General features: G+C 66.4%; 47 protein-coding genes and 2 pseudogenes (2 of these 49 cut by a window edge). 13 read left to right on the top strand and 36 right to left on the bottom strand.

The window, feature by feature from the left end; genetic code table 11:
* The 17 genes from TZ00_RS10695 to chvE form a co-directional block, all read right to left on the bottom strand.
* Positions 1–1,594, bottom strand: the 5' portion of a protein-coding gene (locus TZ00_RS10695) for a helicase HerA-like domain-containing protein (protein ID WP_044441636.1). The gene continues 242 nt to the left of window position 1, outside the view; 1,594 of the gene's 1,836 nt are visible here — the first part of the coding sequence; the start codon lies at positions 1,592–1,594; its stop codon lies off the left edge, out of view.
* A 183-nt stretch (positions 1,595–1,777) separates the two neighbouring features.
* Entirely contained in the window at positions 1,778–2,890 is a 1,113-nt protein-coding gene (gene menC, locus TZ00_RS10690) for an o-succinylbenzoate synthase (RefSeq protein ID WP_044441634.1), read from the bottom strand.
* A complete protein-coding gene (locus tag TZ00_RS10685; RefSeq protein ID WP_044441633.1) occupies positions 2,887–4,173 on the bottom strand; it encodes a saccharopine dehydrogenase family protein in 1,287 nt (428 codons plus the stop codon). The genes menC and TZ00_RS10685 overlap by 4 nt, the downstream gene beginning before the upstream one ends.
* A 9-nt stretch (positions 4,174–4,182) precedes the next feature.
* The gene (arfA, locus tag TZ00_RS10680; protein ID WP_044441631.1) at positions 4,183–5,694 is read right to left on the bottom strand and encodes an arabinosylfuranosidase ArfA; all 1,512 of its coding nucleotides are present in this window, start codon (positions 5,692–5,694) and stop codon (positions 4,183–4,185) included.
* Between the two features lie 54 nt (positions 5,695–5,748).
* On the bottom strand, positions 5,749–6,630 hold the full coding sequence (locus TZ00_RS10675; RefSeq protein WP_044441629.1) for a carbohydrate ABC transporter permease: 882 nt from the start codon (positions 6,628–6,630) through the stop codon (positions 5,749–5,751).
* Positions 6,627–7,547, bottom strand: a complete 921-nt coding sequence (locus TZ00_RS10670) for a carbohydrate ABC transporter permease (protein WP_044441627.1) — start codon at positions 7,545–7,547, stop codon at positions 6,627–6,629. Before TZ00_RS10670 ends, TZ00_RS10675 begins: the two co-directional genes overlap by 4 nt.
* A gap of 103 nt (positions 7,548–7,650) precedes the next feature.
* Entirely contained in the window at positions 7,651–9,015 is a 1,365-nt protein-coding gene (locus tag TZ00_RS10665; RefSeq protein ID WP_044441626.1) for an ABC transporter substrate-binding protein, read from the bottom strand.
* Positions 9,016–9,384: 369 nt separating this feature from the next.
* Positions 9,385–10,395 carry a LacI family DNA-binding transcriptional regulator gene (locus tag TZ00_RS10660; RefSeq protein ID WP_044441625.1) on the bottom strand — a complete coding sequence of 337 codons (1,011 nt, stop codon included), beginning with the start codon at positions 10,393–10,395 and terminating at the stop codon, positions 9,385–9,387.
* 32 nt (positions 10,396–10,427) lie between these two features.
* Positions 10,428–11,129, bottom strand: a complete 702-nt coding sequence (locus tag TZ00_RS10655) for a phosphatase PAP2 family protein (protein WP_238579658.1) — start codon at positions 11,127–11,129, stop codon at positions 10,428–10,430.
* A 46-nt stretch (positions 11,130–11,175) separates the two neighbouring features.
* Entirely contained in the window at positions 11,176–12,417 is a 1,242-nt protein-coding gene (locus tag TZ00_RS10650) for a multidrug effflux MFS transporter (protein WP_238579657.1), read from the bottom strand.
* 114 nt (positions 12,418–12,531) lie between these two features.
* Positions 12,532–13,653, bottom strand: coding sequence for a glycerate kinase (locus TZ00_RS10645; RefSeq protein WP_044441926.1), 1,122 nt, complete (start codon positions 13,651–13,653; stop codon positions 12,532–12,534).
* An 86-nt stretch (positions 13,654–13,739) separates the two neighbouring features.
* Complete coding sequence (locus tag TZ00_RS10640; protein WP_044441624.1) at positions 13,740–14,936, bottom strand: ROK family protein; 1,197 nt, start codon at positions 14,934–14,936, stop codon at positions 13,740–13,742.
* 52 nt (positions 14,937–14,988) lie between these two features.
* Complete coding sequence (locus TZ00_RS20410; RefSeq protein WP_238579671.1) at positions 14,989–15,594, bottom strand: ROK family protein; 606 nt, start codon at positions 15,592–15,594, stop codon at positions 14,989–14,991.
* Positions 15,519–16,223: a MarR family transcriptional regulator gene (locus tag TZ00_RS20405; RefSeq protein ID WP_238579656.1), complete on the bottom strand. Its 705-nt coding sequence runs from the start codon at positions 16,221–16,223 to the stop codon at positions 15,519–15,521. Before TZ00_RS20405 ends, TZ00_RS20410 begins: the two co-directional genes overlap by 76 nt.
* A gap of 45 nt (positions 16,224–16,268) precedes the next feature.
* Positions 16,269–17,480, bottom strand: coding sequence for a multiple monosaccharide ABC transporter permease (mmsB, locus tag TZ00_RS10630; RefSeq protein WP_044441623.1), 1,212 nt, complete (start codon positions 17,478–17,480; stop codon positions 16,269–16,271).
* A 5-nt stretch (positions 17,481–17,485) separates the two neighbouring features.
* Entirely contained in the window at positions 17,486–19,039 is a 1,554-nt protein-coding gene (gene mmsA / locus TZ00_RS10625; protein ID WP_044441622.1) for a multiple monosaccharide ABC transporter ATP-binding protein, read from the bottom strand.
* A gap of 96 nt (positions 19,040–19,135) precedes the next feature.
* Positions 19,136–20,263: a multiple monosaccharide ABC transporter substrate-binding protein gene (gene chvE, locus TZ00_RS10620; protein ID WP_044441621.1), complete on the bottom strand. Its 1,128-nt coding sequence runs from the start codon at positions 20,261–20,263 to the stop codon at positions 19,136–19,138.
* Positions 20,264–20,659: 396 nt separating this feature from the next.
* Here chvE and xylA point away from each other — a divergent pair, with 396 nt between their 5' ends.
* Both xylA and TZ00_RS10610 read left to right on the top strand, forming a co-directional pair.
* Positions 20,660–21,850 carry a xylose isomerase gene (gene xylA, locus TZ00_RS10615; RefSeq protein WP_044441620.1) on the top strand — a complete coding sequence of 397 codons (1,191 nt, stop codon included), beginning with the start codon at positions 20,660–20,662 and terminating at the stop codon, positions 21,848–21,850.
* A 245-nt stretch (positions 21,851–22,095) separates the two neighbouring features.
* Positions 22,096–23,499, top strand: a complete 1,404-nt coding sequence (locus tag TZ00_RS10610; protein WP_044441619.1) for a xylulokinase — start codon at positions 22,096–22,098, stop codon at positions 23,497–23,499.
* A gap of 120 nt (positions 23,500–23,619) precedes the next feature.
* On the opposite strand, the gene TZ00_RS19965 is transcribed toward TZ00_RS10610, so the two are convergent.
* From TZ00_RS19965 to TZ00_RS10585, 6 genes are all read right to left on the bottom strand, one after another.
* Positions 23,620–23,766 carry a hypothetical protein gene (locus tag TZ00_RS19965; RefSeq protein WP_161793764.1) on the bottom strand — a complete coding sequence of 49 codons (147 nt, stop codon included), beginning with the start codon at positions 23,764–23,766 and terminating at the stop codon, positions 23,620–23,622.
* A 206-nt stretch (positions 23,767–23,972) separates the two neighbouring features.
* Positions 23,973–25,490 carry an L-arabinose isomerase gene (araA, locus tag TZ00_RS10605; RefSeq protein WP_044441618.1) on the bottom strand — a complete coding sequence of 506 codons (1,518 nt, stop codon included), beginning with the start codon at positions 25,488–25,490 and terminating at the stop codon, positions 23,973–23,975.
* Positions 25,487–26,209, bottom strand: coding sequence for an L-ribulose-5-phosphate 4-epimerase (locus tag TZ00_RS10600; protein ID WP_420796231.1), 723 nt, complete (start codon positions 26,207–26,209; stop codon positions 25,487–25,489). Before TZ00_RS10600 ends, araA begins: the two co-directional genes overlap by 4 nt.
* Positions 26,206–27,882 carry a ribulokinase gene (gene araB, locus TZ00_RS10595; RefSeq protein WP_044441617.1) on the bottom strand — a complete coding sequence of 559 codons (1,677 nt, stop codon included), beginning with the start codon at positions 27,880–27,882 and terminating at the stop codon, positions 26,206–26,208. Before araB ends, TZ00_RS10600 begins: the two co-directional genes overlap by 4 nt.
* A 317-nt stretch (positions 27,883–28,199) precedes the next feature.
* On the bottom strand, positions 28,200–29,219 hold the full coding sequence (locus TZ00_RS10590) for a LacI family DNA-binding transcriptional regulator (protein ID WP_044441616.1): 1,020 nt from the start codon (positions 29,217–29,219) through the stop codon (positions 28,200–28,202).
* Complete coding sequence (locus tag TZ00_RS10585; protein WP_044441615.1) at positions 29,216–29,887, bottom strand: hypothetical protein; 672 nt, start codon at positions 29,885–29,887, stop codon at positions 29,216–29,218. The genes TZ00_RS10590 and TZ00_RS10585 overlap by 4 nt, the downstream gene beginning before the upstream one ends.
* A gap of 140 nt (positions 29,888–30,027) precedes the next feature.
* Between TZ00_RS10585 and TZ00_RS19960 the strand changes: the two genes are divergently transcribed.
* From TZ00_RS19960 to TZ00_RS10570, 3 genes are read left to right on the top strand one after another with little or no spacing between them, the layout of a single operon-like run.
* Positions 30,028–30,612, top strand: coding sequence for a hypothetical protein (locus TZ00_RS19960; RefSeq protein ID WP_161793763.1), 585 nt, complete (start codon positions 30,028–30,030; stop codon positions 30,610–30,612).
* Positions 30,609–33,164, top strand: coding sequence for a helix-turn-helix transcriptional regulator (locus TZ00_RS10575; protein WP_044441614.1), 2,556 nt, complete (start codon positions 30,609–30,611; stop codon positions 33,162–33,164). Before TZ00_RS19960 ends, TZ00_RS10575 begins: the two co-directional genes overlap by 4 nt.
* A 42-nt stretch (positions 33,165–33,206) precedes the next feature.
* Positions 33,207–33,959, top strand: coding sequence for an ArsR/SmtB family transcription factor (locus tag TZ00_RS10570; protein WP_044441613.1), 753 nt, complete (start codon positions 33,207–33,209; stop codon positions 33,957–33,959).
* A 13-nt stretch (positions 33,960–33,972) separates the two neighbouring features.
* Here TZ00_RS10570 and TZ00_RS10565 read toward each other — a convergent pair whose 3' ends face one another.
* Together TZ00_RS10565 and TZ00_RS10560 are read right to left on the bottom strand one after the other, a co-directional pair.
* Entirely contained in the window at positions 33,973–35,307 is a 1,335-nt protein-coding gene (locus TZ00_RS10565; protein ID WP_084606051.1) for an O-acetylhomoserine aminocarboxypropyltransferase/cysteine synthase family protein, read from the bottom strand.
* Positions 35,304–36,503 carry a MalY/PatB family protein gene (locus TZ00_RS10560; RefSeq protein WP_044441612.1) on the bottom strand — a complete coding sequence of 400 codons (1,200 nt, stop codon included), beginning with the start codon at positions 36,501–36,503 and terminating at the stop codon, positions 35,304–35,306. Before TZ00_RS10560 ends, TZ00_RS10565 begins: the two co-directional genes overlap by 4 nt.
* 99 nt (positions 36,504–36,602) lie before the next feature.
* Between TZ00_RS10560 and TZ00_RS10555 the strand changes: the two genes are divergently transcribed.
* The 5 genes from TZ00_RS10555 (at position 36,603) to TZ00_RS10535 (ending at position 42,871) form a co-directional block, all read left to right on the top strand.
* Entirely contained in the window at positions 36,603–38,045 is a 1,443-nt protein-coding gene (locus TZ00_RS10555; protein WP_044441610.1) for an NtaA/DmoA family FMN-dependent monooxygenase, read from the top strand.
* A gap of 185 nt (positions 38,046–38,230) precedes the next feature.
* Positions 38,231–39,085, top strand: a complete 855-nt coding sequence (locus tag TZ00_RS10550; RefSeq protein WP_044441608.1) for a DUF1684 domain-containing protein — start codon at positions 38,231–38,233, stop codon at positions 39,083–39,085.
* Complete coding sequence (locus TZ00_RS10545) at positions 39,082–40,332, top strand: LLM class flavin-dependent oxidoreductase (protein WP_044441606.1); 1,251 nt, start codon at positions 39,082–39,084, stop codon at positions 40,330–40,332. Before TZ00_RS10550 ends, TZ00_RS10545 begins: the two co-directional genes overlap by 4 nt.
* Complete coding sequence (locus TZ00_RS10540) at positions 40,329–41,717, top strand: NtaA/DmoA family FMN-dependent monooxygenase (protein WP_044441604.1); 1,389 nt, start codon at positions 40,329–40,331, stop codon at positions 41,715–41,717. Before TZ00_RS10545 ends, TZ00_RS10540 begins: the two co-directional genes overlap by 4 nt.
* Entirely contained in the window at positions 41,717–42,871 is a 1,155-nt protein-coding gene (locus tag TZ00_RS10535) for an FAD-dependent oxidoreductase (protein WP_084606050.1), read from the top strand. The genes TZ00_RS10540 and TZ00_RS10535 overlap by 1 nt, the downstream gene beginning before the upstream one ends.
* A gap of 273 nt (positions 42,872–43,144) precedes the next feature.
* Here TZ00_RS10535 and TZ00_RS20610 read toward each other — a convergent pair whose 3' ends face one another.
* Together TZ00_RS20610 and TZ00_RS10530 are read right to left on the bottom strand one after the other, a co-directional pair.
* A complete protein-coding gene (locus TZ00_RS20610) occupies positions 43,145–43,468 on the bottom strand; it encodes an NUDIX domain-containing protein (protein ID WP_420796233.1) in 324 nt (107 codons plus the stop codon).
* A gap of 62 nt (positions 43,469–43,530) precedes the next feature.
* Positions 43,531–44,475, bottom strand: coding sequence for a quinone oxidoreductase family protein (locus TZ00_RS10530; RefSeq protein WP_044441602.1), 945 nt, complete (start codon positions 44,473–44,475; stop codon positions 43,531–43,533).
* A gap of 235 nt (positions 44,476–44,710) precedes the next feature.
* Here TZ00_RS10530 and TZ00_RS10525 point away from each other — a divergent pair, with 235 nt between their 5' ends.
* Positions 44,711–45,931 carry an aminotransferase-like domain-containing protein gene (locus TZ00_RS10525; RefSeq protein ID WP_044441599.1) on the top strand — a complete coding sequence of 407 codons (1,221 nt, stop codon included), beginning with the start codon at positions 44,711–44,713 and terminating at the stop codon, positions 45,929–45,931.
* 24 nt (positions 45,932–45,955) lie between these two features.
* Here the strand turns inward: TZ00_RS10525 and TZ00_RS10520 are convergent, their stop codons facing one another.
* Positions 45,956–47,254, bottom strand: a complete 1,299-nt coding sequence (locus tag TZ00_RS10520; RefSeq protein WP_044441598.1) for an HNH endonuclease signature motif containing protein — start codon at positions 47,252–47,254, stop codon at positions 45,956–45,958.
* Positions 47,255–47,452: 198 nt separating this feature from the next.
* Here TZ00_RS10520 and TZ00_RS18895 point away from each other — a divergent pair, with 198 nt between their 5' ends.
* On the top strand, positions 47,453–48,502 hold the full coding sequence (locus TZ00_RS18895; RefSeq protein WP_052521485.1) for a GNAT family N-acetyltransferase: 1,050 nt from the start codon (positions 47,453–47,455) through the stop codon (positions 48,500–48,502).
* Positions 48,503–48,517: 15 nt separating this feature from the next.
* On the opposite strand, the gene TZ00_RS10510 is transcribed toward TZ00_RS18895, so the two are convergent.
* The 5 genes and pseudogenes from TZ00_RS10510 to TZ00_RS10495 form a co-directional block, all read right to left on the bottom strand.
* Entirely contained in the window at positions 48,518–49,546 is a 1,029-nt protein-coding gene (locus TZ00_RS10510; protein ID WP_044441597.1) for an ABC transporter substrate-binding protein, read from the bottom strand.
* A 61-nt stretch (positions 49,547–49,607) separates the two neighbouring features.
* The gene (locus TZ00_RS10505) at positions 49,608–50,441 is read right to left on the bottom strand and encodes an amino acid ABC transporter ATP-binding protein (protein WP_084606048.1); all 834 of its coding nucleotides are present in this window, start codon (positions 50,439–50,441) and stop codon (positions 49,608–49,610) included.
* Positions 50,438–51,469, bottom strand: coding sequence for an amino acid ABC transporter permease (locus TZ00_RS20395; RefSeq protein ID WP_420796232.1), 1,032 nt, complete (start codon positions 51,467–51,469; stop codon positions 50,438–50,440). The genes TZ00_RS10505 and TZ00_RS20395 overlap by 4 nt, the downstream gene beginning before the upstream one ends.
* Before the next feature lie 156 nt (positions 51,470–51,625).
* Positions 51,626–52,147 (bottom strand): annotated as a pseudogene (locus TZ00_RS20390) (GNAT family N-acetyltransferase); the annotation flags it as partial.
* The gene (locus TZ00_RS10495; protein WP_044441596.1) at positions 52,047–53,189 is read right to left on the bottom strand and encodes an LLM class flavin-dependent oxidoreductase; all 1,143 of its coding nucleotides are present in this window, start codon (positions 53,187–53,189) and stop codon (positions 52,047–52,049) included. The gene TZ00_RS10495 and the pseudogene TZ00_RS20390, both read right to left, overlap by 101 nt.
* A gap of 163 nt (positions 53,190–53,352) precedes the next feature.
* Between TZ00_RS10495 and TZ00_RS10490 the strand changes: the two genes are divergently transcribed.
* Entirely contained in the window at positions 53,353–55,473 is a 2,121-nt protein-coding gene (locus tag TZ00_RS10490) for an FAD/NAD(P)-binding protein (protein WP_052521483.1), read from the top strand.
* A gap of 96 nt (positions 55,474–55,569) precedes the next feature.
* Here TZ00_RS10490 and TZ00_RS10485 read toward each other — a convergent pair whose 3' ends face one another.
* The 3 genes and pseudogenes from TZ00_RS10485 to TZ00_RS10475 all read right to left on the bottom strand — a co-directional run.
* On the bottom strand, positions 55,570–56,229 hold the full coding sequence (locus TZ00_RS10485) for a methionine ABC transporter permease (protein ID WP_044441595.1): 660 nt from the start codon (positions 56,227–56,229) through the stop codon (positions 55,570–55,572).
* Positions 56,222–57,258 (bottom strand): annotated as a pseudogene (locus tag TZ00_RS10480) (methionine ABC transporter ATP-binding protein). The gene TZ00_RS10485 and the pseudogene TZ00_RS10480 overlap by 8 nt, the downstream one beginning before the upstream one ends.
* 8 nt (positions 57,259–57,266) lie before the next feature.
* On the bottom strand, positions 57,267–57,671 hold the end of the coding sequence (locus tag TZ00_RS10475) for a MetQ/NlpA family ABC transporter substrate-binding protein (protein ID WP_044441594.1). The gene runs 492 nt beyond the window's last position; 405 of the gene's 897 nt are visible here — the last part of the coding sequence; its start codon lies off the right edge, out of view; the stop codon is at positions 57,267–57,269.

Here is a 57,671-nt window from a genome sequence, read left to right as displayed (position 1 = left end):
CTTCCGCCTGGGCCGCGGCGGCGGATGCGGCATCCAGACGGCGTGCCAGCATCTCCTTAGCCGAATCCGGGTCGACTGCGACTCCGTAGCGGGCCAGCAGCGGCGAGGCCTGCACGGTGGCCTCTATATCGGCCATCGGTGTTGGATCCATCGACCCCTGCGGAGCGCGCATCCGCGTCCACGCAACAGGAGTGGGAGCGCCCTTCTCGTTCATCACAGTGACGATCGCCTCACCGATAGCCAAGCTCTGCAGCACTTCGCCCAGGTCGTACTCGCTCACCGGATAGGTCTGCACGGTCTGCCGCAGAGCCTTGGCATCGTCCGGAGTGTGAGCCCGAAGCTGATGCTGCACGCGCGAACCCAGCTGAGCGAGTACATCCCCCGGCACATCCTTCGGGATCTGAGTGACGAAGAAGATACCCACACCCTTCGATCGGATGAGACGAACGGTCTGCGTGATGGCCGCGAGGAAGTCCTTCGATGCACCGGAGAACAGCAAATGGGCCTCATCGAAGAAGAACACGAGCTTCGGCTTGTCGAGGTCTCCGGCCTCGGGCAGGTCGTTCATGAGGTCGGCGAGCAGCCACATAAGAAAGGTCGAGAACAGGGCCGGCTTGTCCTGCACACCTGGCACCTCGAGCAGACTGACGATGCCGCGCCCGTCGGATGCGAGGCGCAGGAACTCTGCCGTATCGATCTCGGGCTCCCCGAAGAACACGTCGGCACCCTGGTCGGCGAAGGTGATGAGTTCGCGCAGAATCACGCCGACAGTCGCGGGCGAGAGGCCACCCAGCTCTTTCAGCTCGCCCTTGCCCTCGTCGCTCTGCAGATAACTCAGAACCGAGCGTAGATCGGAGAGGTCGATCAGCGGCAGTCCCTGCGAGTCGGCATAGTGAAACACCAGCCCGAGACTGGACTCCTGTGTCTCGTTGAGTCCGAGCACCTTCGACAGCAGCAAGGGGCCAAAGCTGGTGATCGTGGCGCGGATCGGAACCCCGGTGCCGACACCTCCGAGGGTGAAGTACTCGGTGGGAAACGCGGTGGACGTCCAATCCTGCCCGATCCCCCGCGTGCGCTCTGCGAGTTTGTCGCCGGATGCCCCGGCCGTGGCGATCCCCGAAAGGTCGCCCTTGATGTCGGCCGCGAACACCGGAACACCCGCCGCAGAAAGCTGCTCCGCCAGGCCCTGCAGCGTCTTCGTTTTGCCCGTTCCCGTTGCTCCGGCGACCAGCCCGTGACGCGTGATCATGCCAAGCGGGATGCGCACCTGAACGTCGGCGATCGCCTCACCGTTGACGAGGGCGCCCATCTGCAGAGCCTCTCCAGCGAAGTCGTATCCGGCGCGAACCGCCTCGACCGCCGCTTCGCTGAGGGGCCCGGATGCGACGGGTGCAGCCGGTTGCTCGGGGGCCGCGACTGTCTGGGCCGCCGCAGACTGGGCCGCCGCGGAGGCTTCCGCCGCCCGACGCGTGGCCTCGGCAAGCGCAGCCTGCGCCGCCTCGGCTGCCGCCTGCGCTCGGTCAAGAGCCGCCCTCGCATCCGCTTGGGCCTGCGCGAGGTAAGGATCGATGGCGGAACCGTCGGCGTTCGTCATGACCAAACTCTACCCAGGCGGTTGCCCGGCACCCCAGGCCGTTGCCATCTGTCACGTATCGAGGCAAAATCCGAACTCTAGGTCGATCTGTGCCAAGTGACTGCGGCCACCGCCTCGAAACTTGTCGCGTATCGACCTAAAACTCGCAGAATAGGTCGATTACTGCCACATGACCGGGGCAACTCAGTGCAGCAGCAGCAGCGGAGGCCGGGTCGCCCACTCCGCCACGAGCTCCCGCCGCACGGTCACTCCGGTTCCCGGGCCCGTGGGAACGCGCAGTCGCCCGTCGACCAGTTCGAAGGGCTCCGTGAGGTCTTCGGCATAGTAGCGGCGCGAGGCCGAGGTGTCTCCCGGCAGAGTGAACCCCGGAAGCGCCGCGAGCGCCACGTTCGCGGCTCTGCCCACCCCCGTCTCGAGCATGCCCCCGCACCACACGGGCACGTCGCGGGCTAGGCACACGTCGTGGATGCGCACCGACTCCAGGTATCCCCCGACCCGTCCGGGTTTCACGTTGACGATGGATGTCGCATCGCGATCGATCGCATCGCTTGCCACGGCGGCCGACGTGATCGACTCGTCGAGGCATACGGGGGTGTCGATGGCGGCGGCGAGCACGGCGTGGCCCGCGATGTCCTCCTCGACGAAGGGCTGCTCGATGAGGAGCAGGCCGAACGCATCGAGCTCGCGCAGGTGGTCGATGTCGGCGAGGGTGTAGGCGGTGTTGGCATCGACCTGCAGCAGGGCATCGTCGCCGAGAAGGGCGCGCACCGCGCCGACAGGCTCGAGATCCCAGCCCGGTTTGATCTTCAGTTTGATGCGTCGATACCCCTCCGACACATAGCCGGAGACCTCGTCGAGCAGCTCGTCGATGCTCGGAGCGATGCCCACCGAGACTCCGCAGTCGACCTCGTCGCGCACGGCGCCGAGGTAACGCCCGAATGAGATTCCGGATGCGCGCAGCTGGGCATCCAGAACGGCCGCCTCGACGACGGCCTTCGCCATGCGGTGGCCGACCACGAAGCGCACATGCGCATCCAGTGTCTCGGCCGTGATGTCAGGCGCGGCCAGCACGGCGGGCGCCAGGTAGTTCTCGATGACGTGCTCGCAGCCCGAGACGTACTCGCTCGAGTACACGGGGTCGGCCCCCGCCACGCACTCGCCCCAGCCCTCGACGCCGTCTGCGGTGACGACGTGTACGAGCAGCACGTCGCGCTCCGTCTGCGTTCCGAAGCTCGTCTCGAAGGGCCTGACGAGGGGCATCGCGAGGCGGTGCAGGCTGATCCGCGCGATCTTCACGAGACGAGCGGAACGAGCCGGTCTTCCAGACCCCAGGCCTGGCCGTAGCCGCCCGCGGACTCAGGAGCCTGCATCAACTCGAGGTAGGCGCGGGCATCGAATGCCTCCGGGCCGAGAACACCGACGCCAGACCAGGCTCCCGTGCTGAGCAGCTCGAGCGCGATCACTGGGTTCAAGGCGGTCTGCCAGACCACGCACTGGGCCTCGTACTCGCGCATCGTCCACTCGTTGTCGCTGACGTGGTAGAGGTAGACCTCCCGCGGGCGCCCGTCGACGCCTGTGCCCGTGACCCACAGGCCCGCGCAGGTCTTGCCCGACATGCGGGGACCGAGGGTGGCCGGATCAGGAAGCCCGGCAGCGACCACGTCTCGGGGGGCGACCTCGACGGGGCCGTTCGCCGAACGCACCCGCACGGGCACCGTGGAGTCGAGGCCGAGCTGGTGCAGGGTCTTGAGAATTCCGATGAACTCGTTGCCGAGTCCGTACTTGAAGGTCACCCGCTTGGCGTCGACCCAACGAGGCATGAGCAGAACCTCTTCATGCTCGACGTTGACGCATTCGACGTCGCCGATGCCCTCGGGGAAGGTGAAGACCTCGGGCTCCGAGAACGGCGGCGTGGTGAACCAGCCGCGCTCCTTCTCCCAGATCACCGGAGGGTTGAGGCACTCCTCGATCGTCGTCCAGATCGAGAACGACGGCGCGAAGATCTCGTTGCCGGCCTCGTCGCGTACCACGAGGTTGGCGCCATCGCGGGTGCCGAGCTCGTCGATCTCCGAGAAGAGGTGGTCGGCGGCGTAGCGCGCGAACACGTCGCTGAGGCCGGGCTCCACCCCCATGCCCACGAGCGCGAGGCGCCCCGCTGTCTCCCAGTCGGCAGCCTGCGCGAATTGGTCGTCTCCGAGCTTCACCCCGGTCGCCGAGTGCGGGTCGGTGGGGTGCGGCTCCGACAGGCTCATGGCCATGTCGAGGTAGTCGGCGCCTGCGGCGAGCGCGCCCGAGAAGATCGTGGGCACGAACTTGGGCTCGACGGCGTTCATCACATGGCTGGCACCGTGTCGCCTGGCGACGTCGGCGACGTTGTCGGGGTCGGATGCGTCGATCGCGTCGACAGCGAATCGGCCGGCGACCTCGCTGCCGTGCTTCGAGGCGATCCAATCGACGGTGCGCTGCGCCCTCGAGATGTCGTAGTCGGTGACCACGATCTGCTCGTAGAACGACCGCCGCGCTGCGATCTTGGCAATGGCATCGCCGACACCGCCGGCACCGACCAGGAGAATTCTCATGGGTGAACGCTACCCCAGGCTCACCGCGCTCCACGAGACCGGGGGCAGAGTGATCGTGACGAGACCGTCTGTCAGGGTCGCAGTCGTGTTCGGGCTGAGCCCGACCCTGTTCTGATCGGCGAAGGTGTTCGCCGCGTAGACGTCGTCGTCGGCAAGAGTCGACGCCTCGATGAGCCCCAGATCACCCAGCGCGGAGATGTTGATCGTGACGGTCGCCTCCTCGCTCTGGCTGCGGTTCACGAGGAACACCGCGGCGGTGCCGACTTCGACATCGACGGTGGCGACGGCATCGACGGTGGCAACGGTGCCGTACTCCTTGGTGTCGTGTGTGTCACTCTCGAGCCGCACCTCGAGAACCGTGCCCCGGGCCAGGCGAGAGGTGACGGCGAAGGGGAAGAAGGTGGTCTGACGCCACGAATCTCCTCCAGGCTCCGTCATGATGGGAGCGATCACGTTGACGAGCTGGGCGAGCGAGGCCGACTGCACGCGATCAGCATGCTTCAGCAGCGAGATGAGCAGGCTGCCGAATACAACGGCGTCGGCCACGGAGTACACGTCTTCGAGCAGGCGCGGAGCGACAGGCCACTCCTCGACATCGGTGATCCTGTCGACCTGCTGGTAGCGGTCGATATACCAGACGTTCCACTCGTCGAACGAGATGTTGATCTGCTTCGACGAGCCCAGCTCGGCCTTCACACTGTCGGCGGTCGCGACGACCGACTCGATGAAGTGATCCATGTTGACGCCAGAGGCGAGGAAGCTCGTGAGGTCTCCCCCGCGCTCCTCGTAGTAGGCGTGGCACGAGATGTAGTCGACGTCGTCATACGTGTGCTGCAGCACGGTGCGCTCCCACGATCCGAAGGTGGGCATCTGTGCGCCCGACGATCCGCAGACAACGAGCTCGAGCCGTTCGTCGAGCTGGCGCAGGGCCTTCGCCGTCTGGCTCGCGATCTTGCCATAGTCCTCCGCATTGCGATGGCCGAGCTGCCACGGGCCATCCATCTCATTGCCGAGGCACCACATGGTGACGCCGAACGGCTCGACCTGACCGTTGGCGATGCGCTGGTCGCTCAGCGTCGAGCCCGAGCGGATGTTCGTGTACTCGACCAGATCGAGCGCCTCTTCGACGCCGCGCGTGCCCAGGTTGATCGCCAGCATCAGCTCGCTGTCGACCTTCTTCAGCCACGACGAGAACTCATGCAGGCCGATCTCGTTCGTTTCGGTCGAGTGCCAGGCGAGATCGAGTCGGCGCGGCCGGTCTTCACGCGGACCGACGCTGTCCTCCCACTTGAACCCGGAAACGAAGTTGCCGCCCGGGTAGCGGATGGTGGTGGTTCCGAGCTCTTTCACGAGGTCGATGACGTCGCCCCGGAAGCCCTCGGCATCGGCCGTGGGGTGCCCCGGCTCGTAGATGCCGTCGTAGACGCAGCGTCCGAGGTGTTCGACGAACGAGCCGAAGATGCGGCGGTTGATCGCACCGACGGCGAAGTGTGGATCGAGGGTGAGGCGTGCGGTGACCATGGGTGTCTCCAGGATTCAGGGGTGAGTGAGGTGAGGGGTGCTTTTCGAGCGGGACTACTTGAGGGCGCCGAGCGAGAGACCGCCCTGCCAGTACTTCTGCAACGAGAGGAACGCGATGACGAGTGGAATGATCGAGATGAGGGACCCGACCACGATGAGCGTGTAGAGCGACGTTCCGCCGCCGTTGTTGGATGCCGCGAGCGCCTGCCATCCGCCCAGCCCGACGGTCACGGGGTAGAGATTCTGGTCGCTGAGCACGGCGAGCGGCAGGAAGTAGTTGTTCCACGTTCCGACCACCGAGAGCAGTAACACGGTCACGACGGCCGGCCGCATCAGGGGAAGCGCCACCGTGAAGAAGGTGCGCAGCTCCCCTGATCCATCGACCCGCGCCGCGTCGAGCAGCTCGTCGGGAACGGCGTCGGCGGCGTAGACCCGCATCAAGTAGACGCCGAACGGGCTGAGCAGCGACGGAAGGATCACCGCCCAGATGGTGTTCGTGAGGTGCAGCTGAGACATCAGCATAAACGTCGGGATGACCAGCGCGGTGAGCGGCACCATCACTGAGCCGAGCAGCACGGCGAACGAGAAGTCCCGCCCCTTGAACGGGAACTTGGCGAAGCCGTAACCGGCCAGCACAGCCAGCACCGTGGCGCCCACCCCACCCAAGAGCGAGTACAGGGCCGAATTGCCCAGCCAACGGAAGTAGATGCCGCCCTTGTAGGTGATGAGCTCCTGGATGTTCGCCAGCAGGTTGAAGTTCTTGTCGAACCACAACGCGCCGCCGGTGCCCGTGAAGAGCCCTTGTGGGTCTTTCGTGCTGGCCACGAACAACCACCACAGCGGCAGCAGGAAGTAGATGATCAGGGCTACGAGAAACACGTGCGCCGTGATGTTCGGCTTATTCTTGGCGGCGGGAACTCTGGTGATGGTCGTCATGACAGTCCTCCCCGGCGCTTGCGGCTGGCGAATAAGAAGATGTACACCGCGATGAAGACCACGATGCCGAGCGAGAACGAGATGGTCGATGCGTAGTTGAACTGCGAGAAGCGGAATGCGAGGTCGAACGCGTAGATGTTGGGGGTGAAGCTCGACGTGATCGAGCCGTTCGAGATCGGCCTCAGCACCTGTGGCTCCGTGAAGAACTGCAGCGTTCCGATGAGCGCGAAGACCAGGATGAGCACCATCGCGCTCGAGATCATGGGCACCTTGATGCGGAGAGCGATCTGGCGGGGCGTGGCTCCGTCGATGCGCGCGGCCTCGTAGAGGCTGGGGTCGATTCCTCGGAGCGCCGCGTAGATGATGATCATGTAGTAGCCAGCCCACTGCCATACGACGATGTTCAGAAGCCCGCCGAAGATGTTGCCCGAGCTCAGAATCTCGGGAGCACTCTGATTGACGACCTTGAAAAGACCGGTGAGCGGGCCGAAGGTGGGGCTGTAGAGAAAGCCCCACATGAGCGTGCCGACGACGGCCGGGATGGCGTAGGGCACGAAGATGGCGAGCCTGGCGAAGCGTGAGAGCCGGGTGGTCAGCGCGTCGAGCACGAGTGCTGCCGCAAGCGAGACGGCCATCTGAATGGGAATGAGAATGACGGCGAACCTGATGACGAACCAGATGCCGGAGAGGAACTCGGGATCGGTGAAGGCTTTGACGTAGTTGCCGGCCCCGGAGAAGGTCGTGCCGGTGGCGAGACCCTTCGAGAAGAGGCTGAGGTAGAACGCGTAGACCAGGGGCGCTACGAGGAAGACGAGGAAGATCACTCCGAAGGGAGCGATGAAGAGCCAGCCTATCCAGGGGCGACGCAGGTTGCGGCGCCGGGACGGTGCTCTCAGCACGGCGGCGGGGTTGGTCATGACAGTCCTTCGATCGACTGGGTGAGGTCTCGGGCGTTGTGCCCTTCGACAGGCTCAGGGAACGGTGTCGTTCCCTGAGCCTGTCGAAGGGGTGAAGCGGCGCTTACTTGACCGTGAAGCCCTGCGCCTTGGCGTAGTCGGTCATAGTCTTCTGCAGATCATCGAGCGACTCCGATCCGGACTTGCTGCCATCGATGATCGAGACCATCGACTTCGTCAGCTCCGAGTAGTAGTACGTGGTGAACGGGCTGTAGGTGTAGCCCTTGTACGCGTTCTCCGCCGGGATGTATACGTCTTTGTTCGCGGTCTGTCCGTTGAAGAATTTGACGGGGGTGTCGGCGAACGCGTCGGAGGCGAGCATCTTCTGGTTGAGCGGGAAGATCGTCTGGGTGTCGACGCCGTCCTGCAGCTCCTCGTCGGATGCGTACAGCTCCTTGGCGACGGTCGCCGCCAGATCTTTGTCCTTGGCCTGGGTGGTGACCGCGAACGTGGATCCGCCCCAGTTCACGGAGACGGGGTTTGCCGGATCCCACTGAGGAAGCGGGGCCGCCTGCCATTCGGCGCCATCTCCTGTAGCTCCGGCTCCAGCTCCGGTCAGGTATCCGGGAGCCCACGCTGCGGAGACATAGGTGGCGTAGGAGCCGTTGGTCAGACCGCCGATGTAGTCGGTGTTGAACTGGTCCTTTGTGTCGACGAGGCCCTTTTTGACGAGGTCCTGCCAGTAGTCGGCGACCTTCTTGCTGCCCGCGTCATTGAGATCGATGCCGATCTTCTGCGGGTCGGAGGAGTCGTAGTCCCAGGCGGTCTGGCCGTTCTGGGTCATCAGTGCCGTGAACCAGGCGGGCACGTTGCTGCCGAAGTCACCCATGAACGGGCCGCCCGCGTCTTTCAACTGCTGCGCCGCAGCGGCGTACTCGTCCCACGTTTTAGGAATGGCGATGCCGTACTTCGCAAAGATGTCGGCGCGATAGATCATGGCCATGGGGCCACCGTCGACCGGAATGGCGTAGACCGAGTCGCCGCTCGAGACGTCTTTCCACGCACCGGCGCTGAAGTTCGCCTTTACGTCGTCGGCGCCGTGCTCGCTCAGGTCGACGAGGGCATCCTGCAGGATGAATCCGGGAACGACCTCGGCCTCCAGCATGACGACGTCGGGAGCACCCGTGCCCGCGGCGATCGCCGTGGAGAACTTGGCGTATTCGTCGGCGCCCTGGCCGGCGTTCGACCAGCAGACCTGCACGTCGTCGTGCGACTTGTTGAACATGTCCACGACCGTGTTGATGTTCGGATACCAGGCCCAGACGGATACCTGAGGGGCGTCTTTGTTGACGATCGTGTTGCTGCACGAGCCTGCGTCTCCGCCGGCGGAGTCGGTGCTCGTGCCGGCGCTGACATCGGGCGAGCAGCCGGCGAGAGTGACCAGGAGAGCGCCAGCGCTCACCACGGCCAGAAGTGATGTGGTCTTCACTGTGAATGGTTCCCTTCGAAAGAAGAACCGCGACGGTGCTGTCGCGAGTTCGGTGGGGTACGTCGTCTCCCTAGCGCAGCGATGCGTGCGCCGAGGCGGGAGAAGGGTGAGAGTGTTCGGCGAGAGCGCCTGCCCACGGAGTGCGGCATGTGACCATCAACGAATCCTCCTTGATTCGAGCAATCGATCATGGCAGGTGCAGCCAAGTCGAATTTCTGTCAATTACAACGTTGTAAAGTAAACGTTGTAAAAGTGATTCTGCACTGCGCCCCGATGTGTGTCAAGTAACGATTCCGATCGCTCGACCAATCGACATCGAACGCGTCGGTCGGCCGACCCAGCACCACGCATTGTGCGCTCGGCCAGCATTCAGATAGTGCTCGACTCGCGTTGCACAACCCGGAACTCGGTCGCGAGATCGCGCGCGGGAGCATCCGAATCGGGGTGCTCGATGCGCGCGAGAAGCAGGTCGACCGCGGTCTCGGCGATCTGGTCTTTCGACGGATCGATCGTCGACAGCGACGGGATCGAGTAGCGGGTCTCATCGATGTCGTCGAAGCCGATCACGGCGACGTCGTTCGGAATCCGCAGCCCGGCCTCCTGCATCACACGCATTGCCCCCAGGGCCATGGAGTCGTTGAAGGCCACAAGGCCGTCGAACGGCACGCCCTCGGCGAGAAAAGTGCGCATCGCATCGGCACCGTCTTGCCGATGCCAGCTCATGGAAGGAATCACGAGAGAGGCGTCATATTCCACTCCGTATTCCGCGAGCGCGTCACGGTACCCCACCAGCCGCAGCCCGGCCGATCCGACGACCTCGCCCGGATGCGCGCCGAGCGCGGCGATACGCCTCCGCCCGAGCGACAGCAGATGATCGGTCGCCGCCTTGGCGCCGGCCGTGTTCTCCATGGTCACGTGGTCTTTCGGGCCATTGAAGATGCGGTCGCCGAGCAGCACCATCGGCATCGTGCCGTCGAGGTGGTGGGCGTCCTCCTGGCCGAGCGCGAGAACGCTGTAGAGGATTCCGTCGACGAGCTGCATGCGGGGGCCGCGCAGAATCTCGAGCTCCTCCTTCTTGCCGCCGGGCATCTGCTCGATGATCACCGACAGCCCCTTGGCCTGAGCTGCCCGCATGACCGCGTCGGCCAGTTCGGCGAAGTAGGCGTTGCGCAGGTCGGGGATGAGCAGACTGATGACCCCGGAGCGACCCGAGCGCAGGCTGCGCGCCGAGAGATTGGGCTGGTAGCCGAGTTCGTCGATCGCGGCCTCGACCTTCGTTCTCGTGGCCGGCCTGACGTGCGGGTAGTCGTTGATGACGTTCGACACGGTCTTGATCGACACGCCCGCGAGTCGGGCTACGTCGTGCAGTGTTATGGCCACGGGTTGAGACTACAACGTTGGAGAAACTCTCCCTATCGCCCGCGGGCGAAGACGGAACTGTGTCGACGCTCGTTCTCTCGGTACAGCCGATTCGCGATCGGGGCCCACACGATCACGGCGACACCGACCCCGAGAAGCAGACCGCCGACCGTGTCGCTGAGCCAGTGCGCTCCGAGATAGGTGCGGCTCAGCATCATCAGGATCACGTAGACGATGCCGACGACCCAGATCCAGCTGCGGCGCAGGATGATGGCCAGCACCACGGCCATCGTCGTGGCGTTGGCGACGTGCCCGGACGGGAACGACCCGAAGTCGGCGTGCACCAGAATCTCCTCTGGCCTGGCCCGGCCGAAGATGCCCTTCAGCAACTGCACGAGGCCGGCAGACAGAATCGTCGCGGCCGCGAAATAGAGCGCGGCCCAGAACCTGCGGAACAGGCAGAGAGCCACGATGACCGCGATCGGAACGATGAACACACCGATGACGCCGCCCCCGAGGTAGTTCATCGCCAGCGAGGGAATCTCCCAGAACGGCGAGCGGTGTTCGAGGATCTCGTCCATCCACTCGGTATCGAGGCCGAGCGGGTTGCCGGCGCCACGCAGCATAACGACCGCGCCGATCAGCACCGCCACGACCAGAACGGCGAACCCGCTGATCAGAGGCCAGAAGCGCTGCACCCTGCGGGTCTTCTGGTCTACGCTCTGCGTTGTCTCGCCTGATGGGTCGGTCATCATCCCCCGACCGTACCGGCTTCGCCGAAAACGCGCGCAGGGCTTGCGATCACTGCCCGATCGCGGGCACGGTCGACGGGCGCACGATCAGCCACAGCGACACCACTGCGACAGCTGCGGTCACCGCCATGACCGCCCCCATCGGCACAGCGCTGGTGATGCCGAGGAACCCGACGACCGGAGAGATGAGCCCCGCGAGGCCGAAGTTGACGGCGCCCAGAAGAGACGCGGCGGTGCCGGCCTCCTTGCCGTGCCGGTCGAGCGCGAGCACCTGTACGCACGGAAATCCGAAGCCGCAGGAAGCGATGAAGAACCAGAGCGGAATCAGAATGCCGATCAGGCCGGCCCCGGCCGAATCGAGCACAACGATGGCTACGGCGCAGAGAAGCATCATCGCGGTCGTGCCCGCCAGAATCCACTGCGGAGCCACGTATTTCGTGAGCCGTGCCGACACCTGCGTGCCCGCGGCGATGCCGATCGAGTTGACGGCGAAGAGCAGCCCGTACTGCTGAGGGTCGAGCTCGTAGACGAGCTGAAACAGGAACGACGAGGCCGAGAGGTAGGTGAAGAGTCCGGCGAAGGTCATTCCGCCGATCAGCGCCACACCGATGAAGATGCGATCGGTAAGCACCGATCGGTAGCGCTGGCGCAAGGTGGAGTGGCCGTCGTCGCGCGGGCGCTCCTTGGGCAGGGTCTCGACGATCCAGAGCCAGACGGCGACCACCACGAGCACCCCGTAGATGGCCAGCGCCCAGAAGATTCCCCGCCAGTCAGTGAAGCGCAGCATCTGCGACCCGATGAGCGGGGCAAGCAGGGGCGCCAGGGTTGTGATCAGGGCAAGACGCGAGAGCATGCGCACCAGCGGGCGACCACCGAACAGGTCGCGCACCATCGCCATCGCGACCACTCCGCCGGCCGCGGCACCCGCACCCTGCAGAACGCGGAAGATTCCGAGCGTCACGATCTCCGGAGACACAGCCGCCCCGATGCAGGCCGCAATGTGCACCAGGGTCGCGAGGATCAGCGGAAGCCGCCGCCCGACTTTGTCACTCCACGGGCCGACGACCAGCTGGCCGAGAGCGAATCCGATCGTGGTGCCGGTGAGGGTCAGCTGGATCGCTCCCGCCGACACCCCGAGGTCTTGCTCGAGAATCGGGAATGCCGGCAGGTAGAGGTCGATCGTGAGCGGCCCCAAGGCCGTCAGACCACCGAGCAGCAGAACATAGACGAGGCGCTGACGGCGAGACAGGGAGTCGCCCGGGTGGACGACGGTGATGGAGTCGGTGGTCACAGATTTCCTTGCGCACAGCAGTGCAGTAGACGAATGGAAACCACCTTACCGAATCGATTCGACTTCCGATCCGGGTTCGTCTTTGATCCTTCTCAGATCGACTCCTGAGCGCCGTTAGAAGCGCCCGGCCAAGGTCGCGCCGGCAGCCTCGAGCCAATGCCCCACCTCTGCCTGAGCCTTCTGCGCGGAGCCCGCGAGCAGAGAGAGCGAGACCGCGTCGGCGAACTGCTCAGTGGGCGCCGAGATGCGACCTGCAATGAGACTGACCCTCGTCGCATTCGGGGCTGCCGCCGCGAGCACGGCCGAGACCGCTTTGCCAGCCGCCGATTGGGAGTCGAAGCTGCCTTCGCCGGTGACGACGGCGTCGCACGAGGCAATCGCCGCCGGCAGTCCGCTCATCTCGGCCACGCCCGTCGACCCCGGCACAAGCCGCGCACCCCACACCAAGAGACCGAAGCCCACTCCGCCGGCCGCGCCGGCACCCGGATGCGTGGGGTCGGCATCCCGGCGCGCGCGGAGCGCGTCACGCCCCACCACACGGGCGAAGGTCGCCAGGCCACCATCGAGCAGGTTCACTGCCTCGGCGGTCACCGCACCTTTCTGTGGCCCGTACACCGCCGCCGCACCGCTCGCGCCAAGCAGCGGGTTCGTCACGTCGCACAGCACCTCGACACCGTCGGGCGGCAGCGGCCTCAACGTGTGAAACTCGGCAACCGCGAGGTCGCGCAGCCCGCGATTACCGGCCCGCACCGGGCGGCCCGCGGCATCCAGAAACCGGGCGCCGAGCTCGTCGAGAACGCCCGCGCCACCGTCGGTCGATGAGCTGCCGCCGATTGCGAGCACGAGGCGGCGCACACCGAAATCGAGAGCCGCGACGATCGCCTGACCGAATCCATGGGAGTGGGCGTCGTCGGCTCGGAGCTCGCCGAGCAGCGTAAGACCACTGGTGCTCGCCAATTCGACCACACCCGTGCCGTCGGCAAGCAGGAGCCAGCTCACGTCGACTGGCCGGTCATCAGGGCCCGTCACCCGCAGTGGCATTCGCGTCGATCCGGGCACGGCCGTCTCGAACGCGTCGAGTGTTCCCTCGCCACCGTCGGCCATCGGCTTCAGCACCAGATTGTCGGTCGGGCGAACGGATGCCCAGCCGCGCGCCATCGCAGACGCCGCCTGCCCAGCCATGGCCGAGCCCTTGAATGAGTCCGGGGCGAACACGATCGTCGACGGCGCAGTCATGATCGCCACGTTAGTCGGTGAGTTGTGCATCCTGACAAGGCTCGCGTCGCTCTACGACACGGAGGCCCTGAGGCTGCGCACGTCAGCTACCCGAGCGCACCGGCGGGGTCGGCGAGCACGGGGGCGAAGGCGAGTTCAGCGGCTCCGACCATCAGGAGCCGTGTGCGCAGCTGGGCACGCTCGACCGTGACGTCGTCGCCGAGTGAGCCGAACGATGCGCGGCGGATCCCCGCCTGCAACCGCTCGGGATTCGCCGCGTACAGCGATCCGAGGAATCCGCCGAGAATGATCGACGAGGGATTGAATATCGACACGAAGTTTCCGAGCGCCGTGCCGAGCACATCGAGCTGGCGGTCGATCTCGTGGCGCACAGTGTCGTCGGCCGCGGCCACCAGCATGCGGTCGAACTCGTCGCCGTCGACCGGCGCGGTGCCGAGCACCTCGAGGAGCCTTGCCAGATTCACCTCGGTCTCGAGGCATCCGCTCTTGCCGCAGAAGCAGGTGACCCCGTCACTGTTCACGAGCGTGTGACCGAGCTCGCCCGCGTAGCCCTGAGCGCCGCGCAAGGCGTTCCCCGCCACCAGAACACTTCCGCCGATGCCGGAGGTCGAGCCGTTGAGATAGACGATGTCCTCGACACCGCGCCCCGCTCCGAACAGGCTCTCCGCCACAAGGCCGAGCTGGGCGTCATTCGCTGCAAAGGCCGGGATGCCGAGTGTTTCGGCGATCGGCTCGGCCAGGGGCTGGTCATTCCAGAGAAGGTGAGGGGCCAGGGTGACGACGCCGTCGGAGCTGCGCACCAGGCCGGGCACCGCGATGCCCAACCCCGCGATGCGCTGATCGTCTGCGAGGCCGGCAATAAGGCCCGCGACCTCGCGCTGCACGATCGCGACCGTCTCCTCGATGCCCGGCGCCCGCGTCGTCTCGTGGCGAACGCGCGTGAGCACCCTGCCACCCAATTGCACGAGACCGATGGTGACGGCATCGAGGTCGGGGTTGACCGCGACCGCGAGAAGGCGGTCGGTGAGATGAACAAAAGGGCTGGGCCTGCCGACCGTACCCGGGTCGGTCTGCTGGGTCTCGTAGACCAGGCCGAGTTCGCCGAGCTCGCCCACCAGCGCGGCGATGGTGGAGCGGTTCAGCGCCGTGGCGCGGGTCAGCTCGGCCCGCGTGCGCGACCCGCCGTGGTGAAGCAGCGTGAGCACGGTCGAGAGATTGTGCCGCCGCGCCTGATCGTTGCTGTTGCCGACCCGGCTGAGAGGGGCGGGCTGCTCGACGCTCACGTGCTCCCCTTCGTCGACCGCCGCTCGGCGCTGCCGTCTCGTCTATTCTGGCTCACGCGCGAGACTGGCCCGCCCGCCCGGTGGCGCCCCGCGCGAAACCGGCGGGATCGTCGAGCAGGCCAGAAAACGCGAGTTCGGCGGCTCCGACCATGATGATGCGCGAGCGCAGACTGGCTTTCTCGATGACCACGCTGTGACCCATGCTGCTCATGGAACGCAAGCGAACGGCATCCGCCAGTCTTTCGCGCCCTACGCTGAGCAGCGAGGCGAGGAAACCGCCCAGGATCACGATCTCGGGGTCGAACATGTTCACGAAGTTCGAGATGGCCTCGGAGAGCATGTCGATCTGCCGTTGCACCTCGCGCATGACCTTCGGATCCCGAGAGACCCCGAGCGCGATCTCGAGCTCGTCCTGATCGGCGCGAGGAAGCTTGAGCACGGCGAGCAGCCGGCTAAGGCTCACCTCGGTCTCGAGGCACCCGGTGCGACCGCAGTGGCAGCGCGAGCCCATGTTGTTCACGAGGGTGTGACCTAGCTCTCCCGCATATCCGCTCGTTCCGCGCAGCGGCGAGCCACCGATGATCAGCCCTCCGCCGATGCCGCTCGCGCTGCCGTTGAGGTAGACGAGATCGTCCATGCCCCGCGCGATGCCGAACAGGCTCTCGGCAATGGCGCCCAGGCTCGCATCGTTGCCGGCGAACACCGGGGTAGTCGAGCGCCTTGGCGAGCGCAGCGGCCAGAGAGGCGTCGCGCCATCCGAGATGGGGGGGCGATCAGCACCCGCCCATCTTTCGAGTTCACCAGACCAGGAACAGCTATGCCCACACCGGCGACTCTGAAGCTCGATTCGATCTCGCCGCGCATGCCGTCGACGATGGCCTTGACGACGTTGACCGTTTCGTGCACCGTCGGCACCCGCACGGTGTCGTATCGGATGCGACGGATCACCTCACCGCCGAGCCCCACGATGCAGACCGTGATCGCATCGACATCGGGATAGACGGCGAGCGCCACGATGGCGGGGTTCGGAAACACCTGCACGCTGGGGCGGCCGACCCGGCCCGAGACCGACTCGGGCTCGCCCTCGAAGGCGAGCCCGAGCTCGACGAGTTCAGCCACCAGAGCGCCGACGGTGGAACGGTTCAGCCCCATGCGTCGGGTGATCTCGGCTCTCGAGCAGCCGCCCGAGTGATGGATGAGCGTCATGACCATCGACAGGTTGTATCGCCGGAGCTGGTCGTTGCTCGAGCCTCCCCTGCTACCGAGGGTGAGTGATGCCGTGCTCAATCGACCTCACTCTCCCTTCGTCGTCTCGATATGCAGGCTCCGGAATCAGCGGCCGCCCGCGCGCCGCTTGTTGAAGATATCGAATGCGACGGCCAACAGCAGAACGAAGCCCTTGATGGCCATCTGCCAGGCGGCGTCGACCGACAGGATCGACAGGCCCATGTTGAGCACACCCATCACGAGACCACCGATGACAGCGCCCACGACGGTTCCCACGCCACCCTGCACGGCCGCGCCTCCGATGAAGACGGCCGCGATCGCATCCAATTCGTAGTTCTGACCCGCCGAGGCGACGGCACCGCCGGCGCGGGCGGTCGAGACGACACCGGCCAGACCGGCGAGGATGCCCATGTTCACGAAGATGAGGAAGTTGACACGCTTGGTCTTGACGCCGCTCATGACCGCCGCGAACAGGTTGCCACCCATCGCATAGACGTGGCGGCCGAACACCGAGCGGTTGAGCAGGAATGTGTAGAGCAGAATCAGCACGGCCAGGATGATCAGGATGATCGGGGTTCCGCTGTAGTCGGAGAGCAGCCAGGTGAACGCGAGGATCGCGATCGCGGCGATGCCGTTCTTGATCCAGAATGACACCATGGGCTCGCGCGGCAGGTCGAGCTTGCGCAGTGTGGCGCGCGAACGCAGACCCTGGGCGAGCAGCACGACCACGGTCAGGATGCCGAGCACGAGGGTGAGAACGTCTCGCCCGGCGACCTCGCCGAACCAGGCGGGAAGCCAGCCGGCGCCGATCGCGGTGAACTCGGCGGGAAGGCCGGAGATCGTTCCGCCGGTGAGAAGGACGAGCGTGAGACCACGGAAGATGAGCATGCCCGCGAGTGTCACGATGAAGGCGGGTATGCCGACGTACGCGACCCAGAAGCCCTGCCAGGCCCCGACGACCGCTCCCACCACCAGCGAGAGAAGCACCGCGGCCCACCACGGGAAGCCCCAGGAGTTCATGCTGATCGCGGCAACGGCGCCGACCATCGCCACGACGGAGCCGACCGAGAGGTCGATATGGCCCGCGATGATCACGATCACCATGCCGATTGCGAGGATCAGCACATAGGCGTTCTGTTGGATCAGGTTGTTCACGTTGCCGGGCAGCAGCAGGCGCCCGTTCGTCATGATCTGGAACAGGATGACGATGACCGCGAGGGCCGCCAGGATGCCGTACTGCCTGAAGTTGATGGAGAGCTTGGGAATGCGCCGTTTGCTCGGCACCGGGGGCGTGATGGTGGGGGTTGTTGTGCTCATCGGGGTCAGTCCTTTCCCGCGGTCATGTACTGCATAAGGGTTTCTTGGGACGCATTCTCGCGAGAGACCTCACCGGTGAGTTTTCCCTCGGAGATCGCATAGATGCGATCGGCCAGGCCGAGCAACTCGGGCAGCTCGCTCGAGATGACGACCACGGCCTTGCCCTGGGCGGCCAGCTCGTTGATGATGCCGTAGATCTCGTACTTGGCACCGACATCGATGCCGCGGGTGGGCTCGTCGAGAATCAGCACGTCGGGGCCGGCGAAGATCCACTTCGACAGCACGACCTTCTGCTGATTGCCACCCGAGAGCTTGCCCGTGATCGAGGCCACACTCGGGGCCTTGATGTTCATCTTCTCGCGGTAGGAGTCGGCGACCTTGTACTCGCGGTGGGAGTCGACGACGCCGCCCTTGGCAAGCTTGCCCAGGGCCGCTGCCGACACATTCACCTGGATGTCGCCGATCAGGTTGAGGCCGTACTTCTTGCGGTCTTCGGTGGCGTAGGCGAATCCGTTGTGGATCGCCTCGTCGACGGTGCGGTTCTGAATCTCGACACCGTTCTTGAAGATGCGACCCGAGATGTTGGTCCCGTAGGAGCGTCCGAAGATGCTCATCGCGAGTTCGGTTCGACCGGCGCCCATCAGGCCCGCGAAACCAACGATCTCGCCGGCGCGCACGGTGAACGAGGCGCCGTCGACCACAAGTCTCGAGGTGTCGACGGGGTGGTAAACGGTCCAATCCTCGACGCGCAGCACCTCTTCTCCGATGTTGGAGTCACGGGGCGGGAACAGGCTGTTGAGGTCGCGGCCGACCATGGCGCGGATGATGTGCGCCTCCGTGGCATCGGGCCCGTCCATCGGGATCGTCTCGATCGTCTTGCCGTCGCGGATGACCGTGACCGTGTCCGCGATTCTCTTGATCTCCTTCAGCTTGTGGCTGATGATGATGCAGGTGATGCCCTGCATGCGCAGGTGGTCGATCAGGCTGAGCAGATGAGCCGAGTCCTCATCGTTGAGGGCCGCAGTGGGCTCGTCGAGAATGAGCAGCTTCACCCGCTTCGACAGCGCCTTGGCGATCTCGACGAGTTGCTGCTTGCCGACGCCCAGTTCGAGGATCTTGGTCGCGGGGTTCTCGTCGAGGCCCACGCGAGCGAGCAGCAGCGCCGCCTCGCGGTTCGTCTTGTTCCAGTCGATCACGCCCCGGGTGGACAGCTCGTTGCCGAGGAAGATGTTCTCGGCGATCGACAGGTAGGGGCTCAGGGCGAGCTCCTGGTGGATGATCACGATGCCTTCGTGCTCACTGTCGTTGATGCCGCGGAAGGCCACCTCGTGACCCTCGAACTCGATCGAGCCGCCGAAGCTGCCCGTGGGATACACCCCGGAGAGCACCTTCATCAGGGTCGACTTGCCCGCGCCGTTCTCGCCGCAGATGGCGTGGACTTCGCCGCGCCGCACGCTGATCGAGACGCCGTCGAGCGCCTTGACTCCGCTGAAGTCCTTGACGATGTCGTTCATTCGCAGAATCACGTCGTGCTGCTGCACGCTGTCCTGGATGCTCATCGGGCTCCCTCCATTTCACGTCTTTATGCTGTCGGCGGCTCGCCGACGGAGAAGGTCGGCCCCGCCGAAGAGGCGGGGCCGACCGGGGGTGGATCTTTAGAGACCGACGTCGGACGCCTTGAGGAAGCCGGAGTCGATCAGCTTCGTCTGCACGTCGTCCTTGACGACGACCTCGGGGTCGAGCAGGTACGACGGAACGACCTTGTTGCCGTTGTCGTAGGTCTTCGTGTCGTTGACCTCCGGCTTCTCACCGGCGGCGATCGACTTGATCATCTGGAAGACGCGGTCGCCGAGGGCGCGCGTGTCCTTCCACACGGTCATCGACTGCTCGCCATCGAGGATCGCCTTGACGTTGGCCTTGTCGGCGTCCTGTCCGGTGATGATCGGGTAGGAGGCACCGGGGGTGTAACCGGCGGACTTCAGCGAAGCCTCGATGCCGATCGCCAGGCTGTCGTTCGGGGAGAGAACGACGTTGACCTTCTGGTCACCCGTGTAGAACGAGGAGAGGCGGTTGTCCATCTCGGCCTGAGCCTTGTCGGAAGCCCAGCCCTGGATGCCGATGGAGGCCCAGTCGTCGTCGCTCTTCGGGGCCTTGCCGCTCGGCACGACCAGCTGGCCCTTCTCGACGTAGGGCTGCAGAACATCCCACGCGCCGGAGAAGAAGAACTTGGCGTTGTTGTCGTCGGGGCTGCCGGCGAAGGGCTCGAGGTTGAACGGGCCCTTGCCGTCCTTCAGTCCGAGCTGCGTTTCGATGTACTGGCCCTGCAGGGTGCCGACCTTGTAGTTGTCGAAGGTTGCGTAGTAGTCGACATTGTCGGTGCCGTTGATCAGGCGGTCGTAGGCGATGACGGTGGCGTTCTGCTTCTTGGCCTCGTCGAGCACCGGCGCGAGCACCTTGCCATCGATGGCCGCGATCACGAGGATCTTGGCGCCACCGGCGACCTGGTTCTGGATCTGGCTGATCTGCTGGTCGGTCTTGTTGTCGGCGTACTGAAGGTCGACGGTGCAGCCCGCGCCCTCTAGGGACTTCTGAAGCTGCTCGCCGTCGTTGATCCAGCGCTCAAGCGAGCGCGTAGGCATCGAGATGCCGACGTTGCAGTCCTTGATCGTGTCGCCGGATGCGCCGTCGGTCGTCGCGGGGCTCGACGAACACGCGGCGAGTGACAGTGCCACCGCTGAAGTGGCGAGAACGGCCAGAAGCCGTTTCGTGGTTCTCGTGGTCATGGTGCTTTCCTCTCTGAATGCTGCCAGGGGCCGGCCCGATCGATGGGGACGGCGTCACAAGCGGAGGAAGGCTGTCTATCGACAGTTACTCCCTCGTAACGGGGCATCGCTGTGATGGCCCCGGTCGTTTTCACGACCTTTGTTGACGGAGCGAACATATCCCACGACGTCGACGTACGTCTACGCAATTCACTGATCTCGCTCTCACAATCTTGAAGCGACGTGGCGATGTGACCGTTCACACCCCTGAAAATCAGGGATCGCGTCCATTAGTTTGCGGAGATAACAATTCGATCTCAGAGAAAGTGATCGATTCGCATCTGGCCCGCCAGACCCAAAACTGATATGTTTTCGACAGCAACAATTCACCAACGACGTTGAGAGACGGGAATCACCATGGCCCTCGAGCCCACGCGCGACGATAAATTCTCCTTTGGCCTCTGGACCATCGGCTACAACGGAGCCGACCCGTTCGGCGGCCCCACCCGGGCTCCCCTCGACGTGGTCGAGGCCGTGCACAAGCTCAACGAGCTCGGCGCCTACGGACTCACCTTCCACGACGACGACCTCTTCGCTTTCGGCTCCACCGACGCCGAGCGCCAGAAGCAGATCGATCGCCTCAAGCAGGCCCTGGCCGACACCGGCGTGATCGTACCGATGGTCACCACCAACCTCTTCTCCGCTCCCGTGTTCAAAGACGGCGGCTTCACCTCCAACGACCGCGCCGTGCGTCGCTTCGCTCTGCGCAAGGTGCTGCGCAACCTCGACCTGGCCGCCGAACTGGGCGCCAAGACGTTCGTGATGTGGGGCGGCCGCGAGGGCGCAGAGTACGACTCGGCGAAAGACATCCGCCAGGCCCTCGAGCGCTACCGCGAGGCCGTCAACCTGCTCGGTGACTACGTCACCGACAAGGGCTACGACATCCGCTTCGCGATCGAGCCCAAGCCCAACGAACCGCGCGGCGACATCCTGCTGCCGACCCTCGGCCACGCGCTCGCATTCATCAACACACTCGAGCGTCCCGAGCTCGTTGGAGTGAACCCCGAGGTCGGTCACGAGCAGATGGCCGGGCTGAACTTCACGGCCGGCATCGCCCAGGCGCTCTACCAGGGCAAGCTCTACCACATCGACCTCAACGGCCAGCGGGGCATCAAGTACGACCAGGACCTGGTGTTCGGTCACGGCGACCTGCAGAACGCCTTCGCTCTAGTCGACCTGCTCGAAAACGGCGGCCCGAACGGTGGACCTGCGTACGACGGACCTCGTCACTTCGACTACAAGCCCTCCCGCACCGAAGACATCACTGGCGTCTGGGACTCGGCGGCGGCGAACATGCGCACCTACCTCCTGCTCAAGGAGCGCGCCGCAGCGTTCCGCGCAGACCCCGAAGTGCAAGAGCAGCTCGCCGCGTCGCGCGTTCTCGAGCTGTCGCAGAACACGCTCGGCGACGGTGAGAGCTACGACGACCTGCTCGCCGACCGCAGCGCCTACGAGGACTTCGACGCGAACGCCTACTTCAACGGCAAGGGCTTCGGCTTCGTTCGCCTGCAGCAGCTGGCGCTCGAGCACCTGCTTGGCGCGCGCTGATTCGGCGACGCTGATGCGTCGCCGAATCAGCGCGCGAAAGGCGGCAGCCCAAGACCACGGCAGACTCTGAGTCGTATCCCCCGCTGCCAACCATGCGCGCGAAAGGCGGCAGCCCTCAGCCGCGGAAGGCTCTGAACCGTAAGCCCCGCGGCCAGCCACCTCCTCGTTCCCTGAGCTTGTCGAAGGGCCTCCCCCCTTCGACAAGCTCAGGGAACGGTTCGTTTTCACACTTTAAGGAACTCCCCATGCCCCTCGTCGCCGGCGTCGACTCGTCCACCCAGAGCTGCAAGGTCGTCATCCGCGACGCCGAGACGGGCGCACTCGTGCGCATGGGCCGCGCGCCGCATCCGGAGGGCACTGAAGTCGACCCGGCGGCCTGGTGGCAGGCGCTGCGCCAGGCACTCACCGCGGCCGGCGGGCTCGACGACGTGGCCGCGCTGGCCGTAGCCGGCCAGCAGCACGGCATGGTCGCTCTGGATGCCGATGGCCGAGTCGTTCGCGACGCCCTGCTCTGGAACGACACCCGGTCGGCATCCGCCGCCACCGCGCTGATCGCCGAGTTCGGCGCCGACGAGCTGGCGCGCCGCACGGGAAGCGTGCCCGTCGCATCTTTCACCATCACCAAACTCCGCTGGCTGCGCGACGCCGAGCCGTCGAACGCCGAACGCGTCGCCGCCGTCGCACTCCCCCACGACTGGCTGACCTGGCGGCTGCGCGGCTTCGGTCCCGTCGATGACGACAGCAGCCCCCTCGGCCCCGTACTGTCAGAACTCACCACTGATCGCTCCGACGCGAGTGGAACCGGCTACTTCGACTCGGTCTCGGGCGAGTACGACCGCGAACTCCTCGTGGCCGCCCTCGGTCACGACTGCATCCTGCCTCGCGTGCTCGGCCCGTCAGAGTCTGCGGGCACCACCCCCTCGGGCGTCGTGCTCGGCGCCGGCGCCGGCGACAATGCGGGCGCTGCCCTCGGCCTGGGCGCACGAGCCGGCGACGTCGTCGTGTCGATCGGAACGAGCGGCACCGTCTTCGCGGTGACCGAGACCCCCATCAACGACATCACCGGCACCGTGGCCGGTTTCGCCGACGCGAGCGGCCTGTCGCTGCCGTTGGTCGCGACCCTCAACGCCGCGCGCATCCTGGATGCCACGGCCCGGCTTCTCGGCGTCACCCACGACGAGCTCGGCGCCCTCGCCCTCGCGGCAGAGCCAGGATCGAAAGGTCTCGTTCTGCAGCCGTACTTCGAGGGCGAGCGCACCCCCAATCTGCCCGACGCCACCGCCACGCTGTTCGGCATGACGCTCGCGTCGACCACCCGTGAGGGCCTGGCGCGCGCCGCGATCGAGGGCCTGCTCTGCGGCCTGGCCGACGGGGTCGCTGCCGTCACCACGCTCGGGGTTCAGGCCGAGAGGCTGCTCATCATCGGCGGAGCCGCTCTCAACCCGGCCGTGCAGGCGATCGCCGCCCAGGTCTTTGAGTTGCCCGTCAGCATCCCGACCCCTGGAGAGTATGTGGCCGACGGCGCCGCGACCCAGGCCGCATGGGTGCTGACCGGAAGTCGGCCCTCGTGGACAGTCGATACGGTCGCCACTCCGGCTCCCGACTACCGCCCGGTCATCCGAGAGCAGTACGCGGCTCGCGCGGTCTGAGATCCGTGGTCCCCTGAGTCTGTCGAGGGGAAGCTAAGTCAGCACACATCGCGCCTTCGCCGGCGCGCCGACCCCAAGCCGTCGGCATGTCGCCGCAATCGTGCTGACTTGGCGTGGTCGCTACGGCACTCGAATCTTCCGTGGCGGAGGAGAGGAGATCGCGGCGCCGCGACCCTGGTGGCGCTTGAGCGCGCGTCCCACAGCGAGCTTCGCCTTGGCCGCCATCTTCGCCGTGCGCAGCGTCTTTGCCGCCATGGCGGCAGTCAACGTGATCTCCTACGGATGGGTCGATCTCCCGTTCCTTGCCCTGTGCGCGGTCGATCCTGTGGTCTTCGCCGGATACCTCAATTCCGGCATCCGGCTCGCGCTCCGGCAGAGGCCCCGGAGCCGAGCATGTTGCCGGTCGCGACGGATGTTACCGGCTGACCGGCAACATCCGTCGCTTCGGGTAACAAGCGCCCCGATAGGCCGAGCTAGATCGCCTGGGCGAGGCGGTAGTAGGCCGCGTTCCAGCGCACCTCTTTGGCGAACTCGCGCAGCTCGGTGTTCTCGTCGATGACGAGCAGCTCGGTCTTCGCGATCTCGGCGAAGTCCTGGAACACCTCGAGCCCCAGAGCGGTGGACATCACGGTGTGGTGCGCCGCACCGGCCGTGAGCCACGCGGCGGCCGACGTCTGGAAGTTGGGCTCGGGCTTCCACACCGCACGCCCGACGGGCAGCTTCGGCAGCGGGGCCGTGGGCTGCACGACCTCGACCACGTTGGCCACGAGGCGGAAGCGGTCGCGCATGTCGGAGAGCGCGACGACCACGGCGGGGCCGGAGTCGGCCGTGAAGACCAGGCGCACCGGGTCGTCTTTTCCGCCGATGCCGAGCGCGTGGATCTCGAGGGTGGGCTTCTTCGTCGTGAGCGACGGGCTGACCTCGAGCATGTGGGCGCCCAGGATGAGCTCCGCGCCGGGAGTCATGTCGTAGGTGTAATCCTCCATGAGGCTGGCACCACCGGGAAGGCCTGCGCCCATGACGTTGGCGGCGCGCACGAGCACGGCCGTCTTCCAGTCGCCCTCGGCACCGAAGCCGTAGCCCTCGGCCATGAGGCGCTGAACCGCGAGACCCGGAAGCTGCTTGAGGCCACCGAGGTCTTCGAAGCTCGTGGTGAAGGCCGAAAAGCCGCCGGCCTCGAGGAAGGAGCGGAGTCCCAGCTCGATTCGGGCGCCGTCGCGCAGCGACACGTGGCGCTCTCCACCCTTGCGCAGTTCGGGCACGACGTCGTAGAGCTCTTCGTATTCCGCCACGAGAGCGTCGACATCGGCATCGCTCTGCGCATCCACGGCCTCGACCAGCTCGTTGACGCCCCAGGTGTTGACCTGAACGCCGAACCGCAGCTCGGCCTCGGTCTTGTCACCCTCGGTCACCGCCACGTAGCGCATGTTGTCGCCGAAGCGGGCGAGCTTCATCTCGTGGGTGGCGGCCCAGCCCGCAGCCGCGCGGCTCCAGTCGGAGATCTGCTTCTGCACGCTCGGGTCGGTGACGTGACCGACGACCGTCTTGCGGGCGACGCCGAGGCGGGCCTGGATGTAACCGAACTCGCGGTCGCCGTGCGCGGCCTGGTTGAGGTTCATGAAGTCGAAGTCGATCTCGCCCCAGGGCAGCTCGACGTTCGCCTGCGTGTGCAGGTGCAGCAAGGGCTTGCGCAGCAGGTCGAGGCCCGTGATCCACATCTTGGCTGGCGAGAAGGTGTGCATCCAGGCGGTGACACCGATGACCTTGTCGTTCGCGTTGACCTCGAGGGCCATGCGGCGAATAGCGTCGGAGTCGGTGAGCACCGGCTTCCACACGATGCGAACAGGGATGCCCGTGGACGCCTCGAGCGTGTCGGCGATCGTCTTCGACTGCTCGGCCACCTGGCGGAGGGTCTCCTCGCCGTAGAGGCCCTGGCTGCCGGTCAGGAACCAGATCTCGTAGTCGTCGAGAGTGGTGCGGAGTGTGCTCATGCGAGGGATCCTTCGGGGTTCTGTCCGTAGACGTTCTGGTAGCGGTCGAAGAGGGAGTCGATCGCGGGCTCGGGAATCTCGACGGGGGCGCCGAGCTGGCGGGAGATGTGCACGGTGCGGGCGACGTCTTCGACCATGACCGCGGCCTTGACCGCGTCGCGGGCGTCTTTGCCGATCGTGAACGGGCCGTGGCTCTTCATGAGCACGGCACGCGAGCGGTGGCCCTTCAGCGTCTCGACGATGCCGCGACCGATGGAGTCGTCGCCGATGATGGCGAACGGACCCACCGGGATCTCACCACCGAACTCGTCGGCCATGGCCGTGATGACACAGGGAATGGGCTCGGCGCGCGCGGCCCACGCGACCGCGTAGGTGGAGTGCGTGTGCACCACTCCCCCGACCTCGGGCATATGCCGGTAGACGTATGCGTGGGCGGCCGTGTCGCTCGAGGGGGAGCGCTCGGAACCGGGTGTGCCGGGGATGACGGCGCCGTCGAGGTCGCAGAGGATCATGTTCTCCGGGGCCAGGTCGTCGTAGTCGACGCCCGACGGCTTGATCACGAACAGCTCGGCGCCCGGAACGCGGCCCGAAATGTTGCCGCCTGTCCAGATGACGAGTCCGTAGCGCACCAACTCGCCATGGAGCCGCGCGACGTCTTCGCGGACGCGCGCGATCGCATCCTGGATCTCGGGAGTGAACTCTGCCACGGTGTCGCTCACGCGAGTGCCTTCTTTCGTGCGGTCTTCAGCCGCTTCATCACATCGTTGGCGCCGCGACCGAAGTAGTCGTGCAGCTCGGAGTAGTCGGCGTAGAGGGCGTCGTAGGCGTCGGCGTTCGCCTCGTTCGGCACATAGACGGCCTCGTCGAGCCGGCCCATCGCGTCGCTCGCGGCGAGCACGTCGGGGTAGGCGCCGGCCGCGACGGCGGCGTGGATGGCGGAGCCGAGCGCGGGGCCCTGGGTGCTGGCGAGAATCGAGATCGGCAGGCGCAGGATGTCGCTGTAGGTCTGCATGAGGAAGGCGTTCTTGATGAGGCCGCCGGCCACGATGAACTCGGTCACCTCGACGCCCGAGGCGTTGAAGGTCTCGATGATCTTGCGGGTGCCGAACGCGGTCGACTCGAGCAGAGCCCGGTAGATCTCCTCGGCCCGGGTCGCGAGCGTCTGGCCCACGAGCAGGCCCGACAGCTCGGTGTCGACGAGCACAGAGCGGTTGCCGTTGTTCCAGTCGAGGGCCAGCAGACCGTGACCGCCAACCGGCTGGTGCTCGATCAGCTCGGTCAGGTACGAGTGGATGCTTATGCCGCGTGCATCTGCCGCCTCGCGATAGTGGGCGGGCACCTGATTCTCGACGTACCAGGCGAAGATGTCTCCGACGCCGGACTGGCCTGCCTCGTAGCCATAGAGGCCCGAGACGATGCCGCCGTCGACGACGCCGCACATTCCCGGAACCTCTTTGAGGATGTCGGAGTTCATGACGTGGCAGGTGGAGGTGCCCATGATGGCGACCATCTGTCCGGGCTTGACGGCGCGCGCGGCGGGAGCCGTCACGTGGGCGTCGACGTTTCCGACGGCCACCGCGATGCCCTCGGGCAGACCCGTCCAGGCCGCAGCCTCCGCGGAGAGCCGACCCGCGGCATCCCCCAGCTGGCCGATGCGGTGCTCGACCTTGCTGGTGGCGAAGTCGGCGAAGTCGGGGTTGAGCGCGGCGAGGAATTCGGACGACGGGTACTCGCCGTCTTGCCAGATGCCCTTGTAGCCGGCGGTGCAGGCGTTGCGCACGTACTCGCCGGTGAGCTGCCAGACGATCCAGTCGGCGGCCTCGACCCAGTGGTCCATGCGGTTGTAGAGCTCCGGGTCTTCCTCGAGTAGCTGCAGACCCTTGGCGAACTCCCACTCGCTCGAGATGAGCCCACCGTAGCGGGGAAGCCAGGCCTCTCCGCGCTCCTCGGCCACACGGTTGATGCGGTCGGCCTGGGGCTGGGCCGCGTGGTGCTTCCAGAGCTTGACGTAGGCGTGCGGGCGGTCGGCGTACTCGGGCAGCTCGTTGAGCGGCGTGCCGTCGGCGAGCGTCGGAACCATCGTGCAGGCCGTGAAGTCGGTGCCCACGCCGATGACCTTCGAGGGGTCGATGCCCGCCTCGGCGAGAGCCGCCGGCACGGTGTGCTTGAGCACATCGACGTAGTCGCTCGGCACCTGCAGAGCCCACTCGGGCGGCAGGGTGGCGCCGGATGCGGCGAGCGTGCGATCCATGACGGCGTGCGGGTATTCGAGAACACCGCTGCCGAGTTCGGCGCCGTCGCTGACGCGCACCACGACGGCGCGCCCCGAGAGGGTTCCGTAGTCGATGCCGACGACGTAGCGTTCGTCGTCGTTCGTGTCGGCAGTGCTCATCGGGGGAACTCCTTCGTTCGTTCTCACGCGGTGGATCCGGCCAATGTGACCGTTCACATTGCCGTGTTCATGTTACCTGAGCGGCGCCGCGAGATGTCAAGCGCTGCCCCGATGTCGCGCCACATGACACATCACCCACGTCGCCCCATCACCCACGTCGCCCCATCGACTCGGCGCAGAAGCACCCTCACCCGGCGCGGAAGGTGCTTCTGCGCCGGGTGGATCGAGCGCCCCCCATCGACCCGACCCGGATGCACTCAAAACCGCAGCCTTCGGTGCATCTGCGCCGAGTCGGCTGCGAGTGGCCGCGCGGATGCTCAGCGCGCGCGGGGCGGTGCCGTCGACGACCGCACGATCAGGTCGGGAACCAGAGCGCGCTCCTCCACCGGGGTGCCGCGGATCGCCGCAAGCAGCAGCGCGATGCAGCGGCGCCCGAACTCGTCGAAGTCCTGCCGCACAGTCGTGAGCGGCGGCCAGAAATGCGCGGCCTCGGGAATGTCGTCGAAACCGACGACGCTGACGTCACCCGGAACATCCAGCCCTGCGTCGCGCAGCGCGTGCAGCAGACCGAGGGCCATCTGATCGTTGGCAGAGAACACCGCGGTGGGGCCGCCCTCTCCGGCGATCCTCTGCCCGGCGACGTAGCCCGACTCCGGAGTCCAATCACCGACGAGCGGCTCGACCCGGGGCAGCCCTGCAGCCTCGAGCTCCGCGTGGAATCCGACGATGCGAGCCTCCGCCTCGATCCAGTCGAGCGGGCCGGCCAGATGCTGGATGCGCGTGTGCCCGAGTTCGATCAGATGCCTCGTCGCGCGCCTGGCTCCCGTGATCTGGTCGACCGAGAGTGCGTGGTCTCCCTGCCGCCCCGTGGACTGCATCGTGACGAAGGGCAGGTCGAGGCCGCGCGACACCAGGGCGTCGAAGACCCTCACCTGCGGTGCGATCACAACAAGCCCCTCGATTCCGAGGTCGAGCAGGTGGGTGAGCGCGGCCTCGATCTCGTCGACATCGGAACCGTCGACGTTGACCGTGTTCACGAAATAGCCCTCGGCACGGGCAGCGCGCTCGATGGCTCTGATGCTCGACGCGGGACCGTACTGCGCACTCGACGCGGAAAGCACCCCGAGGGTCGCCGACCGCGAGGTCACGAGGGTGCGCGCCGCGCGGTTGGGGCGATAGTTCAACTCGCCCATCACGGCGAGCACACGCTCCCTGGTCTCTGGCCGGATGCTCGGGTGCGCGTTGAGCACGCGCGAGACGGTCTGGTGCGACACGCCCGCGAGGCGAGCGACATCGCGAATGCTGGGGGCCCGCCCGGATGCCGGCGGCTGGGTCACGCGGCTCGGCGCAAGGCGTGCGCCATCCACCACCACACGAGGGAGCCGGCAATCGCGTAGACGGCGAGCGAGAGGATCGCTCCGATAATGGAGGCCGCCAGGGCCACGCCGATGCCGGCCGAGCCGTCTTCGGTCGGAGCACCACTCGCGACGGCCGAACCCAGCACCACCGAGAGGGCCGGGCCCGCCAACGGCGAGACGACGGTCGATGCGATGAGCCCGAGTCCGAGCAGGATGCCCGTCGCACTCCAGGTCACGGCCCACGGCCTGGCAGCACCGGACTCCGCGACGATGGCCTTGCCGATCCAGATTCCCGCCCAGCTGACGAACGCCCCGGCGATCAGCAGAACCACGATGACAGCCCAGAAGATCCAGGCATCGGAAGGATCGTAGCCGAGCCGTTCGAGCACCCACTCGACCGGCCTCTGATCGCCAAAGCTCGACGTCGACGTGCCGGAGGCCCTGATGAGGAGCAGAACGAACTCCCAGATGAGGCCGAACGCGATGACGAGCCCGGCCGCGCTGAGAATGCCGAGCCCGGCAGAGAGCACGGTGTTCGACACGGCGCCGGCGAACAGGGCTCGATTGCGCTGCGTCTTCGGCAGAGGAGGCCGGATGACGCGCTGATTCGGGTACGAGAAGGCGGGGGGCTGGCTCAGTTGACTCACACAAACTCCTGTCTCAGGCCGTCTCGACAGGATACCGGCTGCCCGCGGCCGGGGGCAGGGCGGGCTGCGGCAGGTGTTTAATAAGGCATCATGACGATATGGGACTTCGGATTTGTGCCGATCGACCCCGCTCTCCTGACGTGACGAGAATCGGGGGCGCTCCCAGAACAGCGTCGGCGTGGAGCACGTCGATGCTGCTGCAGTGCGCAGCTTTCGGCGCCCTCACGGCCGTACTGATCGTGGCGATGAGCCCGATCACCTCTTCCGTCGCGCTCGCCTCGCCCATCGCGTACTCCCTGGTCGGCTCGATCTCCTCGCTCGGTCCACTGGTCGCGGCGCGGTGGCTCCGAGCACCCGGATCTCTGCTGCTCACCGCTCTCGTAGCAAGCCTCCTCGCGCTGCCGTTCACCGCCCTCGGATTCCTGATCGTGGTCGCTCTTGGGCTGCCCGCGTTGACCGCCGAGCTCGTTCTGCTCGCCGGCCGTTTCTACTCCCGACCGCGGGAGCGATTCTGGTATCTGGCCGCCGCCGCGCTCGCGCTCGTGCTCTTCGCCATCTCGCTGGTCGTCATCGATCCGGCCGTGATGTCGGCATGGGTCGTCGTCTTCACTTTCGTCGGCCGGATGCTGTCGGTGCTGCTGCTGGCGAGCGTCGCGGTACGCATCGAGCAGGCACTGTCGCGCGCCGGAGTGCGCCGCCGACATCGAGGTCGAGACAGCTCATGACGGTGTGGGGCGCCCCTCGGCTTCCGCCGAATCTCGTTGCGAGGCCCGAACTCGTCTCTGTCATCGAATCCGCCGCCCCTCTCGTGATCGTGCACGGCCCCGCGGGCGCGGGAAAGACATCGCTCCTCGCGGAATGGGCCGCGAACACGTCGCAGAGCGGAATCTGGGTTCAGCTGGAGACGAATGACACCTCCGGCCCCGCCGTGGTCTCGCTGATCGCCGCGGAGTTGTCGGCGGCCGACATGCTGGCCGAGAGCAACCCGTTGAGACTCGCCGATGCGGCGCTGGCCGGCGGCACAGACGAATGGTCGTTGCTGCGCCGCGGACTCCAGTCGCTCGGCCACGACACCGTTCTCATCGTCGATCGAGCCGATCTCCTGAGCGTCGAGGCGATCACTCCGCTTCTCTCGGTGCTCCCCCGCGTTCCCCGTCTGCGTCTCGTTCTCTCGACGCGCCGCGTCGCCGTCGTCGACGCGGCGGGGCCCGTGCTTGCGACCGAGCGTGCCGTCATCGGATGGCGTGAACTCTCGTTCTCGAGGAACGAGGCGCGTGCTGCGCTCGGTCCCGACGAGTCCGAGCAGCTCATCGACGAGGTCATGCGCTGGGGTGGCTCACCCCTGCTCACCCGGGCCGTCGCCGTGGCCGCGCCGCAGGCATCCGATGCCGCGGAACGCGTCGCGCGCGCCGTGAGCACATACGAAAGCTACGTGTGGGCCAACGCCGGTTCCTCCGAATCGGCGCCCGAAGACGACGAGTACCGCTCGTTCCTGCTCGCGATCTCGATCGCCGACGTGCTCACTGAGTCGTTGGCGCACGACCTGTCGGGCTCGGCTGACGCTGCGCGCCTTCTCGCCCGCGCTGAGCAAGAGGGACTGGGGCTGTGGCACGGCGAGGATCGAGACAGGGTCTTCACCCTTACGCCACTCCTGCGTGAATCGTTCCTCAGAGAGTTGACGCGTGCCGATCGAGGCTCTCTCAACGGGCTGCGCCGCCAGGTGGCGGTGTGGTCGCACAAGCACGGCCGGCCCTACGAGGCACTCGAATTCGCCATGCAAGCACGAGATCTGAATTTCGCGTCGCGCATCGTGCGCGACTCGGCATTCCTCCTGCTCCGCAACCACAGCGCTCAAATCATCGAGCTGTTCTCGAAGACGCCCCTGCTCGCGCTCAGGCAGTACCCTCTGCTTGCCATGCTGCTGGCGCTCATCTTCAACGCACGCAAACAGCACCGGCTACGCGCCATCGAACTCTTCGGCCTGGCCATCGCTTCGTCGCGCGTCCAGGGCGAGCGCGCCGAACCACCCGACCGGGCCCTGTTCCGCACCATCGAGAGCTCGTCTCTGAGAGTTCTCGGATCGTTCGAGGCGTCACTCACGGCCGCAGAGGTCGCCTACGAGACACTCATCGGTCTGAGCCTCGAGGATCGGGCGTCGCTCGGTCGACTGGTGCCCGTGCTGTTCACGCATATCGGCACGAGCTTCTTCTACAACGGCCGTATGGACAAGGCCATGGACTGCTTCCGCCGGAGCGCGTCCATCGGCGAGGCCGAGAACCTGCCTGCCGGCCTGCAGGGGCTGGCGCTCGAGGCCGGTGCGGCCGCCATCACGGGAGACCTCGTGACCGCCGAGGACCGCGTGGCCGATGGGGCGACTCGAACATGGCCGGACGGCTGGATCAACGGGTATGCGGGGAGCTTCCATCGCGTTGCGCGTGCCTTCATCGCCCTCGAACGATTCGATGCCGAGACCGCCGACAGCCACGTGCGTTCGCTCGACAAGCACAGACCCACCATCGAGCACTGGCCCATCCTGGCCCACCTCGATGCACTCGTGGCTCTGTTCCGAGGAGACCTCGATCGCGCGCTGCTCGAATTCGAACGCGAGGTAGACACGCATCAGAACCGCTCGGCCCTCGGACCGTTCACCGCGGCCAGACTCAGGGCGACTCGGTCGCTGCTGCTTCTGGCGGCCGGCGACGCGGATGCCGCGGAGAAGGCCCTCGCCGTGCAAGGGAAGCGCGGGCGACGTGACACGGTGGCCCTGGCGCGGATCTCGCTGGCGCGCGGCAATCCCGACACGACTCTTGAACTGCTCGAGCAGCATCCCCCGGGCGGCGACCAGACACCTCGGGTCGAAGCCGAGGTACTGGTCCTGCGCGCGGCCGCGCTCGTCGCGACCGGTCGCGACGAGGGAACGGCCGCCACGCTCCGAGCCGCAACCTTTCTTCAGCACAGTCACCAGGGTCTCGCGTTCGCCCTCATCCCTGAGCAGCACCAGCATTCGATGCTCGCAGAGATGAGCTCCGTCGAACCCGCGCTGGCGGGCGCGCCGTCGCTCATTCCCATCGCCCCGGCCCGCGCCCCCCTGACCTCACGCGAGGAGGCAGTCGCCGAGCAGCTCGTGCGCCTGTCGTCGGTGTCTGACATCGCTGACGCACTGGTCGTGTCGCCCAACACCGTGAAGACGCAGCTCAGGTCGCTCTATCGCAAGCTGGGCGTGTCAAACCGAGCCGACGCGATCGCCGCGCTGAGCGGCCGTCGCCAGACGCGCTGAGAATCCTTGACAGGTGACCATATGGTCACATATCTTTGACGCATGGATGAGGTATTCCGGGCACTTGCCGATCCCACGCGAAGAGCGATCCTCGATGCGCTCTTTCTCGAAGACGGCCAGTCGCTCGGCGCGCTCGAGGCGCGGTTCGATATGAGCCGCTTCGGAGTTATGAAACACCTGGGAATTCTCGAAGATGCTCGGCTCGTGATCACTCGGCGACGAGGCCGCGAGAAGCTGCATTTTCTCAATCCCGTGCCCATCCGGCTCGTGCACGACCGATGGACGAGCAAATACGCAGAACCCTGGACGGCCGCGCTCAGCGACCTCAAAACAGAACTGGAGAGAACCATGGAAAAGGTATTCGAGATCTACATCCGCACGACGCCCGAGCGTCTGTGGCAGGCGATCACCGACAGCGAGATCCGCAGCGTGTACAACTTCGGCAACACGATCGAGTCGGACTTCACCGAAGGGTCGAGCTACACGCAGACCAATCCCAAAGCGAACGCGCCGCTCGGAGACGGAGTGAACCTCGTGGTCGACCCTCCGCGCAAGCTTGTGCAGTCGATGGTGGCCCGCTGGAGCGACGAGGTCGAGTCAGAAGGCACGACCCGGGTCACGTGGGAGATCGAGCAGGTCGGCGATTCGTGCCGACTTGTGGTGACCCACGACGAACTGCGCGAAGGCGCGAACGAGCAGCTCTATGGCGGCTGGCCGATGATCCTCTCCGGCCTCAAGACCTACCTCGAGACCGGCGAGAAGCTCACCACGCCCGGCTCGCTCATGTATTCCTAGAACCCCGCGCCACCTAGACGACGCGGGCCAGTGCCTGGTCGAGGTCGGCGACGAGGTCGTTCACGTCTTCGATGCCGATCGACAGCCTGACGAGTCCCGCGGTGATTCCGAGCTTCTGGCGCAGCTCCTCGGTGAACGAGAAATGCGTCGTGGTCGCGGGATGCAGCGCCATCGACCGCACGTCGCCGATGTTCGTCATGCGGGAGACGACCCGCAGACCGTCGAGAAAGCTCCGCGCCCCGGCTGCTCCCCCGCGAACGGTCACGGCGAAGACCGACCCGGTGCGTCCGCCGTACAGACGCTGCGCCAGCTCGTACGCCGGATTCGATTTCAGCCCGGCGAAGTCGACGCTCTCGACCTTCGCGTGCTGCTCGAGCCACCGGGCGATCGTCACCGAGCTGTCGAGATGCCGCTCCATGCGCAGTGACAGAGTCTCGATGCCCTGGTGCAGCAGAAACGAGTTGAACGGCGACAGCGCTGGCCCGATGTCGTTGACCACGGCCTCGCGAGCGAGCCGCGCGTAGCCGGTGCGGCCGTATCGCTCGAGCAGCGATCTGCCACCGGATGTCTGCGGCTCGGTCAGCAGCGGATAGCGCCTCTCCGAGGCGGCCCAGTCGAACGTGCCGCCGTCGACGATCGCCCCGGAGAGCCCCGCGCCATGGCCCGAGAGGAACTTCGTCGACGAGTGCACCACGACTGCCGCGCCGTGTTCGATCGGGCGGATGACGTAGGGCGACGCGATCGTGTTGTCGACCACGAGCGGGATACCGTGCCGGGCGGCCACCCGGGCGACCTGCTCGATATCGACGATGTCGTTCTTGGGATTGGGGATCGTCTCGGTGAAGATCGCCTTCGTGTTGGGCTGGATGACGCGATCCCACTCGTCGTCGTCGGCCGTGTTCCACACGTAGTCGACCGACACACCGAAGCGGGCGAAGCTGCGACCGAAGAGCACCCGCGTGCCGCTATAGATGCTGGCCGTCGACACGATGCGCTCGCCGTTCTCCGCGAGCGCGAGCAGGGCCGCTGTGATCGCGGCCTGTCCCGACGACACGACGATGGCTTCCGATCCCCCTTCGAGCGAGGCGATGCGCTTCTCGGCCACGGCCCCGGAGGGATTGCGCTGGCGTGAGTAGATGAGTCCGTCGGCGTCTCCCGAGAACCGGTTGCGGGCGTCGTCGAACGAGTCGAAGCGGTAGCCGGCGGTCATCGCGATCGGCGAGACGCGGGCTCCGGCATTGAGATCCTCGTACTCCCCCGCGTGCACCTGGCGGGTGTCGAAGGCGTACCCCTGCCAGTCGTACTCGGGCTGCGCGACATCGATCGAGGGCTGGGTGGCATCGGTCACAGAACACTGCTTTCTTTAGCGGAGGGGCTGAGACATCGGCGAACCGCGGCCGCCATCTCGACGACCGCCTGCTCGAGGATCGGCCTCGGCATGGCGAAGATGATGCGGGCATATCCCTCGTAGCCGCGGCCGCAGAGCGCGCCGTCGGTCAGGGTGACCCCGGCCTCGATCCTGAAGAAGTCCGCGACCGAGCCCTCGATCTCGAGATCGGAGCAGTCGAGCCAGGCGATGTATGTCGCATCCGGAATCGTGTAGCGCACCTGGGGAAGATGCTCGGCGAGCAGTTCTGCGAGCAGTCGCCGGTTGCCGTCGAGGTAGTCGACGACCTCGCCGAGCCACTCACGGCCCTCTGTATAGGCGACCGTGGCGGCGATGACTCCCGGCGTCGCAGCTCCGTGCATGACCGCGAATCCGAAGGTCTGGTAGAGCTCTTCGTCGGCGGCGTTCGAGGTGATCAGCTGTGCCGTCTTGAGGCCGGGCAGGTTCCAGGCCTTGGATGCCGACGTCGACGTGATCGTGTGCCTCGCCGTGATCTCGCTCAGCGACGCGTAGGGAATGTGCGTAGCGCCTTCATAGCGCAACGGCGCATGGATCTCGTCGGCGAAGACCCGACCGTTGTGACGGTCGACGATGGCCGCGATCGCCTCGAGCTCGTCGCGCGTCAGCACGGTTCCGGTGGGATTCTGCGGGTTGCAGAGGATGAGCGTGCGCGCTCCCGCATGGAAGGCCGCCTCGATTCCGACGAGGTCATGCTGCCAGCGGCAGGTGCGGGCATCGGTGATACCCGGCACCTCGAACACCTCGCGTCCGAGCGTGGGAACGAAGCTGAGGAAGGGCATGTACGCCGGAGTAGGAATGATGACACCGGTGCCCGACGGCGAGAACTTGGTGATGGCGACTTCGAGGGCCGCCATCACATCGGAGACGGCGTGCACGTTCTGCCACGGGAAATCCCACCCGTACTCGTCGCGGTGCCACGCCGCCGTGGCCTTGCCCATCTCGTGCGAAGTCGCCGGCGCCAGGTAGCCCAGATTGCCGTCGTCGATGGCCTGGTGCAGCGCGCGGGTCACCTGCGGTGCGGTACCGAAGTCCATCTCAGCCACCCAGGCCCCGATCGTCCCGGGGTGCAGGCTCCACTTGCGGCTCGAGGGAATGCTCAGCTCGGCACGGGTGATGCTGTCGAAGGCGTGAGTCATGCAGCGATCGTACGGACTATGCACCGCAGCCCGTCGCTGCTTTACGCCATGTGTCATCGTCGCTCGGCGCCGTGCGGACCGCGCGCCTATGGTCGTCGCATGAGCACCCCGACTCCCGTCCGCACGCTCGAACGCGATAGACAGCTGGTTCTCGGAGCAATGGTGCGCACCCTGGGCGCGTTCCCCTCGGGGTGGCGTTACCCGGGCGCCCACAAGAACCCGGGTAACGACCCGGCAGCCCTCAAGCGCCTCGCCCGCACCGCCGAGAAGGCCGGCTTCGACTTCCTCTTCCTCGGCGACTGGCTCTCGTCGAGCTCCGACCTCGAATACACGGAGCCGTCGCTGCTCGCGCGGATCGATCCGTTCAGCTCGGCCGCATACCTCGCCGCCGTCACGAACCGCATCGGCCTGATCGCCACGGCCAGCACCGCGCATTCCGAGCCCTACGCGATCGCCCGGGCTGCGGCATCCATCGACCGGCTGAGCGGCGGGCGCTTCGGTCTGAATCTGACCGTGGGCACCGACCCGCGAGCGAACGCCAATTTCGGCAGAACGGATGCCGCGGGCTCGGACGACAACCGCTTCGAGACCGGGGTCGAGTTCGTGCGGCTGCTGCGCAGCCTCTGGGACAGCTGGGATGACGACGCGGTGGTGGCCGACGCAAAACGCGGCGTTCTGGTGGACCACTCGCTCATCGACCCGGTCGACCATGAGGGCAGGCGGTTCAGCGTGGCCGGTCCACTCAACGCGCTGCGTCCCGTGCAGGGGCAGATCCCCGTGGCACACGCGGGCGTCTCGGTTCGTGCCCGCGAATTCGCGGCCGCGCACGCCGACATCCACATCGTGGCACCGTCGAGTCTCGGAGACGCCGTGAAGTTCTACCGAGAGGCCGGCCTTCGCGCGACCGCCGCCGGCCGTGCGCCGGGCGATGTCACGATCATCACGCCCATCCTGCCGATCGTCGGGGAGACGCGACAGGCCGCCTTCGAGATCTACGACGAGCTCGTCGCGCTCGTGCCCCTCGACGACGGCAGCGCCCGGGCGCAGTCGCTCGGCCTGCCGGCGAACAGGTCGGCTGCCGCGTTCCTGCGTTCCGTTGGCCTGCCCCTGCTCGAACGCGGCCTCGACGAGACCGTGTCGCTCGCCACCGCGGAGCGCTTCAACGCGGCGGGCCAGCGCCTGCTCGAGGTCGTCGAGTCGCGGTCCGGGCGCACGGTCGGCGGCGAGAGGCCGGTCACCTATCGGCACCTCGTGGTGGCCCAGACCGTCGCGGCCCCGCTCGTCGTGGGATCGGCCGTAGACATCGCCGACCACCTCGAGACCTGGTTCCGCGCCAGCGCCACCGACGGCTTCGCCATTCAGAGCGCGTTCCTGCACGAGCAGTTCGAGCTCTTCGCCCATCTCGTTGTGCCGGAGTTGATCCGCCGAGGCCTGGTGCATGAGGGCTACGACGCGAAGACCCTGCGAGGCCACCTGCACCTGACGAAGCCGGTACGCGAGGCCCCGATCGCCCCGACGCTCGGCCCGCACTGGGTGATCTGACGCCTCCCACACGTCAGTAGTGCCCGCCGCGGACAAGAGGTACCGGCGCACCGGGCACAATTGACCGCATCGGGCACTACTGGCCTCGCGGGCGGCGTCAAGTTGCGTTACCTCGCGTTGCATCCATGACTCTCTGTGTCTTGGCGCGACGGTGAAAGGCGGTCTCCGTTCGTAGCGTGTGAAGCATGAGCACACTGCAGTCAGAATCCGAAGCCACCATCGATGACACCGCCTTTGCCGCCGAGTGGCAGGCGTGGCACGACTCCCACGAGAAAAACCGTGCCGACCCGCACGGCTTTCTCGCGGTCACGAGCCTCAACTGGCTCGACGAGACCCCGACACGGTACCCGGATGCTCCGGGCGAGTGGTCGACGTCGGCGGCCGGCCCCGTTGTCGCCCTGGCCGAGGGCGAGGAGATCGTGATCGACGGAGAGAAAATCGTCGGCCGACACTCCTTCGGCGTCATCCCGGAGCGCGGTGGCGTCACCGCGAGCGCCGGAGCCGCGGAGTTCGAGGTGGCCCGACGCGGAGGTGTCGACATTCTGCGCCCGCGGCACCCATCGCATCCGACGCTCGTCGACTACTCGGGCACACCGGTCTACCCGGCGAGCCCGCATTGGAAGGCCGAGGGCGTCTTCGTGCCCTTCGACGAGCCGAAGCCGGTGACCGTCGGATCCGTGGCGGAGGGGCTCGAGCACGTCTACGACTCCCCCGGCGTGATCGAGTTCGAGCTGCGAGGCGAGACGTTCTCGCTCACCGCGTTCAACGGCCAGGCCCCCCGCTCGCTGTTCGTGCTGTTCACCGACGCGACGAGCGGAGTCACGACGTACGCCGCCAATCGCTCGCTGCAGATCGCCGCGCCGGATGCCGAGGGCCGCGTGACCATCGACTTCAACAGGGCCACGAACCTGCCCTGCGCCTACACCGAGTTCGCCACGTGCCCGCTGCCTCCGGTCGAGAACCGGCTGCCCGTCGCCGTCGAGGCCGGCGAGAAGACTCCCCTGCATCCGAGCACCGGAACGGAGAGCGCACCGCGATGAGCCGCACACCCTTCCACCTCGGCATCGCCCTCGACGGGGCCGGCTGGCATCCCGCCGCCTGGCGCGACGCCAGCGCCCGCCCCGAGGCCCTGTTCGGCCCCGAATACTGGGTCTCGCTGGTCGTCGAGGCTCAGTCCGCCGGCATCGACCTCGTCACCATCGAGGACTCCTTCGGCCTGCAGAGCAGCGGCTACGGCCCCTTCGAGCTGCGCGGCGACGAGGTTCGCGGCCGGCTCGACGCCCTGCTGCTCGCCAACACCATCGCGGCGCGGGTGCCCGGCATCGGCATCGTGCCGACCGTGACCACCACGCACACCGAGCCGTTCCACACGGCCACGGGCATCCAGACCCTCGATCACGTCTCGCAAGGGTGGGCCGGATGGCGAGTGCAGGTCTCGGGCCGCTCTCACGAGGCGGCCCACGTCGGCCGTCGCGAGATTCCCGTGCTCGACCCAGCGCGCACAGCGAGCGGGGCCGATGAGGAGCAGACCGCTCTCATCCGGCAGCTGTTCGGCGAGGCCGCCGACGCGATCGAGGTCGCCCGCCGCCTCTGGGACAGCTGGGAGGACGACGCGGTGATCCGCGATGTGCCGACGGGCCGCTTCATAGACCGTGACCGTCTGCACTACGTCGACTTCGAGAGCGAGAACTTCAGCGTGAAGGGGCCGTCGATCGTGCCGCGCTCACCTCAGGGGCAGCCGATCGTGTTCGTGCTCGCCCACCAGGCGGTTCCCTACGAACTCGCCGTCGCCCAGGCCGACATCGTGGCAATCACGCCGCACTCCGACGAGCACCTCGAGCAGATCCTCGGCGAGCTCGGCGACGCGGAGCTGGCCGTCGAACGCCGCGCCGGCGAACCGCTGCGCATCTGGGCCGAGGCCGTGGTACTCATCGAGGACACGCGCGAAGCGGCCGTCGCCGCCCTCGCGGCGCTCGACGAACTGCACGGCTCGCCCTACGCATCCGACGCCCTGATTCTGGCCGACACGGCCGAGAACGTGGCCGCGCAGCTGCTGCGCTGGCAGCAGGCCGGCATCTCCGGCGTGCGCCTGCGCCCCGCGCGCCTGCCGCTCGATCTCGAGCGCATCACCCGAGGTGTTGTGCCCGTACTCGCCGAGACCGGTGTGCTCGATCGACCGTACGACGCGTTGACCCTGCGCGAGCGCCTGGGCTTCGCTCCCGCCGCGAACCGCTACGCGAGCGCCCGCTCCGAAACCGCCGAACTGATCGAAAGCGCCAGCCGATGAGCACCTCTTCTTCTTCGAAGCCGACCAAGCAGATCCACCTCGCCGCCCACTTTCCCGGTGTGAACAACACCACGGTCTGGAGCGACGAGCGTTCGCGGAGCCAGATCGCGTTCTCCTCGTTCCGCCACTTCGCGCAGAACGCCGAGCGCGGCAAATTCGACTTCCTGTTCCTGGCCGAGGGGCTGCGGCTGCGCGAGACGCGCGGCCTCATCCACGACCTCGACGTGGTCGGGCGCCCCAACACGCTCGCGATCCTCGCTGCACTGGCGGGGGTGACCTCGAACATCGGCCTCGTCGGAACGCTGAGCTCGACCTTCAACGAGCCCTACGAGCTCGCCCGGCAGCTCGCCACGCTCGACCACCTCAGTCGCGGCCGCGCGGGCTGGAACATCGTCACGACCTCGGACGCCTTCCACGGGGCGAACTTCAGGCGCGGCAAGTTCCTCGAACTCGCCGACCGCTATACGAGAGCCCAAGAGTTCTTCGACGTCTCGACCGAGTTGTGGGGCAGCTGGGCCGACGACGCGCTCGTGGCCGACAAGCGCTCGGGCGAGTTCGTGCGCGCGTCCGGCCTGGGGCTCGTCGACCACCACGGCCCGCAATTCGATGTGACCGGCTACGCGACGCTGCCGCCCAGCCCGCAGCGGCATCCGGTGATCGTGCAGGCGGGCGATTCGCCCGACGGTCGCGGTTTCGCGACCAATTCGGCCGACGTGATCTTCTCGAGGCACGCCGACTTTGAGGCCGGGCGCGCGTTCTACGACGACGTGAAAGGGCGACTGGATGCGGTGGGTCGCCCGCGCGATTCGCTCAAGATCCTGCCCGCCGCCACCTTCATCCTGGGCGACACGCACGACGAGGCGCAGGAGCGGTCGCGCGAGATCTCGCGACTGCAGGTGAGCCCGCAGACCGCTCTGTCGTTCCTCGAGCAGGTCTGGAACACCGATCTCTCGGGCTACGACGTCGAGGGCCCGCTGCCGTCGATCGACCCGGTCGTTACGACCGAGGGCGGCGCCAAGGGCCGAGCGTACGTGCACACCGATCCCGTGGCCACGGCGAAAGCGTGGCGCGAGCAGGCCGAGGCGTCGGGCTGGTCGATTCGCGAGCTCGTGATCTCGTTCGCCGCGAAGCACACCTTCGTGGGCACCCCCGGCTTCGTCGCCGAGACGATCAACCGGCACGTGCAGGAGGACGCCTCGGACGGCTTCGTCATCGTGGGGAACACCAACCCGACCGGCCTCGACGAGTTCGTCGACCGGGTCATTCCCGAACTGCAGGAGCGCGGCGTGTATCGCACCGACTACGACGAGGGCGCGACCCTGCACGAGACGCTCGGGCTGCCCGGCGTGGCACCTCGGTCGGCCGGGTCGCTGGTTTCGGCCTAGTGGTCACGCGCGCAGATGTCGTCGTGGTCGGCGGCGGGGCCATGGGTTCCGCCGCCGCCTGGCAGCTCGCCCGACGCGGCCGCGAGGTGACCCTGCTCGAGCGCTTCGGCCCCGGGCACACTCACGGCGCGTCGCACGGGGCATCGCGCAACTTCAACCTCAGCTACGGAGACGACACATATCTCTCGCTGCTGCGCGAGGCGCTGCCGCTGTGGCGCGAGCTCGAGGCCGAGTCGGGGGTCTCCGTTCTCGACCAGGTAGGGCTCGCGAATCACGGGGCGAATCCGGCCTTCGATGCGGTGGCGTCAGCCTTGCACACGTATGGTTTCGAGGCATCGTTCCTCACTCCGGAGGAGGCAGGCTCGCGCTGGCCAGGCATCCGTTTCGACACCCGCGTGCTCTTCATGCCGCAGGCGGGCAGGCTCAACGCGGATGCTGCAGTGTCGGCCCTGCAGAGAGCCGCGGCTTCCCACGGCGCGATCGTTCGGCACCATTCTCGAGTAGCCGCCATCCGGGTCGTGTCAGCCGACTCTGTGCTCGTCGACGTGCAGCCGGTCGACGCCGTCAGCGGCGAGCCGTCGGCTGCGATCGAGACTCTTGACGCTCGTCGAGTTGTCGTGACTCTCGGAGCATGGACGACCAAGCTCGTCGGCTCGTCAGTCGCGCTGCCCCAGCTCGTCGTGTCCCAAGAGCAGCCCGCACACTTCGCGGTGCGCGACGCGACACTGTCTTGGCCAGGGTTCAATCACGCGCCGAACCCTCTCGACCCGTCGTACGACTACTGGTACTCGGGCGTCTACGGCATGTTCACGCCCGGCCAGGGCGTGAAGGCCGGATGGCACGGCACGGGCGCGGTGGTCGATCCGGATGCGCGCACGTTCGTCTCGGAGCCGGCCCAGCTGGCGGCGCTGCAGCGCTACGCGCGCGAGTGGCTTCCGGGCGCCGACCCAGACTCCTTCGTAGAGATCAGCTGCACCTACACAACGAGTCCCGACTCGAACTTCGTCGTCGATTCCGCCGGCCCGCTGGTTGTCGGTGCGGGCTTCTCGGGCCACGGGTTCAAGTTCACCCCGGCGATCGGTCGAGTGCTGGCCGACCTCGTCGACGGTGTGGGCGCCGCGCCCGCTCTCTTCTCTCTGGCCGCGGCTCGCTGACCTCCTGAACCAGTTCGACGCGACCGCACGCTACAAACGGGAGGAACCAAGCACATCCGACGCAAATAGCGCGTCGATCTTCGAAATCTCCTCCCGTTTGCCGACGAACGGACGGAGAACAGCGCATCCGAACCGTATACGAGGCCGGTTGGACGCATCTCCGCCCATTCCCAAGGGGACCTAGACCACTCCCGACAGCGCGGTTCCCATATGCCAAGTCCACCACTGGACGAGGACCTCTCTGGTCTCCGCAGTGACGTCGGCCCTGTCGAGCTAGACTCGATCGATCCATCGATATGAAGAGTGCTCGGGCGATAGTCGCGGCTCGCCATTCGGCCACGGAATCGAGAACGTGAACTGCCTGGCCAATCGACCATGTCCATCGGTGTAGTCGAACAATCCAACGGATCCATCGTCGACCCGGTGCTCTCCGAGAGCGATCTCCTCCTGGAGTTCGCGCGTCCGTCCTTCATCAATGGACTCGCCGTCATCGACTCCGCCCGAGGGCAGCTCTTCCCGCCCTGGCAAGTATTCGTCATCGTCTGACCGACGGACGAGAAGAACACGACCGTTCGAATGTACAACCGCGCCCGACACGAATCTCTCAATCCCGTCGAGGACGGCCTCGTGCGCCAGACGCTCAGTCAGATTCACTTCGCCTACGGAATCAGAACGATCTTTCCGCGGGTGTGGCCCTCTTCGCTGAGGCGCTGCGCATCGGCGGCGCGGGCCAGCGGAAAGCGCTCCGAGACCTCCACGTCGAACTTTCCCTGTGCGGCGAGCTCGATCGCCGCCGGAACTCCCTCGGCACGCAACCGCACCTCTTCGTCAGTGAGCGGCACCGGGCTTCCACCCATCCACGCGCGGATGCCCAACTCGGCAGCTCGACCTCCCACGACGATCGTGCCGATGCGCGAGCGGTCCTCCACCAGCTCGAACGATGCCTGGAGGGCCTCCTCGGTTCCGGCTCCGTCGAGCACCACGTCGATTCCTTCCGGCGAGGCCTCGCGCACGCGCTCGACAAGCCCGTCTCCGTAGCTCAACGGAACAGCCCCGAGTTCGATCAGCCGCTCGTGGTTCGCGGGGCTCGCCGTGGCGAACACTCGGACTCCCCAGGCCACGGCGAACTGCACCGCGGCCTGTCCCACGCCACCCGTCCCGCCATGGATCAGCAGCCGCGTGCCCTCGGTAACGCCGAGCGATCGCAGTGCCTGATAGGCGGTCGAGACCGGGATGCCGACGGCCGCGGCCTGCGACCAGGTCCACACCGACGGCTTGCGCACGAGGTTATGGGGAGCGACCACGAGATGGCTGGCGTATGCGCCGGGGGCGCGCTGAATAATGACTTCGTCGCCCGCGGCCCATCCGTCGACGCCCGAACCGACCTCGAGAATCACGCCCGAGGCATCCGCCCCGACGCCGCGCGGCCCGTCGAGCGGAGCCGATGCGCGGAACCCGGAGCGCAGTTTCGAGTCGATGGGATTGACCCCGATGGCCTGCACCTCGACGAGCACGTGGCCGTCGGTGACGGAGGGAACAGGAACCTCGACGACCTCGAGAACGTCCGGTCCTCCGAGACGTGAATACTGAACAATTGTCGCCATTTTCGGCCCCGTTCTTTTCACCGATTTCGTATTTTCAGCGGCTCTGCGCGACGCTAGTTCGCCGACGCTCGCATTGCAAGTCGCGGCACCCATGTGTCGGCATATGTCCCTGTGTTGAGCGACGTGACACGCACTATTTCACAGGGCACTCTCGGCCGCAGAGTATTGGCCGTGGCCCGTGCCTGCGCGAGGTCATGCTGGGCGACACAGCCTCTCGATACGAAAGAAGGGCATCATGAGCCTCACCACAGCGTCCGACACCATCGCGCCCAACCGCGTCACCTCGCTTGTGAAGCACCTCACCGACCCCCAGGGCTTCGGCGACGCGACGCTGCGCAATCGGCGTCACGACGCGATCGAGCTGCTGGGCGGCATCCCAGATCCGTCGGCCCTGCCGACCGCCGAACTCATCGAGTCGACTCGCCGCGTATTAGGCGCCCCCGCGTCTGGCACCGATTCGCTGCAGTACTCCCGCACGGCCGGGCTCGATCCCCTGCGTCAGTGGATCGCCGCCCGTGAAGGCGTTCCGGTCGAGCGCATCCTGATCACCAACGGTGGCTTTCACGGAATCTCGCTGAGCCTCGCAGCCATCGTCGACCGCGGCGACCTCGTCGCCGTCGACAACCCGATCTTCCCGCTGTTCTTGCGCGGGCTCGAGCTGTCGCAGGGGCAGGTGCTTCCGATCGCCGTGCACAACGACGGTCTCGACGTCGAAGCTCTTTCGGCAGAGCTCGCCCGCGGCGCTCGACCCGTCGCCGTGTACACCGTTCCCGACTTCCACAACCCCTCGCAGGGCACCCTGCCGACAGCCGCGCGCACCGAGCTGGTGCGCCTTGCCGAGCACTACGGATTCACCGTGCTCGCCGACAATCCCTACCGTGAGCTTCGGTTCCGCGGCGAGGAGCAGAGCTTCGACGTCTTCAATCAGTCCTCCCACGTGGTTCATATCAACACCTTCACCAAGACTCTCGGCCCCGGCCTCCGACTCGGCTGGGTCGTCGTTCCCGAGCACCTCGTCGATGCCTTCGTCAAGCTGCGCAGTCGGCAGGATTCTCACTCGAGCACCTTCGTGCAGAGCGTCGTGGGCGACCTGCTCAACGCGCAGCCCGCTTTCTTCGACGACAACCTCGCCACGGCGAACGCGCTCTACCGACGTCGTGCCGATCTTCTCGCCGACTCGCTCGAACTGCATGCGCCCGGTGAATTCCAGATCTCGCAGCCCGAGGGCGGCTTCTTTCTCTGGCCACGCCTTCTCGACGACAAAATCGACGCGGAACGGCTCGCCCACGACGCCAGCGACGAGGGCGTCGAGTATCAGCGCGGCTCGTTCTTCACCTCGGGCGAGGGCAGTGACGCCGATCGCCACCTGCGACTGGCCTATGGCAACGTGTCCGAGGAGCTTCTCGACGAAGCCGCGGCCCGCATCGGCCGTGCACTCGCCCGGCAGCGCGGATAGCGCCGACGAGGAGCTCTGCGAGATTCAGAAGGGGCAGGGTTCTTCTGTTCTCACCTCCGTGCGGATGCCTTTCGTGACCGCGTCGACGAGGGCTTTCGGGGCGGGGCGCATCATGCCCTGCGGTTCGAATTCGTAGACGAGCCCGGCCGGCGATGTCCAGATGAGGGTGTTGTTCTCGCCCTGGTCGATCTGCCATCGGGTGTGGTGCTTCACCCGATGATGGGTAGGCGCCAGCGGTGCGAGGTTGTCGTCTTCGGTGAGACCGCCGCCCCCGAAGTCGCGGGTGTGGTCGATGTCGGCGCCGACGGAGTCGTCGGCGCAGCCACCGAACACACAGTACGGATGCACGAGCGTGGCGTGATCGCGCATCTCCTGGGTGGGCCGGTAATCGGTGGGGCTCAACGGCAGGATGCGGCCCGTGATCGGGTCGGTCAGGATGCGCCGCCACGACGTCGCATCCGCCGTCAACCTGGCCGCGGTGACCGGGTCGATCGGGCCATAGCCGCGAAGGATCGCCGGCTCCTCGCCCACACCGAGCAACGTCATCGCCGGAACCATCACATGCACCCGACCCCGAATGCCTCTGGTTGCGCCGGGGATCGAGGTCTCGCCGTTCAACAGCAGGTCGGAGAGCACGTCGACCCGCAGCTGGGTGATGCTGCGCACGTCACCACCGACCTTGAGGCCCTTCGCCAGAGACACGGCCCGGTTCGCGATCGCATACACCTCCGGGGCCGGGGCGAACAGGGTGAGATACGCCATGCCGTCTTTCGCCGGGTCGACCGTGACCCGGCGGGTCTTCACCGCTTTCTCGACCTGCTCGACCACGGTCTTCGGGTTCGCCGTTAGGGCCTGTGCTCGGGCCCGGTACTCCAGCTGCTTGTACGTCAGCCCGGGAGCGAGCCTGGCCATACGCGCGTCATACTTCTCGAGCGCCTCACCCTCCAACCCCTCCGAATGGGTCGCGATCACCGCAGCGTGCTCCTCGGACATATCGCCCGCTGCCAGCACCGCGAACGACGCCGGGAGTTTCGACACCAGCGCGATCGCCGTATCGGCGAGGGTGCGAGCACGGTACTCGGTGCGGTGGGTGAGCATCGCTATCTCGGTGAAGAACTCCACCTCGGCAACACGATCGGGAGACCAGCGCGGGCCCGCCGTGGACTGATCATGCGGGGCCTCGGCCAACAACAGCTGCCAGGCATCATGCACCTCAGTGGCCCGAAGAGCAGACAGCTCGGCTATCTGCCTGTCACGGGCGGCAATTCGCTCAAGCGCCACCACATACGGCGACTGCTCAAGACTGATATCGAGGGATGTCATACATGAAGTCAAACAGCAACCACCGACACTGGCTCAACCACGACAATCACTCGATGATCAGGGATTACACCCGTGGATAACCCACCGAAAGGGCACCCTGTGGAGGAGTAGACGGTGCGCCGGCGGTGGTCTCGATACGACCGCAAGCGGCCTACCGACCAACGCACCCTCCCAGGCCGGATCTCGTAGTCTCGACTGGTGCCAGAACCTCTCGAGACCCAGCCCGCCATCGCATCCGCCTTCACCGTGCGCCAGGCGCGAGAAGACGAGTACGAGGCCACCGGCGAACTCACCACACGGGGCTTCACCACCGGTCCCTATGCTCACCTGCACCACGGCCCCGAGCGCGTCGCCATGCATCGCGATGCGGGAGCCCGCGCGAACGATGGCGGGCTGCTCGTCGCCGTCGAAGAAGGCACCGAAACGCTGCTCGGCACCGCGACTGTCACCCGAGCCCACAACCCGATCTCACGCCAGGCCCGCGATGGCGAAGCCGAGATGCGCCTGCTTGCCGTCGACCCGGCCGCCCGGGGTCGCGGCGTCGCGCAGGGGCTCGTTCAGGCATCCATCGACCTCGCCAGAAGCTGGGGCGCAACCGCTCTCGTGCTCGACACCGGGCCCCTCAACCACACGGCGCAGCGCAACTATCTGCGCGCCGGCTTCGAGCGGGTCGTCGCACGCGAGGGAGGCCACGAGCCCGGCGTCGGCATCGCTCAGGTCTACCGCTATGCGATCGAGAACGTCGCACCCGTGCGCATCCGGCTCGTGCGACCCCACGAGGTCGACGTGGTCGCACACCTCACCGTCGAGGCCTACACGCACGACTACGATCTCTCCGAGAGCTACGTGCGATCGTTGGCCGATGTGCACGATCGCGCCCGATCCGACGAGGTGTGGGTGGCCGAAGACACCGCGACGGGAGCGATCCTCGGCACGGTCTGGACGCCCCGACCCGGCGCCCGTATCTCGGCCGTGGCACGCGACGACGAGCTCGACTTCCGACTGCTGGCCGTGAGCCCGGATGCCCGTGGCCGCGGAATCGGGGAAGCGCTCGTGTCGCACGTGGTCGGCCTGGGCCGCATCCGAGGCGTGAAGCGTGTGGTCATGAACACGGGCAGCATCATGCTGCCGGCCCAGAGGCTGTACACACGGCTCGGCTTCGTGCGGCTGCCGGATCGCGAGGAACGCATCGAGGTCGAGCCCGGAAGATTCGTGGACATCTTCGCCTTCGGACTCGACCTCGACTGAATGCAGCGCCGACCTCTAGTCGGTCTTCGGCAGGCCAGGAGGGTTGATCTCGCTCTTCGGGATCGACTCGCTGTCGAGGCCCCAGCGGTCGAGCACCTGCTGGTACTCGCCGCCGTCGATCGCGGCGTTGAGCACGATGTTCACGGCGTCAATCAGGCCGTTGCCCTTCTTTGTGGCGGCCGCGATGTCGGCGGTCTGCGGCCACCCACCGCTGACGGTGCCGACGCCCTTGAGATCTCCCGACGAGGCGGCAGCGTAGGCACCACTCGCGTTGGGCTCGAAGTTCGCGTCGGCCCGACCGGACTGGATGGCCAGGTTCGCCGCCGCGGTGTCGTTGTAGTAGACGAGCTCGGCAGGCTTCTTGCCAGCCTTGGTCAGCTCCTCGTTCCAGGCGAGCAGGATCTTCTCCTGGTTGGTGCCCGACCCCACGATGATAGTGAGCCCGGAAATGTCCTTCGCCTCGGTGATCGACGTGATGTCGCTGTCGCTCTTCACGAAGAAGCCGAGCAGGTCGACCCGGTAACTGGCGAAGTCGTACAGCTCTTTGCGCTCTTCGGTGACGGTCACGTTGTTGAGGATGATGTCGTACTTGCCCGACTGGATTCCGAGCGGCCAATCGGCCCAGTCGACCGAGACGGGGTTGTAGTCGAGGCCGAGTCCGTCGGCCACGAGGGCGGCGAAGTCGGCCTCGCTTCCGAGTGCGGTCGTGTTGTCGTCGGATGCCGCGAAGACCAGGGGTGGGGCGCCGCTCGCGACGGTCTGGGCGACGGTGAGCTTGCCGGGTTCGATCGGCTGAAAGCCGCTGGCCTTGACGGATGCGACCGCGTCGGCGACGGGGTCGATGGTCGGGCGGTCATCGGCGTTCTTGCTGCTGAGGTCGAACGACGTGGCCGCCGCGACCTGATCCTCGGTCGAGCCGGTGGGGGCGGCATCGGCGGAGTTGCTGCTGTTCGCATTGGCGGCGATGGCGATGCCGCCGCCGGCCAGGGCCACGACGACGACCGCACCGACGATTGCCCCGATCTGCTTCTTGTTGATTGCCATGATCTGCTGGTGGCGCCTCTCTGGGTTTCTGTGATGGATGGTGCTCGGGCTGTGACGGGTGTCAGAGCACCTTGCGGAGGAAATCTCTGGTGCGGGGGTGACGCGGCTTCGACAGCACCTGGCTGGGCGTTCCCTCTTCGAGGATCTCGCCCTGCTCGAGGAACACGACGCGGTCGGCGACTTCGCGGGCGAAGCCGATCTCATGGGTCACGATGATGAGGGTCGTGCCACTCTTCGAGAGCTCCCGGATGACGTCGAGCACCTCCCCGACGAGCTCGGGGTCGAGCGCGCTGGTCGGCTCGTCGAACAGCAGTACCTTCGGGTTCAGGGCAAGCGCGCGGGCGATGGCCACACGCTGCTGCTGCCCTCCGGAGAGCTGCCGCGGGTAGTGGTGCTCTTTGTCTGCCAGCCCGACCCTCGCGAGCAGAGCCTTCGCCTGTTCGCGGGCCTCCGCCTTGGTCGCCCGTTTGAGTGCGACAGGCGCCTCGACGACGTTCTCGAGCGCGGTGAGGTGCGGAAACAGGTTGAAGTTCTGAAAAACGATGCCGATCTGCGTTCGACGCTCGAGAACGTTCTTCTCCGGCAGCTCGTGCAGCCGCCCGGAGCGGAGCTCGTAGCCGATGTATTGTCCATCGACGGTGACCGATCCGGTGTCGACCGTTTCGAGGTGGTTGATCGTACGCAGCAGCGTCGATTTGCCTGAGCCCGACGGACCGATGAGAGCGATGACCTCTCCGGGCTGCACCGTCAGCGACACGTCGCGCAGCACCCGCACGGCTCCATAGCTCTTCGAGACGTCGGTGATCTCGACCAGCCCGACCGTGGCCCGCACCGGCTTCGCAGGAAGCGGAATCGCCTGCTCATCGAACGAACGAATGAACGTCGGTGTACTCATGATCCACTTCCTAGAACAATGTCGTGACGTCGGTTCTTCTCGGCAGCGAGCGGGTCGTCGGTCGTCTCGTCGCCGAGGCGCGCCCACTGCTGCTTCACCCAGGCCGTCGCCCGCTGGATGGGCGTGGGCGGCAGCTCGCGGTGCGCGCCGCGGGCGTAATGGCGCTCGACGTAGAACTGGATGATCGAGAGCACGGTCGTGATGATCGCGTACCAGACCACCGCAACGAGCAGCAGCGGAATGACGCGCTGGTTGCGGTTGTAGATCACCTGCACCGTGTAGAAGAGCTCGGGCAGCGCCACGACGAACACAACCGACGTACCCTTCACCAGACCGATGACCTCGTTGAAGAAGTTGGGCAGAATGGCCCGAGCAGCCTGCGGCAGGATGATGCGGAAGAACCGCACCCGACGAGGCAGGCCCAGGGCGGCAGACGCCTCGAGCTGGCCCTGATCGACAGACAGGATGCCTCCGCGAATGATCTCCGCGAAATAGGCGGCCTGGTGCAGCGTGAGTCCGATGGTGGCCGCGGCAAACGCCGTGATCAAGGTCGTGGTCGAGAACGAGACCAGCCAGAAGTCCGTCGTGAACGGAGTTCCGAGCCCCAGCGTCGGGTAGAGGTAGCCCAGGTTGTACCAGACGAGAATCTGCACCAGCAGCGGCACCGAGCGGAAGAACCAGATGTAGGCGTAGGCCGCCCCGCTCAGCAGGGGCGACTTCGAGAGCCTGAAGTTCGCCAGTACCGCACCCAGGATGAACCCGCCGATCACGGAGACGACCGTGAGGCCGAGGGTCACGCCGAGGCTATTGAGCACCGACTGCGAAAAGAAGTACTCGGCGAACACGTTCCACTCGTACTGCTTGTTCGTAACGAGCGACCACACGAATTGCAGCACCACGAAGGCCACGAGCGCGCTCAGCACCCACCGCCACCAGTGCCGCGCAGGCACGACTTTCACCGCCCGTTCCCTGAGCTTGTCGAAGGGCTCCGCCTTGCCTGTCGGCGCATCCCTCTTCGACAGGCTCAGGGAACGGTTCGACGGGCGCGGGGAACGCACGGCGAGGCTGTCGTTATGGGCCGTCGTGATGCCGGCCACGTCGAGGGGCGTGTCATCCAGGCTCTTGGCGAACCCGTGCACGACGACCTCTTCGGGGTCGAGCGTGGTGTCGAACAGCGGCGTGTAACCGGTCTGAAAGTACAGGTGCTTCGCCTCGGGCTGGCGCGGCCCGGTCGTGAGATACGCCCGCGTGTATCCGCGGCGCACCGCCTCGCCTTCGAGCTCCTTCACTACGCGGCGGGCGAGGCCCTGCCTCCGATGCGCCGACGAGGTCCAGATGCGCTTGAGTTCCGCCGTATGGTCATCGAATCTCTTATATGCGCCTCCGGCTATGGCAACGCCATCGCGCAGCAGAAGTACGAACGCGCCGCCTTCTTCAGGCGAGAACGCCGCCGCCGGGTACCGCGTGATCTCGGCCGACGCTTTCTCGCCGAAGAACTCGCCGTAGCGCGCGTCGTACTCCTGCTCGAGCTCGCGAAGCAGCGGCTCGGCGATCGCATCATCGGCCGAGACGTAGACGAAACGCTCGGTTCCGCGCGGGGTCTGGTCAAGCAGCGTCACGGGATGCCTCCGGCTGAGTCGACGCCGACGCCTGGGCGGCGGCCGCGTCACGCTTCGCGACCTCGTCGCGAACGAGCGGAATGACATAGCGGCCGAAGTCGATCGTGTCGTTCATGAAGTCGTAGCCGCGAGCCGAGATGATGTCGACGCCGAGGTCGATGTAGTCGAGCAGGGCCGCGGCCACCGTCTCAGGAGTTCCGACGAGGGCGTTCGAGTTGCCGCGCCCACCGGATGCCGCGGCAGGCCGCGTCCACAGAGCCCGGTCGAAGCGTTCGCCCTGGTTCGCGATCGAGAGGAGCCTCTGCGATCCGGCGTTCTCGGGGTTCTTCGGGTCGCCGACGAACGAGCTCGGTGCGGCCTGCGCCTGCCGCGCCTCGATCTTCCCGAGGATCTCCTCGGCCTTCTTCCACGCCAGTTCCTCAGTGGCGCCGAGGATCGGGCGGAACGCGACCTGGATGCGGGGTCGCTCGGTGCGTCCGACCGCGAGCGCCTCGACCGTGATGCGCTCGATCTGCTCTGCGGTGTTCGCCAGCGGCTCGCCCCAGAGCGCGTAGATGTCGGCGTCGGCAGCACCGATGCGGTACGCGGCATCGCTGGAGCCACCAAACGAGATCTGCGGCCGCGGCTGCTGCACGGGCCAGATGTCGCTGACGAAGTTCTCGAAGCGGTAATGCTCTCCGTCGAAGCTGAACGGCTCGCGGCTTGTCCACGCCTTCTTCACGATGCGGATGTACTCGCCGGTGCGAGCGTAGCGCTCGTCCTTCGTGAGGAAATCGCCCTCCGCCGCCTGGTCGGCGGTCGAACCGCCCGTGATGACGTGCACGTTGAGGCGTCCGTCGCTGATCTGGTCGAGCGTCGCGAAGACCTTGGCCGCATAGGTGGGGTACGACACGTTGGGCCGGTGCGCGAGCAGGATCTTGAGGTGATCGAGCTTCGACGCGATGTAGGCCGCCGCGGTCGCCGGGTCGGGAGCACCCGAGTGATAAGCGAACAGGATCCGATCCCAGCCGTTGTCTTCATGAGCACGGGCGAACCGCAGCGTGTAGTCCTTGTCGAAACTGGCGCCGGAACGGGCCTGGGTCTCGCCGCCGTCATTGAGCCCGGCGATGCCGAGGAATTCGATGGGCATATCTGCCTCCTTCTTCTTAGGTCTCGACACGGGCCGTGTCGCGTTGGTGAGACGCTAGGTGCGGCTGCGCAAGCGGGCCAAGCAGATTCGTTCACAATTCGTCACGTCGTCACGCGGGGTCACAAACCTCGATTTCGATGGACGAAACGTTGACGGTTGTGACATGTCGCACGCGCCCAACTCCCCCATCGCCCCGCACGAGTTCCAGATCGCCCTCATCGGCGGCGGCCCTCGGGGAGCCGGGGTTCTCGAGCGCCTCGCAGCAAACCTGCCCGAGCTGTGGACCACCGACGCACGGATCGTCATCCACGTGATCGACCCGCATCCGGCCGGCCCCGGGCGCATCTGGCGCTTCGCGCAGTCGCCCCTTCTCAAGCTCAACTCGATGGCGGCTGACGTCACGATGTTCACCGACGAGTCCTCGACGATCGACGGACCGGTGCGGCCGGGCCCGTCGCTCATCGAGTGGGCGCGCCTAGTGAACGCGGGCGATATCGCGATCCCCCGAGTCGATGCGCGTCTGCGCCAGGAGATCGAGAACCTCTCGCCGGCGAGCTTTCCGACCAGGCGGCTGCAGAGCCTCTACCTCAGTTGGTTCTTCGCGGATGCCGTGGGTCTGCTCCCCGAGACCGTTACGGTCGTCGTGCACCAGGCATCCGCCGTCGAGACCATCGACGAGGGGCCGACCCATCGCATCCGGCTCGATGACGGGGTATCGATCACGGCCGACATCGTGCTGTACTCGCTCGGCCATACGGGTGCCGAGGCCGAGCCCGAGCACGCAGCCCTCATCGACTTCGCCGGCCGCCGCGAGTTGTTCTACCTGCCACCCGCATTCACAGCGGATGCCGACACCCGGCCGATCGTGCCCGGCCAGCGCGTTATTGTGCGTGGCATGGGCCTCGCGGCAGTCGATCTCACGGTGCTGCTCACCGAGGGAAGGGGCGGACGTTTCGACCGAGGTGACGACGGGGTGCTGCGCTACACGGCATCCGGACTCGAGCCGCGGTTGTATTTCGGGTCGCGACGCGGCGTGCCGTATCACTCGAAGATCTCGTCGACCCTCGTGGGAGAGCGGCCCGAGGCCCGGTACTTCACACCGTCGATCGCGCGCTCACTCGAGGAGTCGCTGCCGGCGCTCGACCTCAGCGTCGACGTGTGGCCCCTGATCGCGAAGGACATGCTCTGGGGCTACTACCGCGAGCTCTTCACAGGGCATCCCGAGCGGGTTGAGTCGAGTTGGGACTCGTTCGCTCAGGTCTTCGACCGGCTCGATCCGCGAGCCCTCCTGCTCGCGTCGCCGCACATCGATGTCGACGACAGCACGCCCCGCGGCCATGCCATCCCGGTGTTCGACGCGCTCGCCGGTGACGACGACCTCATCGCGCACGACGCGCAGGCCTTCGTCGACCTGGTCGAGGGCAGTGTCGCTTACGCCGACGACAGACTGTTCCTGCCGGAGCTCGACCGGCCGCTGGGCGGCGCGTTGGTTGCTGACCCAAGTGAGCTGCAAGATCTCGTGCGCGACTACATCCGCACCGATCTGGCCTTGCGCACGCGGCCCGAACACAGCGCCACGCTCGGCCTGTTCGTCGCCCTGCTCACGAGCCTCTTCACTCTCTCCGACATCGTCGACTCACCCAAGTGGACGGCCCAGTCGCGGGTTCGCGACATTCACGGCTGGTGGCTCGGCTACTTCAGCTTCATCGCCAGCGGGCCACCCGCGCACCGCCTCGAAGAGCTCGTTGCTCTCTCGGAGGCCGGCATCGTGGAGTTTCTTGGCGCAGGCATCTGGGTGGAGGCCGACGAGGAGGCGGGCATCTTCAAAGCCGGCAGCGCCACAACGCCGGTCACCGTCACCGCGAGCGCCCTGGTGGATGCGCGGCTGCCCGCGACGGCGATCGCGCGCAGCGACAACGAGCTGCTGAGGTCGCTGGTCACGAGCGGAGCCGGGCTCGAGGAGGTCGTCTCCGATGGAGCGTTCACGGCCAGCACGGGCAGGCTGTCGGTGCGGCAGTTGGACACCAGGATTCTCGGCGCCGGCGGGCAGCACTCGTCGAGGCAGTACGCGATCGGACCGTATACGAACTCTCCCTTTGTCGGGGCGTTCTCGCGCCCTCGCACGAATGCGATCTCGTTCCGAGAGAACGACAAGGTCGCTCGCGCCATCCTGAACCGCCTCGCCGAGCTGGCAGAGGAACGTGGTCTCGCTACGCCCCCTCGTTCCTCGGGGACTACTCGACCGGTGCCGTCCTCCCCCGCGCAGGTGGTGTCCGCCGGCTGACTCAACTGCCCGAGTGAGCAGAAACGGTCGCTCGTGTGAACCCTTACCGGCCATTTCTGCTCACTCGGCGACGGCGCACACCGCGGGATGGCGTGATCAGCGGCGCAGCGCCTTGCGCGCGAGGTAGTTGCCCAAGAACTGCACCAACTGAACGATCACGATGATCACCAGCACCGCCGCCCACGTGACCACAGGGTGGAACTGGCGGTACCCGTACTGAATTGCGAACGTTCCGAGGCCGCCTCCTCCGACGTAGCCGGCCACCGCCGACATGTCGACGAGCGCCACCACGATGAACGTGTACCCGAGAATCAGCGGGCCGAGCGCCTCGGGAATCAGCAGCGTCAGCATGATGCGACTGCGGCTCGCCCCGACCGACCTCGCGGCCTCGATGACTCCGGGCTGCACGGTGAGCAGATTCTGCTCCACGATGCGGCTGATGCCGAACGCCGCCGCCAACGACAGCGTGAAGATGATCGCGGTGTTGCCGATTCCGGTGCCGGTGACGAAGCGCGCGAGAGGTTGGGCCGCCGCGAGAAAGATGATGAACGGAATCGGTCGGAACACGTTGACGAGCACATTGAGCACCCCGAAAACAGGCCGGTTCGAGAACAGGCTGTTCGACCTGGTCGTATACAGGCCGAGACCGAGGATGAGCCCGCCAAGACCTCCGAAGATCAGGCTGAGACCCACGATGTAGAGCGTCTCGTAGCTGGCCTCCCAGAGCTTGGGCAGCAGAGGAATCAGGTCATCCATGGCGCGGGGCCTCCGTGAGGTCTACGTGGTTCGCGATCGCGGCGAGCGCGCCGTCGATAGCGGCGTCGTCGCCCGTCAGCGCGAGGGTGAGATGGCCGAAGACACGGCCCCGGATGTCGTTGATGCCGCCGTAGATCAGCTCGAACGCGACGCCGGCCTGGGCGAGATCAGAGAACACGGCCCCCTGCGACGTGTTGCCGTCGCGGAACGACAGGGTCACGATGCGCCCCGGATGCCGCTGCCGCAGCGCGACGAGTTCGGCCTCGGAGGGAACACCCTGCACGACGGTCGACACGAAGCGCTGTGACGACGCTCCTTCGGCTTCGAGAACACGTCGAACACGTCGCCCTGTTCCACGATGCGCCCGCCATCCATGACCGCGACCTTCGTGGCCAGCGTCTGGATGACATCCATCTCGTGAGTGATGACCACGATCGTGACGCCGAACTCGGTGTTCACGCGCTTCAACAGCTCGAGCACCTCGTGGGTGGTCTCCGGGTCGAGCGCGCTGGTCGCCTCGTCGGCGAGCAGGATGCGGGGGCTCGTCGCGAGAGCACGCGCGATACCGACCCGCTGCTTCTGCCCTCCCGACAGCTGCTCGGGGTAGTTGCGGGCCTTGTCGGCGAGACCCACGAAGTCGAGCAGCTCGGCGACGCGCAGGGCGATGTCTGCACGTGGCGTCTTGGCGACCTCGAGGGGGTACGCGACGTTGCCTGCGACCGTCTTCGAGTTGAAGAGGTTGAACTGCTGAAAGATCATGCCGATGCCGAGGCGCAGGCGGCGGAGCTCGCCCTCTTTCATGCGAGTCACCTCATCGCCGTCGACCAGGATGCTGCCGCTCGTGGCGTTCTCCAGGGCGTTGATGAGTCGAACGAGGGTGCTCTTGCCCGCCCCGGAGTATCCGATGATTCCGTAGATGTCTCCCGCCTCGATGTCGAGGTTCAGGCCCTCGACGGCGTGCACGACGGCACCGCCGCGCTGTGAGGGCGGATACGACTTGGTGACGTCGCGCAGGCTGATGAGAGGCATCGAGCGGATCAGCCCTTGGCCTTGATGTCGGCCTGCACCGTGTCGAGCGAGGTCTGCAGGTCAGAGACGGGGGTCTTCACGAAAACGGCGGTTCCACCCGAGTTCTCCTGCACCGCGTCGGTGACCGTCTTCGTGTCCTGGTAGATCGACACGAGCTTCTTGAAGGTCTCGTTGTCTTTGTCTTCGGCGCGGGCGGCGAAGATGTTCACGTAGGGCAGCGCGTTGGGATCAGAGGGGTCGTCCTGCGCGATCGCGTCGTCGAAGGTGAGGCCCGCGTCGGCGACGAAGTCGTTGTTGATGATCGCGGCGCCCACGTCGGGCAGTGAGGTGGGGGTGAGCGATGCCTCGAGCGTCGTGACCTTCACCGTCGACTTGTCGGTGTCGACGTCGTCGACGGTCGAGAAGATACTTCC

It is taken from the genome of Agreia bicolorata, assembly GCF_000938265.1.
GTDB lineage: Bacteria > Actinomycetota > Actinomycetes > Actinomycetales > Microbacteriaceae > Agreia > Agreia bicolorata.
The sequence above is the reverse complement of the archived record's forward strand: the minus strand, read 5'-3'. Positions and strand labels throughout refer to the sequence as shown.

Excerpts from the sequence above, each read along its gene's own strand:
- araA (WP_044441618.1), bottom strand. The coding sequence starts at position 25,490 with ATGAGCACACTCCGCACCACTCTCGACGACTACGAGATCTGGTTCCTG.
- araB (WP_044441617.1), bottom strand. The coding sequence starts at position 27,882 with ATGAGCACTGCCGACACGAACGACGACGAACGCTACGTCGTCGGCATC.
- TZ00_RS10645 (WP_044441926.1), bottom strand. The coding sequence starts at position 13,653 with ATGACTGCGCCGTCGACGATCGTGTTCGCCCCGGACTCATTCAAGGGC.
- TZ00_RS10610 (WP_044441619.1), top strand. The coding sequence starts at position 22,096 with ATGCCCCTCGTCGCCGGCGTCGACTCGTCCACCCAGAGCTGCAAGGTC.
- TZ00_RS10495 (WP_044441596.1), bottom strand. The coding sequence starts at position 53,189 with ATGCCCATCGAATTCCTCGGCATCGCCGGGCTCAATGACGGCGGCGAG.
- mmsB (WP_044441623.1), bottom strand. The coding sequence starts at position 17,480 with ATGAGCACAACAACCCCCACCATCACGCCCCCGGTGCCGAGCAAACGG.
- TZ00_RS10530 (WP_044441602.1), bottom strand. The coding sequence starts at position 44,475 with ATGGCGACAATTGTTCAGTATTCACGTCTCGGAGGACCGGACGTTCTC.
- arfA (WP_044441631.1), bottom strand. The coding sequence starts at position 5,694 with ATGGTCACCGCACGCCTCACCCTCGATCCACACTTCGCCGTCGGTGCG.
- xylA (WP_044441620.1), top strand. The coding sequence starts at position 20,660 with ATGGCCCTCGAGCCCACGCGCGACGATAAATTCTCCTTTGGCCTCTGG.
- TZ00_RS10655 (WP_238579658.1), bottom strand. The coding sequence starts at position 11,129 with ATGATGACCGACCCATCAGGCGAGACAACGCAGAGCGTAGACCAGAAG.
- TZ00_RS10485 (WP_044441595.1), bottom strand. The coding sequence starts at position 56,229 with ATGGATGACCTGATTCCTCTGCTGCCCAAGCTCTGGGAGGCCAGCTAC.
- TZ00_RS10570 (WP_044441613.1), top strand. The coding sequence starts at position 33,207 with ATGGATGAGGTATTCCGGGCACTTGCCGATCCCACGCGAAGAGCGATC.
- TZ00_RS10510 (WP_044441597.1), bottom strand. The coding sequence starts at position 49,546 with ATGGCAATCAACAAGAAGCAGATCGGGGCAATCGTCGGTGCGGTCGTC.
- TZ00_RS10555 (WP_044441610.1), top strand. The coding sequence starts at position 36,603 with ATGAGCACCCCGACTCCCGTCCGCACGCTCGAACGCGATAGACAGCTG.
- TZ00_RS10525 (WP_044441599.1), top strand. The coding sequence starts at position 44,711 with ATGAGCCTCACCACAGCGTCCGACACCATCGCGCCCAACCGCGTCACC.
- TZ00_RS10540 (WP_044441604.1), top strand. The coding sequence starts at position 40,329 with ATGAGCACCTCTTCTTCTTCGAAGCCGACCAAGCAGATCCACCTCGCC.
- TZ00_RS10545 (WP_044441606.1), top strand. The coding sequence starts at position 39,082 with ATGAGCCGCACACCCTTCCACCTCGGCATCGCCCTCGACGGGGCCGGC.
- TZ00_RS10490 (WP_052521483.1), top strand. The coding sequence starts at position 53,353 with ATGTCGCACGCGCCCAACTCCCCCATCGCCCCGCACGAGTTCCAGATC.
- TZ00_RS10505 (WP_084606048.1), bottom strand. The coding sequence starts at position 50,441 with ATGAGTACACCGACGTTCATTCGTTCGTTCGATGAGCAGGCGATTCCG.
- TZ00_RS10685 (WP_044441633.1), bottom strand. The coding sequence starts at position 4,173 with ATGAGAATTCTCCTGGTCGGTGCCGGCGGTGTCGGCGATGCCATTGCC.
- TZ00_RS10520 (WP_044441598.1), bottom strand. The coding sequence starts at position 47,254 with ATGACATCCCTCGATATCAGTCTTGAGCAGTCGCCGTATGTGGTGGCG.
- TZ00_RS10675 (WP_044441629.1), bottom strand. The coding sequence starts at position 6,630 with ATGACGACCATCACCAGAGTTCCCGCCGCCAAGAATAAGCCGAACATC.
- chvE (WP_044441621.1), bottom strand. The coding sequence starts at position 20,263 with ATGACCACGAGAACCACGAAACGGCTTCTGGCCGTTCTCGCCACTTCA.
- TZ00_RS10560 (WP_044441612.1), bottom strand. The coding sequence starts at position 36,503 with ATGACTCACGCCTTCGACAGCATCACCCGTGCCGAGCTGAGCATTCCC.
- TZ00_RS10575 (WP_044441614.1), top strand. The coding sequence starts at position 30,609 with ATGACGGTGTGGGGCGCCCCTCGGCTTCCGCCGAATCTCGTTGCGAGG.
- TZ00_RS10670 (WP_044441627.1), bottom strand. The coding sequence starts at position 7,547 with ATGACCAACCCCGCCGCCGTGCTGAGAGCACCGTCCCGGCGCCGCAAC.
- TZ00_RS10550 (WP_044441608.1), top strand. The coding sequence starts at position 38,231 with ATGAGCACACTGCAGTCAGAATCCGAAGCCACCATCGATGACACCGCC.
- mmsA (WP_044441622.1), bottom strand. The coding sequence starts at position 19,039 with ATGAGCATCCAGGACAGCGTGCAGCAGCACGACGTGATTCTGCGAATG.